The organism is Helicobacter pylori (genome assembly GCF_030062585.1).
Classification (GTDB): Bacteria; Campylobacterota; Campylobacteria; order Campylobacterales; family Helicobacteraceae; genus Helicobacter; species Helicobacter pylori_CN.
Genome location: NZ_CP071935.1, coordinates 1,190,532 through 1,248,202 on the forward strand (window position 1 = coordinate 1,190,532; position 57,671 = coordinate 1,248,202).

Below are 57,671 nucleotides of genomic sequence, written 5' to 3' on the forward strand. Positions count from 1 at the left end.
CCTAAAAACTCAGTGGCCTAATGGCTTTGACTCTAAAAAAGCGTTTTTAAAAACGCTTTTTTGGATATTATCCTATAATTTCCTACCATTTTTTAAAACCTTTGATGGGATTTATCGCTCTTCTCACACTTTCAAAAGTAAAGTTTAAATCTTTTATATACTGGAATTTTGTCAATATGGCTGTGCTTTTTAAAAAGTGCATAAAGGGCGTTTAAGGCTCTTCTAAAAGAGTGCGAGCGGCTTGAAGGACTTCAAGGGGCGTGATAGATCGCATGCACAAATGGTTTTTTTCATTCTTTAAGGGGCAAACTCGTTTCTTGCAAGGCGCACAGCTTAAATGGTGGTTCAACACAATCGTTTTTTGAGCTTTATAGGGGCGAGTCTCTTTTTCATCAGTGGGGCCAAAAAGAGCGATTAAGGGGGTTTGCGTGCTAGCAGCCACATGCATGGGGCCGCTATCGTTAGTGATGAATAAATCTAAAACAGCGATGCGTTGTATCAATTCTTCAATGCTTGTTTTCCCGCACAGATTGTAAGCGTTACGGGATAATAAGGGGTTTTTTAACAAGCCTTTGATGAGTTTTAAAATTTCTTCAGAAACGATAGTGTCTTCTTTAGCCCCAAAAAAATAAATTTCATGCCCTTCTTCTAACAAAACAGCCGCAACTTCAGCGTAATAAGAAGCTGGCCATCTTTTAGCGCTCCCATAGCTTGCGCTAGGGTTAAAGCCGATTTTTTTAGGGGTGTTTGGGGTGTGAGTGGGGAGATCAAAGGCTAGTTTTAAGGGTAAAACGCTTTTTTGATCCAATTCTTTTTCTAAAAATTGCGAAAACAAAAAGCAATACTTTTCCACTTGATGATACTCTTTAGGGGCAGCAGTTATCGCATGGCTGAGAAACAAAGAACGAAAAAATTGAGCAAAACCGATGCGAACGGGCGTTTTTGTCGCATAGAGCAAAAAAGCGGAATAAAAATGGTTGTTTAATGCGATCGCTATATCGCAACGCCCTATTTTTTGAGCGAGTTTGTAAGTGGCTAGCAGCCTGAAAAAGGATTTTTTGGTGTCGTCTATAAAAACGGCTTCTATTTTTTCATCTTTTTTGAAAAGTTCGCAAGTAATGGTTGGGCCCACTAAGATAAAATGCGCGTTAGGGTAGTGGTGTTTAAGGGTGTAAAAAAGCGAGCTTGCCATCACCCCATCGCCTAACCAATTAGGCAAACGCAATAAAATACGCATGCGTTTGGGCGCATTTACGCTCATCAATAGCCCTTTTTTAAAGAATTTAAGCTAAAATTTTAGCATACAAATACAAGGAAATGGAATGATTACCCCTAAAGTGTTGAGCGGGTTTAAAGACCGCTTGCCTAAAGATGCGATACAAAAAGCCCAGTTGCTTGCGAAAGTTTCAGTCGTGTTTCAAAGTTTTGGTTTTGTGCCGATTGAAACCCCTCATTTGGAATACGCTGAAGCGCTACTACCTGATGCGAGCAGCGATATTCAAAAAGAAATTTATCGTTTTAAAGACCATGGGGATAGGGATGTGGCTTTAAGGTTTGATTTGACCGTGCCATTAGCCCGCTTTGTTTCTTTGCACCACCAAATATTAGGCATGCCCTTCAAACGCTACGCCATAGGCAATGTCTTTAGGGGCGAAAGGGCGCAAAAAGGGCGTTACAGGGAATTCACGCAATGCGATTTTGATTTTATAGGGAGCGAGAGCTTGGTGTGTGATGCTGAGATCATTCAAGTGATTGTCGCTTCTTTAAAAGCCTTGGATTTAGAAGATTTTTGCGTTTCTATCAACCACAGAAAAATTTTGAACGGGATATGCGAATATTTTGGGATCTCTCAAGTGAATGCAGTGTTGCGCATTGTGGATAAATTAGAAAAAATTGGCTTGAATGGGGTTGAAGAAGAATTAAAAAAAGAGTGCGATTTGAATTCAAACACCATTAAAGAGCTTTTAGAAATGGTTCAAATCCAACAAAACGATTTAAGCCATGCGGAATTTTTTGAAAAAATTGCTTATTTGAAAGACTATAATGAAAATCTGAAAAAGGGCATACAGGATTTAGAAAGGCTATACCAGCTGCTAGGGGATTTGCAAATTTCTCAAAACCTGTATAAAATTGATTTTTCTATCGCTAGGGGATTAGGGTATTATACGGGGATTGTGTATGAAACCACGCTTAATGAAATGAAGTCTTTAGGGAGCGTGTGTTCAGGGGGGCGTTACGATCATTTGACTAAAAATTTTTCTAAAGAGAATTTACAAGGAGTGGGGGCTTCTATTGGGATTGATAGATTGATTGTGGCTTTGAGTGAAATGCAATTATTAGACGAGCGTTCCACCCAAGCTAAAGTCTTAATCGCTTGCATGCATGAAGAGTATTTTTCTTACGCCAACCGATTAGCGGAGTCTTTAAGGCAAAGTGGGATTTTTAGCGAAGTCTATCCAGAAGCTCAAAAAATCAAAAAACCCTTTTCTTACGCTAACCACAAGGGGCATGAGTTTGTGGTTATTATTGGCGAAGAAGAATTTAAAAGCGAAACTTTAAGCTTGAAAAACATGCATTCAGGCATGCAGTTGAATTGCTTGAGTTTTTTAAAAGCCCTTGAAATCATTGGAGAAAACGATGAAGACTTATAATGTCGCTATTGTTGGGGCCAGTGGGTCGGTAGGCCAAGAGCTGATTAAGGGTTTAGAAAATTCTTTTTTCCCGATTAAAAAATTTGTCCCGCTCGCTAGTGCTAGGAGCGCTGGTAAAAAGATCAAAGCTTTCAATAAAGATTATGAGATTTTAGAAACCACGCATGAAGTTTTTGAAAGAGAAAAAATAGACATCGCCTTTTTTAGCGCTGGGGGGAGCGTGAGCGAAGAATTTGCCACAAGCGCTTCAAAAACGGCCTTAGTGGTTGATAACACGAGCTTTTTTAGATTGCATAAAGATGTGCCTTTAGTCGTGCCTGAAATCAACGCTAAAGAAATTTTTAACGCTCCTTTAAATATCATCGCTAACCCTAATTGCTCTACCATTCAAATGACGCAGATTTTAAACCCCTTACACCTTCATTTTAAGATAAAAAGCGTGATTGTTAGCACCTATCAGGCCGTGAGTGGGGCAGGGAATAAGGGCATAGAGAGTTTAAAAAATGAATTAAAAACCGCTTTAGAGTGTTTGGAAAAAGACCCCGCTATTGATTTAAACCAAATCTTGCAAGCTGGGGCTTTCCCTTACCCGATCGCTTTCAATGCGATCGCTCATATTGATACTTTTAAGGAGAATGGCTACACGAAAGAAGAGCTAAAAATGGTGCATGAAACCCATAAAATCATGGGCGTGGATTTCCCTATCAGCGCGACTTGCGTGCGCGTGCCGGTATTGAGGAGCCATAGCGAGAGTTTGAGTATCGCTTTTGAAAAAGAATTCGATCTTAAAGAAGTCTATGAAGTTTTAAAAAACGCCCCTAGCGTGGTTGTTTGCGATGATCCTAGCCACAATCTCTACCCCACGCCCCTAAAAGCGAGCCACACGGATAGCGTCTTTATAGGGCGCTTGAGAAAGGATTTGTTTGATGAGAAAACTTTGCACGGCTTTTGCGTGGCGGATCAATTAAGAGTGGGGGCAGCCACCAATGCGCTCAAGATCGCTCTGCATTACATTAAGAACGCTTGAGTTTATTCAAAGATAACAAAGATGAATGCGCATGCACTTGAATTAAGGATAAGGATCAATCTAACCCAATCTCTAAGAAAGAGCTTTAAGTTACTAGGCTTGCGATGTTAAACAAGGGTGTAATTGAATTTCTCAAGGCTTGATTGAGAGAAATGCTAATATTTGGTAGGTCAAAAGGAATGAAAGGCTTACACTCAAGCAGAGAGTGAATGTTTAGCTAGCGAGTTATTGCCTATTATTCCATTTAAAAGGGTGTGAGTTTAAGGTATAAGGAAAACTTGTATCAAGTTTTATTGGAATGGATTAGAAAAATCTGATTGGATTGACCCTCACAATTTTTCAAACCAATTGTTTAATAGCGGTTAAATATGGCTATATACACTACAATAATAAGATTTTGAAAGGTTGGTAATGGANAGGGCTAAACACTTCCCTCTTTTTCAAACGCCTTGTAGTGTTTAATGTGAGTTATGTTTATAGTTTTTAGGGGGGTAGAAATAAGCACCCCCTTGCATGTTTTAGCGTATCGCAACCTTTGAATTTCAAAAACTCTTCAGTTTTTTTGCCTCAAATGATGGACGCTCTCGCCCCCAAGACCATAATTATTAGAATCGACCTCATCTATAATAACCACAACAGAAGCCTTATTTTTGTTTAACACCTTAACCATCAAATCTGAAACCCCTTCAATCAATTGCTGTTTTTGCTCGTTTGTTGGTCCTCCATTTTCTGGCACAAGTTTGATATTGATAAACGGCATGTTATTCCTTAAAATTGAGATAGCACATTATAACACTTCTATTTAAACGCTTCATTAAGCGCTTTTTCATATTATATTAATTAAACCCCCTTTTAAAAACAATAAAAGCCCTTTTAGTGGCTTTCAAGTCAAGTTAAGTTTGATATACTAACAAAATGAATACTTATAAAAACAGCTTGAATCACTTTTTAAATTTAGTGGATTGTTTAGAAAAAATCCCCAATGTGGGTAAAAAGTCTGCCTTCAAAATGGCGTATCATTTGGGTTTGGAAAACCCTTATCTGGCACTCAAGATCACGCACGCTTTAGAAAACGCCCTAGAAAACCTTAAAACATGTGCATCTTGTAACGCGCTCAGCGAGAGTGAAGTTTGTGAGATTTGCTCTGATGGGAGCCGGCAAAATTCTCAGCTTTGCATGGTTTTACACCCAAGAGACGTGTTTATTTTAGAAGACTTAAAGGATTTTTTAGGGCGCTATTATGTGTTAAATTCTATAGAAGAAGTGGATTTTAACGCCCTAGAAAAACGCCTGATTGAAGAAAACATTAAAGAAATCATTTTTGCTTTCCCTCCCACTTTAGCCAATGATTCTCTAATGCTTTATATTGAAGATAAATTACAACGATTCCATCTCACTTTCACTAAAATCGCTCAAGGCGTGCCTACTGGAGTGAATTTTGAAAACATTGACTCCGTTTCGCTCTCAAGGGCGTTTAATTCAAGGATCAAAGCATGAATTTAAACTTTATGCCCCTATTGCACGCCTATAACCATGCGAGCATTGATTTTCATTTCAATTCTAGCGCTAGGGATTTTTGCGTGCATGAAGTGCCTTTGTATGAATTTAGCAACACGGGCGAACATGCCGTTATTCAAGTGAGAAAAAGCGGTTTAAGCACTTTAGAAATGCTTCAAATTTTTTCTCAAATTTTAGGGGTAAAAATCGCTGAATTGGGTTATGCGGGCTTGAAAGATAAAAACGCGCTGACGACTCAATTCATCTCACTCCCCAAAAAATACGCCCCTTTATTAGAAAAAAATACGCATAATTTGCAAGAAAGAAACCTTAAAATCCTGTCTTTGAATTACCATCATAATAAAATCAAATTAGGGCATTTAAAGGGTAATCGCTTTTTTATGCGCTTTAAAAAAATGACCCCCCTAAACGCTCAAAAAACAAAGCAGGTTTTAGAACAAATCGCGCAATTTGGCATGCCTAATTATTTTGGCTCGCAACGCTTTGGGAAGTTCAATGACAACCATAAAGAGGGTTTAAAAATCTTGCAAAATGAAACGAAATTCGCCCATCAAAAATTAAACGCTTTTTTAATTTCAAGCTATCAAAGTTATTTGTTTAATTCACTTTTAAGCAAACGATTAGAAATCAGTAAAATCATTAGCGATTTTAGCCTAAAAGAAAATTTAGAATTTTTTAAACAAAAAAATTTAAGCGTTAATTCAAACGCCCTAAAAGCCCTTAAAAACCAAGCCCACCCTTTTAAAATTTTAGAAGGCGATGTGATGTGCCATTACCCTTATGGGAAGTTTTTTGACGCTTTAAAATTAGAAAAAGAAAGCGAAAGGTTTTTGAACAAAGAAGCTGCGCCTACGGGGTTACTAGACGGCAAAAAGGCTCTTTATGCAAAAAATTTGAGTTTAGAAATTGAAAAAGAATTCCAGCATAACCTTTTAAGTAGCCATGCTAAAACGCTAGGATCCAGGCGGTTTTTTTGGGTGTTTGCAGAAAATGTAACTTCCCAATATATCAAAGAAAAAGCGCAATTTGAATTGGGATTTTACTTGCCTAAAGGGAGTTATGCGAGCGCGTTGCTCAAAGAAATCAAGCATGAGAAAGGAGAAAATAATGACGAATTTTGAAAAGATTATCGCGCAAAACAGGCTCAAAACGAACGCGGTTTTAACCACTTATTGTGCGATTTTTGCTTTTATCGGGTTGTTGGTGGATGCTATTAGAATCAACGCTAATGATTTAGGCATAGCCCTTTTTAAACTCATGACTTTTCAAATTTTTCCTACGATCACTATTGTCATGTTTTTAGCGGCTTTTGTCATTATTCTTGTTTGTATCCAAAATTTTAGCTCTATCATGTTAAGCGGTGATGAATACAAGCTCATTGACCCAAGCAAGGTTTTAAGCTCTAAAGAAAATCAAATCCATCGCCTTTTGTTAGAGCTTTTAGAAGAGGCTAATCTTCATTTTGAGCCTAAACTTTATATCATTAACGCCCCTTACATGAACGCTTTTGCGAGCGGGTGGGATGAATCTAATTCTCTTATCGCTCTTACAAGCGCTTTAATAGAAAGATTGGATAGAGACGAATTGAAAGCCGTGATCGCTCATGAGCTCAGCCACATACGGCACAATGACATCCGCTTGACCATGTGCGTGGGGATTTTAAGCAATATCATGCTGTTAGTGGCTAATTTTAGCGTGTATTTTTTCATGGGGAATCGCAAGAATAGTGGGGCGAATTTAGCCCGAATGATTTTATTGGGTTTACAGATCATTTTGCCTTTTTTAACGCTTATTTTGCAAATGTATTTGAGCCGCACACGAGAATACATGGCCGATAGCGGGGCGGCGTTTTTAATGCATGACAATAAGCCCATGATCAGAGCCTTACAAAAAATTTCCAACGATTACACCAACAACGATTATAAAGAAATAGATAAAAATAGCACCCGATCAGCGGCCTATCTTTTTAACGCTGAAATGTTTAGCACCCACCCTAGCATTAAAAATCGTATCCAATCCTTAAGAAAGCGTGTGATTTAAATGGAAAATTTTTTCAACCAATTTTTTGAAAACATCGGCGAAGACAAGAATCGAGAAGGTTTGAAAGAGACGCCTAAAAGGGTTCAAGAATTATGGAAATTCTTGTATAAAGGCTATAAAGAAGACCCTAGAGTGGCTTTAAAAAGCGCGTATTTTCAGGGCGTTTGCGATGAAATGATAGTGGCTCAAAACATTGAATTTTACTCCACTTGCGAGCACCATTTGCTCCCTTTTTTTGGGAATATTAGCGTGGGATATATCCCTAAGGAAAAGATTGTAGGCATTAGCACGATCGCTAAACTCATTGAAATTTATAGCAAACGCCTACAAATCCAAGAAAGGCTGACCACTCAAATTGCAGAAACTTTTGATGAAATCATAGAGCCAAGGGGTGTGATCGTGGTTTGTGAAGCCAAACATTTGTGCATGAGCATGCAAGGGGTGCAAAAGCAAAATGCGATCATTAAAACAAGCGTGTTAAGAGGCCTCTTCAAAAAAGACCCTAAAACCAGAGCTGAATTTATGCAACTCTTAAAATCTTAGGTTATAATTCTATACATGAATAGCCCTAATTTATCCTTTTATTATAATGAGTGCGAGCGTTTTGAAAGCTTTTTAAAAAACCATCATTTACACCCTGAAAGCTTCCACCCTTATTTGGAAAAAGCCTTTTTTGAAATGGTGCTTAATGGAGGTAAAAGGTTCCGCCCCAAGCTTTTTTTAGCCGTGCTTTGCTCTTTAGTGGGTCAAAAAGATTATTCTAACCAACAAACAGAATATTTTAAAATCGCTTTAAGCATTGAATGCTTGCACACTTATTCGCTCATCCATGACGATTTGCCATGCATGGATAACGCCTCTTTAAGGAGAAACCACCCCACTTTACACGCCAAATACGATGAAACCACAGCCGTTTTAATCGGCGATGCGCTCAACACCTACTCTTTTGAATTGCTTTCAAACGCTTTATTAGAAAGCCGTATCATTGTGGAATTAATCAAAATCTTAAGCGCTAATGGGGGGATTAAAGGCATGATCTTAGGGCAGGCTTTGGATTGCTATTTTGAAAACACGCCCTTAAATTTAGAGCAGCTCACTTTCTTACACGAGCATAAAACCGCTAAATTGATTAGTGCGAGCTTGGTGATGGGGCTTGTTGCAAGCGGTATTAAAGATGAAGAGCTTTTTAAATGGCTTCAGGCTTTTGGGTTAAAAACGGGTCTTTGTTTTCAAGTGCTAGATGATATTATAGATGTTACGCAAGATGAAAAAGAAAGCGGTAAAACCACTCATTTAGACAGCGCTAAAAACAGCTTTGTGAATTTATTGGGGCTAGAGAAGGCAAGCGGTTACGCCCAAACTTTAAAAACAGAGGTTTTAAACGATTTAAATCTGTTGAAACCCGCTTATCCTTTATTGCAAGAAAATTTAAACGCATTATTGAACACTCTATTTAAAGGCAAGACATGAAAAAAATTCTACTCACCAATGATGATGGCTACCATGCAAAAGGCATTAAAGCTTTAGAACAAGCTTTAGAAAACATGGCAGAAATCTATGTGGTCGCCCCCAAGCATGAAAAAAGCGCATGCTCGCAATGCATCACTATCACCGCGCCTTTGAGAGCGGAGAAAATTAAGGGCAAAGAAGGCCGGCATTACAGGATTGATGATGGCACGCCGAGCGATTGCGTGTATCTGGCGATCAATGAGTTGTTTAAACATGTTTGTTTTGATTTGGTGATTTCAGGGATCAATCTTGGCTCTAACATGGGCGAAGACACGATTTATTCAGGAACGGTGGCCGGAGCGATTGAAGGCACGATTCAGGGCGTGCCTTCCATTGCGATTTCTCAAATCCTTTCTAACAAAAACAAAAACACTCCCTTAAGTTTTGATTTGGCTCAAAAGATCATCCAGGATTTAGTCCAAAACATTTTCAAAAACGGCTATCCTTTAAAAGGGCGCAAACTCCTGAATGTGAATGTCCCTAATTGCTCCTTACAAGAATATCAGGGCGAACGCATCACCCCTAAGGGCTATAGGCTGTATAAAAAAGAAGTGCATAAACGAACAGACCCCAAAAATGAAAGCTATTTTTGGCTAGGGTTACACCCCTTAGAATGGCAAAAGCGTGAAAATGAAGACAGACTCTCTGATTTTGACGCTATTGCTTCAAACCATGCCTCTATCACGCCTTTAAATTTAGACTTAACCAGTTATGATGATCTAAAAAGCTTGGAATCTTGGCATGAGGGAATGTTAAAGTGAGTAAAAATCACCGCTTGGCTTTTTTAGGGCTAATTGTTGGGGTGTTTTTTTTCTTTAATGCATGCCAGCACCGCCTGCACATGGGGTATTATTCAGAAGTTACAGGGGATTATTTGTTCAATTATAATTCCACTATTGTGGTGGCTTATGACAGAAGCGATGCGATGACTTCTTATTATATCAATGTGATCGTTTATGAATTGCAAAAATTAGGCTTTTACAATGTCTTCACGCAAGCGGAATTCCCATTAGATAAAGCAAAAAATGTGATCTATGCGCGCATTGTCCGTAACATCTCGGCTGTGCCGTTTTATCAATACAATTACCAACTGATCGATCAAGTCAATAAGCCTTGTTATTTTCTTGGGGGGCAGTTTTATTGCTCTCAAACCCCTACGGATTACTACGCTATCAATGGCTTTAGCGAGCAAATTTTAATGAGCGCTAATTCGCATTTTATTTTAGATTGGTATGATGTGGTGTTGCAAAAACGGGTTTTATATGTGGATGGGAGCGTGAGCGGGAGGACTTGCGGCTATCAGATGCTCTATAGGGATTTGATTAAAAGCACGATCAAGCGCATTGATTTTAACCGCCCTGAACGCTACTACTATAATTTAAGACTGCCCCTTTATCAGCCATGTTATAGGCAATGAGCAATGGTTATCAGGCGATTGTATAAATTTTGCGCTAGCCATGTGGTGCGTAATTGCTCTTCTTTAAAATGCGCTCAAAATATCCATGGGCATAATTATGAAGTGGAAGTCTTTATTGAAACCAACCGCTTAGATAACGCGAACATGGCGTTAGATTTTGGGTTGATGCAGCAAGAAATGCAAACCTTTATAGACTCCTTTGATCATGCCCATCATTTTTGGGATAAAGAAAGCACTGAGTTTCAGCGTTTTATAGAAAATCATTGCGTTCGTTACGTGAAATGCTCGTTTAATTTGAGCGCAGAGAGTTACGCCCTCATGTTTTTATACTACCTTTCAAGGATTTTACAAAAAAGCGTTTTTTCTAATAATGAAGGGGAGTTAAAAGTCTCTAGCGTGCGCGTGCATGAGACTAAAAACGGCTACGCTGAAAGCTTTTTAAAAGATTTAGAAAACCCTCATTTTAAATCTTTAGTGCATAATCATTGCGTTTCATTTTCGCAAGGCATTCAAAATTTGTGGCATGATAAGGACTTTTTCAATAAAATCATTAGCGATGAAAAACAATGCTTTTTCCACGCTAAACCCTTACACCAAATCCCATGAAACTCCCGGTCGTTGAGAGCTTTTTTTCCTTACAAGGTGAAGGCCAAAGGATAGGCAAACCCAGTCTTTTTTTGCGCTTAGGGGGGTGTAACCTTTCATGCAAGGGCTTTAATTGTAAAACCTCATTGAATGATGAAATCCTAACAGGTTGCGATAGTTTGTATGCGGTGCATCCTAAATTCCAAACATCTTGGGATTATTATGATGATCCTAAACCCTTGATTGAACGATTAGTTAATTTAGCCCCTAATTATAAGGATTTTGATTTCATTCTTACAGGCGGGGAGCCAAGCTTGTATTTCAATAACCCTATTTTATTGAGCGTTTTAGAGCATTTCTACCATAAAAAAATCCCTTTATGTGTAGAGAGTAATGGTTCTATTTTTTTTGAATTTAGCCCTATTTTAAAAGAATTGCATTTCACCCTAAGCGTCAAACTCTCTTTTTCTTTGGAAGAAGAAAGCAAGCGGATCAACCTTAAAGCCTTGCAAAACATCTTAAATAATGCTAAAAGCGTGCATTTTAAATTTGTATTGGAGAGCCAAAACGCCGCTCAATCTATTATAGAAATTCAAAGCCTTTTGAAACAACTCTCCTTAAAAAATAATGAAATCTTTTTAATGCCCTTAGGCACAAATAACAACGAGCTAGATAAAAATCTAAAAACCCTAGCCCCCCTAGCCATAAAGCATGGTTTCAGGCTGAGCGATAGGCTTCATATCCGCTTGTGGGATAATCAAAAAGGGTTTTAAATCCATCATATCATACAAAGCGTTATTATTTTAAGCTAAAAATTGTTATCATTACGCTCATTAAGGGATCATTTCATCTTTGGAAGTTAGGAAATCATGACCATCAAAGTTTTTTCGCCCAAATACCCCACTGAATTAGAAGAATTTTATGCTGAGCGCATCGCTGATAACCCTTTAGGGTTTATCCAACGCTTGGATCTTTTGCCTAGCATTAGCGGGTTCGTTCAAAAATTGCACGAGCATGGCGGGGAATTTTTTGAAATGAGAGAGAATAAAAAGCTCATTGGGATTTGTGGGCTTAATCATATCAATCAAACAGAAGCCGAGCTGTGTAAATTCCATATAAATAGCGCTTATCAATCCCAAGGGTTGGGTCAAAAACTCTATGAGAGCGTGGAGCGATACGCTTTTATTAAAGGCTATACTAAAATCTCTTTGCATGTGAGCAAGAGTCAAATCAAAGCATGCAACCTCTATCAAAAACTGGGTTTTACGCGCATCAAAGAAGAGGATTGCGTGGTGGAGTTGGGCGAAGAGACTTTGATTTTCCCCACTCTTTTTATGGAAAAGATTCTGTCTTGATTGGTGCATCCATTTGACACACGCCCAAGCGACATTCAAACTATCAAACTTTCATTAACACAGCCTAATTAATGTTAAATAAACCCTAAAACAAACGCTTGTTTTTAAAATTTTGTTTTTCAAGCGCTTCGCAAAGTTTTAGAAGCCCTATTTTAGGGGTTAACGCTAAAATAGGCTATCAAAACTACTTTAATGATTTTATAGGGTTGGCTTATTATGGCATCATCAAATACAATTACGCTAAAGCGAGCAGTGAGAAAGTCCAGCAATTGAGCTATGGCGGTGGGATAGATTTGTTGGTGGATTTCATCACCACTTACTCCAATAAAAATAGGGGTTAGGGGGTTTTAATGAGGTTGCAGAGAGGAATTATACCCCAACCCCCTTAAGAGTTTTACAACAAAATGAGATCCAAAACGAAAAAATTTTATCATCACCAAAACCCACCAACGCTATCGGCTAAGTTTTGATTGAATCACTCAAAGGTTTGCACATCCTTCATGCTGTGGGCGGCACTTCGTGTTGGGTATTAGATTTATTGTAAATTGGCGCCATTAAAAGCGATACAATAAAAGCGATTAAAGCAACCACAAAAATATAAAAGCTTAAACCATAACTTTGCAAGCTTTCAGGGGCTGCTATAGCTTTTGCGTTTAACCAGCTTGAAAGTTGAGGGGTAAAGCCGGCGGTTATAGCATAGGCTATGTTATAAGCAAAGGAAATCCCACTAAAACGGATTCTAGCGCTAAACACATCGCTCATAAAAATGGGGCAAAAATTCATAATGCCCGCGCAAAAGCAAGCTAAAAAGTATAAAACTATGGTATTGACTAAACTTGGCACGTTAGAATAAAATTCTTTAAAAAACAAAAAGCCAAAAAAGGCAAAGGCCACACTAAAAGCCATGCAAACTTTGTGCGGTTTGATTTTATCGGCCAAAAACCCGGTGAAAATAATAGAACTTACAATACTAACAAGCCCTAAAATTTGAAAATAGGTTTTTTCAAACGGAGTGAAATTAAAATTGGGATGCGTAAGAGTAAAATTCGGGACAAAAAGGATAAAAATCAAAATACAAGCGGTTAAAACCCAAGTGATAAGCATGGAGATTGATATACCAAAGAGGGAATTTTTAAACACCTCTTTAAGCGGGAATTTGACTAAGGCATCGTCTTGCTTCATTTGCTGAAAAACGGGAGTTTCTTCTAAAAAGCGCCTCAAATACACAGAAATGATACCAAAAATCCCTCCAAGCCCAAAAGCAACCCGCCAAGCCCAAGCTTCAACAACAGGCTTGTCAAAAACCATATAAATCCCGATATAAACCAAACTCCCAAGCAAAATCCCAGAAACTACGGAAGCGGTTAAAAAACCGATATAAGTGTTTTTTTGCCCTTGCGGGGCATGTTCATGGACAAAAACCCAAGCGCCAGGCAATTCACCACCCACAGCAACGCCTTGACAAATCCTAACAAACACCAAAAAAACAGGAGCTATGTAACCAAGATAATGAGCGTTTTTGGGGGTAAGTCCCATGCTATCCACGCCAAAACCCACCAAATGATCAAAAGTTGGCATTAAAGCTAGCGCAAAGGTTGGGATCACCATTAATAAAATAGAGAGCATGAACATGTTTTTACGACCGAATCTATCCCCAAAGTGGGCCATCACTATGCCACCAAGCGGGCGCGCCAGATAACCTGCGGCAAAGATCCCATAAGTGTTGATTTCAGACCAGATAGGGCTAAGCGTGTTCGGGAAAAAGTGTTTGGCAATGATACTTGTAAAAAATACAAAGATGATAAAATCGTAAAATTCTAAAGTCCCACCAAGCGAAGACAATCCTAAGGTTTTCACCTCTTTTTTGCCTAAATGTTTTATTGATCATCCTTTCACTAAGGCTATCGCCCTATTTTAAATTTTTCATTTTGAAACTAAGATTGATAAAATTAATATAGCTACCTTACACCTTAAAGGAATTTTTTTAGATAATAAGCAGTAAATGAAATTTATTAGCACTCAAAGAGTGAATCATTCTACCTTTTTTATCATTAAACACCACTTAAACGAGTTTAAATTTTGTTTACTTGTTTTATTAAAACGCTTTACCCGATTATATCAGCCAAAAAAAACACTCCTATTAAGACTTGGGTAATAACGCTTCCTTTAATTTTTCAATGATAGCTTCTTCTCTTTTTTCACGAAATTCCTCGATATTTTCCCATTCTAATCTTAAATTAGGGTCAATATAATTTCTTTTTTTATACTCTTCTATGGCTTGTTGATTATCTTTATATTCTTCTTTGAGCCACACCTCAGGGTCTTTATCCTTTTTAGCAATATTCTCTGCACCTTCTAAAAGCTGGCGATTAAATAAATAATCCCTCCACCCATAGAAATCTTGATTTAATTTTTTATTTTTCTTATTAAACTTGGACTTTGGATAAATATGGTCTATATGAAAAGTGGTGGTTTTGTAGTTCAGGTGTGGGTATAAAATTTGCAAGATAGGAAAGACTTGATCGCTATATTTATAGTTCACCATCTCTTCTATCATATCGTTAGTGATTTTTAAAGGATTTTTTTCATGTTTGGCTAAATTATGGTTGAATGATTCAAAGGTTTGTGCTTCTTTCATGCTATGAGCAATAGCGCTTAATTTTGTATCTGTCGAGCTACTAAAATAACTCGTGATTTGAGCGTTGCGGACAAATTTTAGGGCTTGTTCTTTATCGTTCTCATTCATTTTTGAATTTAAAAAATAAAAATAGGCTAAACTGGATAAAATATAAGCTGAACCCAAATAGCCGGCATAACCAAAATTTTCTAATAGTTTTGCAGCGTTATAAATGCTTTCTGTGATTTTTTCCCAATTGTCTTCAATCTCTTTGATATTCTTTTTATTAAAATTTTTTAATTCAAAAGTAGTGTCTTTACCAACTAGAAGCAAGCAAGTTTTTAGCACCTGGTCTTGCCCCATGTTTGAAAAGCCTTGGTCTTTTAAAGCGTCCACTAGCTCATTCATTCTTTCTCTAATATCGCTTGAAAAGCTTACTGTCAAAATAGACATCAATAAATCAGAATAGCTTAACTTGACTCCGCCACTATTGACACGGATAAAGATATTTAAAACTTTATTAAGATTTTTTTCTGTTTCTTCAAAAAATGAAATGAGTTGTTTGTCGTGAAAAGCTTTGCTTAGATTTTCTAATAAATCCAATTCATTACCCTTTAAACCATGTTCTTGCGCATAATTCCAAACATTTTTCAACTCTAAAATATCCCCCACCTTAAACCAAAAATGCTCTTTATCGTTTGTAGGCACTTTGGCATGGAATTCAAATTCGTAATTGTCTTCTGGATTGTCCATGTTTGGCCGGCGCTTCAAATTCAAATACAAACGCTTCTCCTCATAAGCGTTGGGGTCATCGTATCTAACCCTTTTTTTCTTAAGCGTTCTAGTGCCTTTAAGCCCGATGTAAAGCGAGGTTAAACGCTGTTGGCCATCTAGGACAATAGACAAATCATCACGCTTGATTTGTTCAATACGGATTTTTTCATTGTGGGGCTTTCGCTCATCGTAATTTGTGATGAATTGATAGAGTTGGAAATTGAGTTTATCGCTATCTTGTTCATCGCTCTTGGCTATATCCTCCTTTTGTAATTTCCAAAATAAAAAAGAGCCAATAGGATAACCCCTAAGAATGGAGTCAAAAAGTTGCTCTATCTTTTTTTCATTGGCTTTTTTGAGCCACACATACTCACGCTGAATGTCAGGCAAAAAATAACGAATGTTCAATCCATCTACCACATTTTTAATGCTATTATCTAAAAACACACCCATGAGAATTTCCTTATTTTGTATTATTTAGGCTGTATTATAATCAAATATTAGATTGAGCTAACTTTAATTTAAGATTTTTTCCACGCACTTTTGGATCACTTCTAAAACCAAGCAAAAAAGCCAATAAATCAAAGCGGCTTCCAAATAAATAGGCAAAAAATCATAGCTGGCGTTCGCTTTTTGTTGCGCGATCCTAAAAACCTCTGCGATAGTTACCACAGAAGCTAAAGAAGTTTCTTTGAAAAGGCTGATGAAGGTGTTACTCAGGCTTGGCGTGGCGACCTTGAGCGCTTGAAAAAAGATGACATGCCAAAAGGTTTGCAAGTAATTCAAGCCCAAACTCAAGCTTGAATCCCATTGATCTTTAGGGACAGAAAGAAAGCTCGCCCTCAAAGTCTCTGAAGCGTATGCCCCCACATTAAAAGAAAACGCAATAATGCCTGCCGGGATTGGATCCATATAAACCCCAATGGCGGGCAAACCATAAAACACCACCACAATTTGGACCAATAAAGGCGTGCCTCTAATGAGCGAGACATAGAAATTCACGCCCGCTAATAAAGCCTTATGAATGAAATGTTTAGGGGGTGCGATTTTAATGAGGGCCACCATAACCGCAATGAATAAGCCCAAAATAAAAGAGATGATCGCTAAAGGCAAAGAAATAGAAAAAGCGGCTTTTAGCATGGGGTAGAAAGCTTCTAATAATAATTCCAAACGCTCCTTGCTTAAATCTAAAGATTCAAAAAACAAAGACAGGTTATGGCTGGCTGACATCTTTTCCAAAAAATTGTTCGCCTAAGCGTTTTAAAACCCCTTTGTTGATCAATCTTTGCATCGCCTGGTTGATAAGCTCTAAAGCTTTTTCTTGGTGCTTGTTAATAACAAAGGAAGCGCCCCCATCTTTTTCTTTGGACTCCCATGCGATTTTAAAGGGGCTGTTTTTATGGGTGTTTAGGTAGTTTAAGATCGCTAAAGAACTATTTAAGGTCAAATCGGCTCGTTTTTGCGCCACTAACAACAAGGCTTGCGCCATAGAATCCACCGAAACGATTTGAGCGTCGTATTTAAAAGCGATTTCCCCATAAGTGGAGCTTAAAGTGTTAGCCGCTCTCAAACCCTTAATGTCTTTAATGTCCTTAATGCGGTTTTCATCTTTCCTAACGAGCATGATCGTGCCTGAATAGCTATAAGGCAAGCTTTTATCAAAAGCCGCTTGGCGTTTTTTAGTCGTCAAACTCACCTGGTTAGCGACCATATCAAAACGCCCCGATTTTAGGCCTGTAAGCATAATATCCCATGAAGTTTCGTGGAATTTGATTTTCACGCCAAGCTCTTTAGCCAACTCCCTAGCCACTTCCACATCATAGCCGGTGAGCTTGCCTTCTTTATTATGGTAAGTGAAAGGGGGGTAAATGCCCTCTGTGCCAACGCTGATCGTTTCTTTATTAATAAGTTTTTCATACAGGCTAGAAGCGTTCAAAAAACCCAAAAAAAAGCTTATTACTAATAAAAATAAAACTTTTTTCATTTTATATTTTAATCCTGAATTTTTTCAAGCATTCTAACACAAAATAAAAATTTTGCATGGTTTGATTTTAGATATAAACACGCTCCAAGCGTTTGGACAAAGTGCTAATGACTTCATAAGGAATGGTGTTTAAAAGCGTGGCGATTTCGCTTGCGTCATTAGCCTTAGCGCTTTTATCCCCAAACAAGATGACCTCATCGCCCTCTTTGGCTTCAATATCATTGAGTTTGATAAAGCACTGATCCATGCACACCTTACCAATAAGAGGGGCTAATTGGTTATTAATCGCTACTTGAATGCGATTGCCCAAATCGCGCACCAACCCGTCCGCATACCCTAGAGCTAAAACGCCCACTAAAGTCTCTTCATTGGTGTAAAAATGCTCGCCATAGCCAATCAATTCGCCTTTTTTGACTCGTTTGATTTGAACGATTCGCGCTTTTAAACTGATAACATTTTTCAATATCGTTTGAGACGACTCTTTCATTTCATTAGAAGGGTAAAAACCATAGAGCATGATGCCTGGGCGATAGAGGTTTAACAAGCGATTTTCATTCCCGTTACACAAAGAAAGGATGCCGGCAGAATTGTAGGCATGGCGGTATTGGAACTCTATTTTTTGATCCAAAAGCTGCTCTAAAAAAGCGTTAAAGGCTTTCATTTGGTTTTTAGCATGGGTTTTAATCTTAGCGTCAGCGTTGCTTAAATGCGTGAATATCCCCTCTATTTCCAAACCTTTTAAAGCGCGGATTTTTTTAATGATTTCTATGCTTTTAAAATTAGGCTCTAAACCCAAGCGGTGCATGCCGGTATCAATTTTAAGATGAATTTTTAAGCGTTTTTGAGATCTTAAAGCCATTTGAGAAAAAACTTCCGCTTGTTCAAGGCTAAAAACCATAGCGCTCAAATCGTTATCAATCAGCATGGAAGCGTTAGCGTTAGGGCTATAGCCTAAAATCAAAATGGGGGTTTTAGAAAAATGAGAACGCAATTCTAAAGCTTCATCTAAGGTCGCTACCCCTAAATAATTAGCCCCTTCTTGTAAGAAAATTTCGCTCGCTTTAATCGCTCCTGCCCCATAAGCGTTCGCCTTGACAACCGCCATGACACAAGCGTCTTTAGGGACAATGCTTTTGACTGCACTAAAATTATGCCTTAAAGAAGCGGTATCCACTTCTACAAAACTCGCCCTTTTTAACATGTCATTTTACTTGTTAGAATGCTTGCTAAAATACCAACGAGTTTCAGAATAAACCACTTTATGCAATAAAATCAAAGCGATCAAATTAGGGATAGCCATAAGCCCGTTAGAAAGATCCGCTAAATTCCACACAAAATCAATTTTAGCCATAGCCCCCACCATCACACTCGCTAAAAAGATCAAGCGGTAATATTTCACTTTTTTTTCACCAAAGGCGTATTCCGTGCATTTTTCCCCATAATAAGCCCAACCAATGATCGTAGAGTAGGCAAAAAAGATCATGGTTGTAAAAATCACCACCGCCCCTAATGAGCCTAGAAAATACTCCGTGCTTTTTAGAGTGAGCAAATTAGCGCTTAATTTTTCCCCATTAGGGAGCAAGGTGTTGTATTCTGGAGCCATTAAAATCACGCTCGCTGTCGCCGAACACACTATTAAGGTTACAATAAAGGTTTGGAGCATGGACACTAGGGCTTGGCGCACCGGGTGGTGTGTTTGAGCGCTCGCAGCAATAATAGCCGAACTCCCCAACCCCGCTTCATTAGAATACAACCCCCTAGCCACGCCCGTTTTTATCATTGTCGCTACCAACGCGCCGCTCGCTCCGCCCACAACGGGTTTAGGGTTAAAAGCTTCTTCAAAAATGAGTTTGATCGCTTGAAGGGCTAAATCAAAATGGCTAACAATAATATAAATGATAGCGATCAAATATAAAAGCACCATAACAGGAGCTAAGTAAGAAGTGAATTTACCAATGGATTTAATCCCCCCTATGACAATAACAGCGGTTAAAATCGTAAGCAATAAGCCTGAAACCCAATTAGGCAGGTTCGCTTGTTCGCTTAAAATGGAAGAAACCGCATTAGATTGCGTCATGTTACCGGTGCCAATGCTCGCAATAATCGTAAAAATCGCAAACGCCATGGCGAGTTTGGGCATGTTAAGGCCGTTTTTGATGTAATACATAGGCCCTCCGTTGTATCCAAACGCCCCTTTTTCCCTGTATTTCACCGCTAAAATCCCCTCAGAATATTTAGTCGCCATGCCAACAAGCCCAGTAACCCACATCCAAAACACCGCTCCTGGCCCTGCAATGCTAATAGCGGTCGCTACGCCTACGATACTCCCAATGCCTACAGTCGCTCCTAAAGAAAGCATGAGGGCGGAAAATTGCGAAATATCGCCCTTAGATTGGGACTCTTTGTCAAAAAGGATCTTGATCGCATAAAAGATTTTACTGAATTGCAAACCCTTAAGATAAAAAGTTAAAAACAAACCGGTGCCTACTAATAAAATTTGCATGGGAATCCCCCACACAAAATTAGATAATAAACGCACCACCGAATCAATCGTTTCCATAAAAACTCCTCAATAAACTAGGGTTTAAAAAAGAAATTCCTTAATCCCTAAAAAATGCAGAAAAAAGCATAATATCGGCATTTTTTTCATTCGCTCCGTCTTGGCTTAAATTGGCGATGATTTTACCAATGGCCGGACCAAAAGTGATGCCAAGCCACCCCAGTCCTGTTGCATGGATTAAGTTTTTATAGCGTTTGTCATAGCCCAAATAAGGAATATCATTAGGGGTTAAAGGTCTGAAACCGCACCATTCTGTGGCGTCTTTCATTTCAAAAGGCTGCGTGAAAGCGGCTAAATTCTTTTTCATGTTAGCGATTTGCTCTTTATCAATGAGAGCGTTATTGGTGTTTAATTCTAATTTAGAGGTGATCCTAACGGTGTCTCTTCGTGGGGTCATTGCCATGAAAATATCCGCAAATAAGGAAGAAGTCTTGGGTTTTAATTCTTCAGGCATTTTAAAGGTGATGCTATAGCCTTTAGCCCCCATCATTAAAAAATCGTTTTTGGTTTTTTTAATGAGAGTGGGGTTAGCCCCGGTGGCCAGAATGATTGTTTCTGCTTGGATTTTTTCCTTATGCGTGATAACGCCATCAATAAGGTTATTTTTAAACTCAAAATCGATCGCTTCTTCGTTATAAAGAAACTCCACGCCCGCGTTTTGTAAATATTCTTGCAAAGAGCGCATCACTTCGCCCGGATCCACATGCGCGTTTTCGGTCAAAAGCACGCTCCCACAGATATTGTCATTAACAATAGGCATGTATTCTTTGGTCTCTTTCACATTCAAAATCTTATAAGCGCCGCTGTTATCGCAAGTTTTAATCTTTTTTTCAAAACTTTCTTTTAAGGTGTAGATCATTAAAAGCCCATCTTCTTTGTACCAAAAATCCATGCCGTCTTCTAGCATTTGATGATACATATCAACACTCAGCCACCCGTAGCGTTCAAACAACGCCATGGTGCGGTGCGTGGACTTAGCGTTCGCGCTTGTCATAAACTTTAAAATCCATTGATAGAGCTTTAAATTAAGCCCAAAGTGGAATTTTAAAGGGGCTTGGTTTTTGAGCATGAGTTTTAGAGTGTCTAACACCACACCAGGGCATGAGAGTGGGGCTTTTTTAAACGCGGAAATAAGCCCGGCATTCCCAAAAGAAGTGCCGTTTGCACCATCGCTTTTTTCAATCACGCAGACCTTATGCCCTAACTTATGCATAGAATACGCACAAGAAAGCCCTACAATCCCACCACCTATGACCACGACTTCTTTTTTCATGCTGATAGTCCCTTTAATAGATTACTTAAATAAATTACTTAATGGCTATCGCTTCAATTTCTACTAAAGCGTCTTTAGGCAGTTTGGCCACTTGAAAAGTCGCTCTAGCCGGATAAGGCTCTGTAAAATAGCTCCCATAGATTCCATTCACCACAGCAAAATCGTCTAAACTTTTCAATAAAATAGTCGTTTTAACCACGCTATCCATCCCTAACCCTGCTTCTTTTAAAATCGCTTTGATATTTTCCATGGACTGCGTGGTTTGAGAATGAATATCCGCACCTTTAAATTCGCCGGTGCTCGCATCAATGCCCAATTGCCCAGAGACAAAGACAAGATCGTTAGTAGCGATAGCTTGAGAGTAAGGGCCTATAGCCTTTGGGGCTAGCGTTGAATGAATGACTTCTTTCATGATTGAAACTCCTATGATTATGTGTTGTGTCAGCTATTATTATGCAATCAAATTAAAAAGAAATAAAAAATGAGCGCAAAACGCCATGAATTTTCATCTTATTATTAAGGTATTGTATATTTTTTACCCATATTTAGAAATTCTTAAACGGGTTTTATTTGAATTTTAGGCTTTGTTATCATCAATTTTAAAAGCTACCACTCGCTTGCAAGCCCTTTTATTATGATTTATTGTAAAAAATGCTTTTGAGCATTTTTATAGACACTCATTGCCACTAAAAGAGGGCAAAGCCACAATCTGTTTTTAAAATAGAATTAGAAATTTGGACAAAACCTTGACTTTTATTATTGAGTTTAGATACAATAACAATCGTCTTTTTGAATAAAGAGTGCGGGAATAGCTCAGTGGTAGAGCACGACCTTGCCAAGGTCGGGGCCGCGGGTTCGATCCCCGTTTCCCGCTCCATATTGATTTAACTTCTAGAGCATGGTTTCTATTTAGTTTGCCCAGGTGGTGGAATTGGTAGACACAAGGGACTTAAAATCCCTCGGTAGCAATACCGTGCCGGTTCAAGTCCGGCCTTGGGCACCATTTTCAAATTGAGTGCGATTTGATTTTATTTTTTGAATACGCTAGTGTTAAAATTTAAGGCGACATAGCCAAGTGGTAAGGCATGAGTCTGCAAAACTTTGATCCCCCGGTTCGAATCCGGGTGTCGCCTCCATTTGTAGTCATTTAGGGACTTTTGCAAGGGACTTTTATGAAAATAGCGGGAGATGGCTGAGTGGTTGAAAGCGGCGGTCTTGAAAACCGTTGAGGGTCATACCTCCGGGGGTTCGAATCCCTCTCTCCCGGCCACTTGATTAAAATCTTTTAAGCGATTTGTTTTGGCAAATTCATCTCTTCTTTTAATTAATAAAGAATTTTGTGAATATTGATTGTCTCTTTTAATTGAAATTTAAAGATTAGTTTAAAGGATTTTATTCGGTGGGATTGTCAGCATCAAGTCTTATTGTTCCTTTTAGCGTTATTTTAATGGTGGTTTTCACTAAAAGAGTCGCGCTCTCGTTGTTTGTGGGCATTTTAGTGAGCGCTGTTTTAATGCATTCGTTACACCTTTCTTACATCGTAGAATATGCCTATATCAAGATCACTTCCGTTTTTTACACTTACGAGCCAGAAAAAGGGCTTCATTTCAATCTTTCCAATCTCTATGTTTTTGGGTTTTTAATCTTTTTAGGCGTCTTAAGCCAGGTGATTTTAAAATCCGGTAGCGTGCAGAACTTTGTCAAAAAAGCTAAAAAATACTCTAAAGACGCTAAAACCCCCGAATTTATCGCTTTTTTTTCAGGCATTATTATTTTTGTAGATGATTATTTTAACGCCCTAACCGTGGGGCAAATCTCAAAATCTTTAAACGACGCTCATAACTCCACACGAGAGCGCTTGGCTTATATTATAGACTCCACTTCAGCGCCGGTGTGTTTGTTAGTCCCTATTTCTAGCTGGGGGGCGTATATCATGGGGATCATGAATAACGACAGCTCGCCCTTATTAAAAGATAGTTTTTCGGTGCTTGTACAAAGCTTGAGCAGTAATTATTATGCGATTTTTGCGCTCATTGCGGTCTTTCTCACTATTTTATGGCAAATCAACCTCCCTAGCATGAGAAAGTATCAAAACATAGGCGTGAAGGATTTTTATAGCGAACAAGAAGAAGGCTCTTCAAAACTAGCCCCCTTAAGCCTGTTACCCCTTTCTATTTTATTATTGATCGTGTCCATTTCATCATTGATTTTTTATACAGGAGTGGTCTTAAAAAACACTGATGCGAGTTTTTCGCTCTTTTATGGGGGATTGTTTTCGCTCATTGTTACTTATCTTTTAGCTTATAAGTTTTTAGAAAAAGGGAGCTTTTTTAAACTCATGTTGGATGGCTTTAAGAGTGTGGGGCCAGCGATACTAGTCTTAACGCTCGCTTGGGCTATTGGGCCTGTGATTAGAGACGACGCTCAAACGGGGCTTTACTTGGCCCACATCAGCAAGGGATTTTTAAATAGTGGGGGAGGCATGTATATGCCTTTAATCTTTTTTTTAATTTCTGGGTTTATCGCTTTTTCTACCGGCACAAGCTGGGGAGCGTTTGCGATCATGCTGCCCATTGGAGCGGGCATGGCTAATGAAAGCGATATTATTTTGATTGTTTCAGCGATCCTTTCAGGCGCGGTTTATGGGGATCACACAAGCCCCATTTCTGACACGACTATACTATCGGCTGCAGGGGCAGGGTGTTCGGTGCAAAGCCATTTCATCACGCAACTCCCTTATGCCACTATTGCGATGCTTTGCAGCGCGGTGAGTTTGGGGGTGGCAAGTTTTATGCATTCGCGCTCGCTCGCTTTTTTAATCGGTGTGGCTTTACTTGTTGGGGTGTTTTATCTTTTAAAAAGGTTTTATGGTGAAAACTAAAAACTTAAATTAGGCATTGACCTAAAAATTTAAAAATCCCATTTTTTAAAATTAAAATAAGGTTTTAGCGATCCATGTTGGATTAAAAAAGAGTCTTATTTCATTATCAATCAATTAAAAAAAGTTGTTCAAAAATAACCACCAATTATAAAAATATTCACAAATCTCTAAATCGTAACGCTTTTTTAAAAAATACATTTTTTTTAATTTTTTAATCAATCGTTAAGGTGTTTTGAGTTAAATTTCCTTATCTGTTAAACATACGGATAATGTTATATCTTAAGGAAAGAAAATGGGGTTAGGACACTAATAAGTTTAGGGATTTTGTTAAGCGTTTTGAATGGCGATGATCTGAGATTGTATTCAAAGCCTTTAGTCTATTCGGCTGGAAGTGGGATTATTGGGATTGATATTGACAAACGGACATTTTATAAACGAGCGTTCGCTTTCACGATGAAATCGTTGTTCGGTGAAAACTTGCTTTTGTTTGTCAAATTAAAGCATTCTGCGTTGACGAGCAAACACATGAAAGGGCCTTTAGAAAACCGCCATCACCATTCTTTCACTAAAAATTATGAAAAAGCGATCAATGGTTGTCAAAAGTATTTCCATATCAAATTGCCTGAAGGCGCTCCTAGCAACTTCAAATCAGGTTCATACATGGCGACTATGGTGGTGCGTTTTTAAAGCGTTATTTGGGGTATTCTTTAATACCCTTATCATCTTTTAAAATACCATCTTTCAAAAGCACAAATTTATTTTTTAGCCCTTTTTTAAATCTTCTTAAAACTCTTTTTGTTGTATTGATTGAGCAAAGTATTTTCAAAACATGGATAAAATCCATAGAAAATTTATAAACTTAAAAAAGCTCTGTTTTCATCAAATACGGGTTACTAAAACTTTTTATGGCGGGTTAAAACATATTTTTGGCTTTAATTGTTTCTTTTAGGATTAGTTTCATCAAGGTTTAAAGGATTAGCGTCTTTCCTCTTGTCATTTGGCGTTAAAAGCGATCCAATTAGCCCATTCCTTGAATTTTTTGTAATCATCTATTTCTATCTGCCCTAAAAACATGAAGCCAAACAAACCCCCTACAAAAACGCTTCTAATTTATAAGCTTTTTTATGCTCTTGTTTCAAATCCATGTAAGCGTTTAAAAGCATGTATTCTTCAAAGGATAAAACCGCTAGATGCTCCTTAGCGAGATCGTTCATTTCTAATTCTAACAACACGAATAAAAAGGCTTTTTGCGCCTTATCGTCTTCTTGGCTTAAAATCTCAAAAAATTGGAACCATTGATCAGGGACAAGAAATTTTTGCGCTTTTTGCGCGAGCTTTAAATAATCGTCTTTATCATAACCCACCTTTTTGCAAAGCTCTGAAATTTTTAAAGTGTCTGTGTTTAAAGATTTTTCAAAAAAGGCTTTTAAAAAAGCTTTCACGCACTCTTTATCCAAGTTCTCTTGCATCGCATTCAAAGCCTTCAAAACCTCTTTTTTGCTGCCTTTTTGGGCGATTTCTATAAAAGCGTAGCGGCGTAATTCCAAAGGGATTTGCGCGTTTGTTAAAACTTCAAAGGCGTTTTTCAAATCGTTATGAATGAAAGCCTTCAAGCGTTTAGAAAAATAAGCATGCTCATAAGCCAGAGAGTGCTTAGCGTGATCTTTAGGCTCAAGGGTGTTGTTTTCTATATTGTGGTAATGCTTAAAAAGGTTATCCACTTTTTCGCACCCGCTATTTGGCGTGTTTAAATCAGCCTTTAGATCATAGCGGGCTAAGATTTGAGAGAGGTTTTTAGCGAGATCGCTTTTAAACTTCGTTTTTAAAAAAGTCTTTTGAGTGTCTTGAGACAGGATTTGTTTGAGCAATTTGTCAAAATCCCTTTTTTCATGGTATAAGCGGATTTTGTGGCTGAGATTGTGTTTGAATAAAAAAACCCATGAAAAAAAAGCGAACATGCCCAAAACGCCCATAAGCCATACCGCAATGGGAAGATTAAAGCTGTAACTCCCTAAATTGAAAGCATAAGCTTGCGGATCAATACTATAAACAAACACACCAAAACCCACAATGAACAAAAATGTAAAGATAATGTAAAAACGCATGTGCACCTCCTATTTATGGTATGGATGCTTAAAAATAATGCTTAAAGCCCTATAGATTTGCTCGCATAAGACAATTTTAGCCACTTCATGGCTAAAAGTCATCTCGCTCAAACTCCAAGCTTGACAATCCTTTAAAAACTTTTCTTCAAACCCATACGCTCCAGCGATAAAAAAATTAATATTAAGATGATTTTCTAACATTTTACTAAACGCAAAGCTATCGCCCCTTTGAGCTTTAGGGTGTAAGGCAATATTTTTTGCCTTAGGGTTTAAATACGGCTCAAAGGCTAGAGAGTAGCTTTTTTGAGCGAGTTCTTTAGAAACTTTTTGAGCGTTAGCGGTATTTTTAGGGAATAAATCCACTAATTCCAGCTCGCAATCAAATCGCTTGCATTGCTTTTGATAGCTTTTCACCAAATCTAGGGGCGAATTTTTAGCGATAGAATACACCACGCAACGCATCAATCTTAAAACTTTAAAAAATCTTTGAAGTCTTATGCATCATCATAGCGATGAGATCGCTCAAAGTCTTTTTCAAATCCTTCCTATGCACAATCATATCAATCAAGCCATGTTCTAATAAAAATTCCGCTGTTTGAAAGCCCTCAGGCAAATCCGCCCCTATGGTTTGTTTAATCACCCTAGGCCCTGCAAAGCCTATCATCGCTCCAGGCTCTGCGATGATGAGATCCCCTAAAAAAGCAAAAGACGCGCTAACGCCCCCATAAGTGGGATCGCTTAAGAGCGAAATGAAAGGGAGTTTGGCCTCACTCAATCGGTTCAAAGCCGCGCTCGTTTTAGCCATTTGCATGAGCGAATAAGTGGATTCTTGCATCCTAGCCCCCCCACTCGCTGAAACAATCAGTAACGCTTCTTTTTTGGCGACCGCACGATTGATCGCTCTTACGATCTTTTCGCCTTCCACAGAGCCTAAACTCCCTCCCATAAAGCTAAAATCAAACACCACGATCTGCAAAGGCATGCGGTTGATTTTAGCCTCACCGCTGATCACTGAGCTTGGGCGGTTAGTCCTTTTTTCGTATTTTTTAATGCGTTGTTTATAACTCTCTTTATCCACGAAATTTAAAGGATCATTAGGCCGTAAGTGCTTGTCAAACTCTTCAAAACTCCCCACATCGCATAAAAATTCAATCCTTTCAGTTGCGTTCATGCGGAAATGGTAATGGCATTTCAAACACACGCTGTATTTACCAAACACTTCTTTATGATACATTAACGCATAACATTTAGGGCATTTCACCCAATGGCTTGGCTGTTCTTCCTTACTTGGCGCTGTCCGCAATTTATTGATCTTAAAATTTTTAAAGAAATCTGCAAATCCCATGTTTTTCCTTAATTTTGCAGTTTTGTTAGGATTGTATCCAAGTTTTGCTTATAATAAACAAAATTAGCTTAAGAGTAGTGATGCAAGGGTTTCTTTTACAAACACAAAGCATAAGAGATGAAGATTTGATCGTGCGCGTTTTAACCAAAAACCAGCTCAAAACCCTCTATCGTTTCTATGGCAAACGCCATAGCGTGCTGAATGTGGGGCGTAAAATTGATTTTGAAGAAGAAAACGATGATAGATTTTTACCCAAGTTAAGGAATATTTTGCATTTAGGCTATATTTGGGAAAGAGAAATGGAGCGCTTGTTTTTTTGGCAACGCTTTTGCACTCTTTTGTTCAAGCATTTAGAGGGCGTGCATTCTTTAGATAGCATCTATTTTGACACTTTAGATGATGGGGCTAGCAAACTCTCCAAACAGCACCCCTTAAGAGTAATCTTAGAAATGTATGCAGTCCTTTTGAATTTTGAAGGGCGCTTGCAAAGTTATAATTCTTGTTTTTTATGCGATGCAAAATTAGAGCGTTCTGTCGCTTTAGCGCAAGGGTTTATTTTAGCGCACCCCTCTTGCTTGAAAGCTAAAAGCTTGGATTTAGAAAAAATCCAAGCTTTTTTTCGCACTCAAAGCACGATTGATTTAGAATTAGAAGAAGTGGAAGAATTATGGCGCACGCTGAATTTAGGGTTTTAAAAGGTTAAAAATGAAATTTAAATTTTTGAATATGGATAATGAGAGCGGTTTTATTTTGATTGAAAAAGAATTGAAACGATTGAAAATCACCGCTCAAGTCAAAGAAGACTGCTTTGAATTAAAAGGCGAGAATATAGAGCGCGCGAGAATCTATCTTAAAACGCTTTTTAACTCCAATATTGTGGAATTAGACGATAACAAAAAAAGCGCAAACGCTGTAATAGAGCGCTTGAAATCTTTAGGTTTAAAAATTGCGGTGGCTGAAAGCTGCTCTGGGGGGTTATTATCGCATGCATTCACTTCCATTAGCGGGGCTTCAGCGGTTTTTATGGGGGGTATTGTGTGTTACAATGAAGAGGTTAAGCGCGAATTATTGAAGGTCAATGCCACGACTTTAAAAGTCTTTGGGGTTTATAGCGAAGAATGCGTGAAAGAAATGCTATCAGGCGTGTTTTTAAATTTTAAAGCAGATTTAGCGTTGGCGATCAGTGGGGTGGCTGGCCCTAATGGAGGGAGTAAGGCTAATCCTGTAGGCACGATTTACATTGGCGTGCAAAGATTGGGATCTCAAGCTTTAATCGATCGCTGTTTTTTTGAAGGCAATAGAGAAAGCATTCAAAACAAAAGCGTAGAGCATGCACTAAACATGCTCGCTAGAATGCTATAAAACTACCTTAACGCGCAAACGCTACCAAATTCTTTTTGAGCGACCTTAGCGATGTAGGCGATTTCGTTATCGTTAAGGTTTTCAACGCTCGCTTTTAAATACCTTTTGATTTGCTCAATCTGGCAACCCACTAGCTTGATTTTCACCACAGCCACCTCCGATTTTAAATTCGTGTAAGTGTAGGCTACCTGAATCTTAGTCGCTAGATAATTATAGATAGCGTAGCTGATATTCGTAGCCGTTTGCTCGGACTCATGGAATTGCTCCATGAAGCGTTTTTTATACTTCAACATGATTTCATGAAAAACCACGATCAAGCTCAATTTAGCGTTTAAGGTCGCTTGCTCAATCCCTAAATATTTATTATTAACAGGGATATACGCCACGCCCATTTCTTCGTAGGGGACTTTAGGGTCTTCAAAAACCCAAGCTGGAGCATCAGACAGTTCTGATTTCATGCCCTTTAAATCAGAAACTAAAATCCCATCATCTCTTAAAAGACTCTTAGCGCTTAATGAAACGCTTGAAAACACCCCTAAAAGAGCGATTAAAACCATTCTTTTAAACAAAATACCACTCCTTAAACTTTAATTTAGGTTTGATTATAGTTAAAAAGTTTTTGATTTTGTTTAATCACAACCAAGTAATTGCATCAACTTTTGATTTTCTTGATTTTTGGCTCGCTTCCGCCACCCTCTTACCCAAAGCGATCAAGCATGCGATTTTAGGCTTATTGATACGCTCTTCTAAAACTTCGCCCACCTTTAAAGGATCAAAGCCTCCAATAATGCAACTATCCAATCCCATTAAGCTCACGCCCATGCAAATTTGCCCCACAGCGATATAGCATTGCTCTAAAATATAGCTTTCTAATTTTTGCATGCTGTGGTTGAATCTCACGCCAAGCATTTGAGCAAAAGAGGGGATCACTCTAACCTTATAAGACTCCGGATAAAGGTTTTGCATGTAGTGGCCGTATGGTAACAACTCGCTAGGTCTTAAAGAGCATACCACCATTAACGCTGAAGCGCTTTTAATCATCTCTTCATTAAAATAGCTGTGCGCTGCAATTTGTTTTTTTAAATCCTTATTAGTAACTATCACAAAATGCCATGGTTGCGTGTTGTAAGAGCTTGGCGATAGCCTGGCGATTTCAGCAATTTAATTCTGTGCTAGAAAACTCATAATGGCTATCAAACATCTTGCAAGAATGGCGCTCGTTTAGCAATTGTCTTCTTTTTTCTTGATCCAAAAATTTCATTGATTTTCCTTTATTTTTTTAGAATTTTTCGTAGCATACAATAAAATCCCTAATGAAACAATTACCATAAATAAGCTTAAAATCTGCCCCATGCTCAAATTTAAAAAATAAACCCCCATTTGGCTATCCGGCTCTCTGTAAAATTCCGCAATAAAGCGCATCAGGGAATACCCCAAGCCATAAACCACAATAAGCAACCCATGCGTTTTGGTGTGTTTTTTAGCCCACATTACCATTAAAAACACGACAACCCCCTCTAAAAACGCTTCAATCAATTGGCTAGGATAGCGCAACTCGTTATCCACCATAATGCCTATGATTTGCCCTAAATGGCTGTCTTTGGGAACAATTCTCCCAAAAAGCTCCTGGTTTAAAAAATTCCCAATTCTCCCAAAAACATACCCTAAAGGCAGGCTGATCGCAATCAAATCCAAATAAATCAAAAGCTTTTTCAAATCCTTACGGCTATAAAGATACGAAGCGATCAAAAACCCCACCAACCCCCCATGATAGCTCATCCCACGAATGCCCACAAAATTCCCATGGCTATCAAAAGGGTTAAAGATTTGCCAAAAATGCGTCAAATAATAGCCAGAATTAGGCTCATAAATAAGAATGTATCCTATCCTTGCCCCTAGCACAATGCCAAGCTCCGCCCATAAAAAATAACTCTCAAATTCCTTCCTTTCAATGGGGAATCGTTTGGGGTCTTTTTGGATCATTCGTAACGCCATGTAAAATGCGATAACAATCGCGCACGCATACGCCAAACCATACCAATGCACTTCAATACCGCCAAGACTAAAAGCGATAGGGTTAAATTGATCATAAATCGTATTCCAAGCGTTCATAATCAATCCTTAAATTTCAAATTCTTTAGGGGGGATCGCTTCAAATTCATACCCTAACAGCGCGATTTTATGCGCATGGAGCATCAAGCGTTTGGCTGAACTTGGCTCGTTATTATAGAGCGTATCGCCTATAATGGGGTGGTTGATATGCTTTAAATGGACTCTGATTTGGTGGGTTCTTCCGGTTTTGATTCCCACTTTTAAAAGGGTTTTTTTGTTGATGACTTTTAAAGGCGTGATGATCGTAACCGCTTCTTGCCCTTTTTTAGAGATTTTACTGAACGCTTTGGTGGTTTTAATCGTGAGAATGGGGGCGTTGATTTCTCGCTCTTCTTCTACAATCCCTTGAACGAGAGCTAAATACTCTTTTTTAACCGCCCTGTCTTTAAAAGCCTTTTTAGCTTTCAAGTGGAACTCTGAATTTTCTTTCACCAATAAAATCACTCCGCTTGTTTCTTTATCCAAGCGGTGCAACAGCGTCCAACCTTTGAAAAAAGAAACCAGATCATAGCTCTCTATAAAGGGGGGTTTAAAAAGGGCTAGAATGTTTTCATCTTCAAAAATCACGCTGGGTTTTTCAATTTTTTGGACATTAAAGCGTGTGTTTTTAGGCAATTCCTTTCTGGCGACCATCAATTTCTTCCCCCCTATACTCACTAACCCCAAATCAATCAAAGCTTTGGCTTTTTTATGCGAAATGTTTTCTTGAACGCTCAATACTTTATAAGCTTTTTCCATGTTTATCCTTTTTAATGTTTGATAAATGCAAGCAATTCGTTTAAATCATGCCCGTTTTCTAAAAAACGCGCCACGCCTAAATTTTTGTAATCTAAAAGAGCACCTAACAGATCCTCTTTTTGAACGATTTTATAAGGCTTGATTAATTCAAACAACGCCACCTGGTTGAAAAGATACTCCCCTGTGATTAGGCGTGCATTAAAAAACGCCGGCTCTAAAGGGTTATGCCCCCCCATTTTGACAAACGAACCCCCCAAAATGACAATGTCTGCGATCGCATAGAAGTTATTCAATTCCCCCAAGCTATCCACTAGCAAAATATCGCATTCCACAAAACCTTTTGAAGAAAAACACTCCCAACTAAAAGGCGTCGTTTTTAAAATATCTTGCAACAAATTCCGCACGCTTTTAAAACGCTCCGGGTGGCGCGGCACAACAATTAGCTTTGCGTTCTTATGCGTCTTTTTGAACTCCAAAAACGCTTTTAACCCCAATTCCTCCTCGCCCTCATGCGTGCTGGCTAAAACAATGTTTAAAGCGCTTGGGTTTTTAGGGTAAAACGAAGTGATCACAGGCTTTGAAAAACGCTTGATATTCAAAAAATCCACCACTTTTTTAGCCCCTAGATTCAACAAGCGCTTTTGATCGTCCTTGCTTTGCGCTAAGATCAAATCAATGCGTTTGAATAAAAGCGCATAAAAGAAAGAAAAACGCTGATACTTAGAGTAAGAGCGAACGCTGATCCTAGCGTTAATGAGCATGGTTTTTGCCCCTAATTTTTGAGCCGTATCAAACACATTAAACCACAATTCCGCTTCTGTAACCACCAAAGTTTTCAAGCGTTTTAAGTTTTTTTTCCATGCGAATAATAAAGTTTCAAAAGGCAGGTAACGCACTTCTATGTGTTGAGAGCGCTGATAAGTTTGAGCGGCTAATTCAAAGCCGGTATTAGTGGTAACGCTGATTAAAATCGGCTCTTTTAAAGCTTGAATGATTGGCTCTAAGGATTTGACCTCCCCATAAGAACATGCATGGAACCAAAAAACCGGCTCGCTTTTTAAAAGATTGTCTTTGAGAAAAAAACGAGCCTTTAAAGAATGGCGGTATTTTTCTTTAAAACTCAAAAAGAAGATGAAAGGTGCACCAAAAAGATGCCCCAAAGTTAACAATAAAAGGTAGAAAAACTTAAACAATCAAACGGATTCTTGGCTTTCTTTTTGTTGGTTTTCTTCTTGGCTTTCTTTTGGAGGTTGAGCGTTACTTTCATACGCGCCCTCAGCGTATAAAATACGGCCGCAATACGGGCAAGTGATCATATCCCCACTCGTTAGCACTTCGGTATAAATCTTATCATTCAATCTAATAAAACAACCCCCACAAGCCTGTTTTTTGATCGTTACAATGCTCGTGTTTTTCGCCCATCTTCTGATCCTTTCATAAAAGCTATAGATTTTAGGCTCGGTTTTTTCCACGAGTTCTTCTTTCTTTTTGAAGATGATCTGTTGGGTTTCTTTGATGTTTTTGATTTCGTTTTCCACTAAGTTTTCCAATTCCAACGCTAATTTTTCAAGCTCTAGCATTTCTTTTTTCAAAGCTTCTTGTTTTTCGCTTTTGCGCTTGATTTCATTTTGCAAATTTTCAATTTCTCTGTTGGCTTGGTTGGATCGTTCTTTAGCAATATCTTCTTCAATGTTTAAAGATCGCAATTCCCTTTCGGATTTGATCTCGCTCATTTTCTTTTGGATACTGGCGATTTTAGCGTTCGTGTCTTGTAAGGTTTGCTCGTTTTTAGAAACCTGCAATTTTAGGGCTAATTTTTCTTCTTCCAGATTCAAAATCGCTTTATTTTTAGCTTCTTTATCATTCAAGGCTTTATCCAAGTCTTTTCGTTTTTCTCTGATCAACGGCTCTAAAGAGTCAATTTCTTTATCCAAATGCGAAATTTCAATCAATTGTTTGAGGTGGGTGTTCATCGCTTTCCTTTAAATGATTTGCAAGGGGTTTTTAAAATTCTCTATTTTAACCAAATAATTGAAAGAATGCAAAATTTCAGCCACAATCAGTGCAAAACCCCTTTCGCTATAATAATGCGTGGCGTCAATCAAGCTTATCCCTAAAGATTGAGCGATCATGGCGTCATGGTATTTCACATCGCCTGTAATCAAACAGCTTTGCGCTTTTAAAGAAGAAAACATGGACGCCCCCGATCCGCACACAAACGCTAAATCTTTAATCATTTGAGAACTTTTGACGCATGCTAATTGTCCCACCCCTAAAGAAGATTTAATCCTTTCTACAAGCGCATCAAATTCTATATTAGCGTTTTCTTTCACTAACATAAGGCCTTTTTCCATCAAGCCATCAAACCCTAAAAGCGCGTGCGCGAAATGCTTGTTTAAATGCGTTTTGTCAAAATTCGTGTGCATGCTGATGACTGAAATGTTTTTTTGGATTAAGATTTTTAAAATATTCCCCGGATAAGCCTCATAATTTAGCGTTTTTAAGGGCTTGAAAATTAAAGGGTGGTGCGTGATGATTAGGGCGTTTTGTGGCGCGTTTAGAGCGATTTGAAGCGTGATTTCTAAGCATGCGATAATCTCGCTAAACTCGCTATTTCCACTCCCCACATTCAACCCGCTATTATCCCACAATTCTTGGAGTTCAAAAGGCGAAAGGCGGTTCAAAACTCCCAACACTTCCTTAACTAACGCCATTTTAAGCCTTTATTAGAGCGTTTTTTAAACGCTCTTCTCTTTCTTCTTCTTGCTCTTTATAAAGAACGGCACACCCTTTGGCTAAATCCCTGATTTGTAAAATATAATTTTGCCTTTCAGCCACCGAAATCGCTTTTCTGGCGTCTAAAATATTGAAAAAATGCGAGCATAGCATCACCAAATCATAAGCTGGTAAGGGGAGCTTGTTTTTTAAGCAATGCAAGGCTTCGGCTTGAGCGTTTTTAAACATTTCTAATAGCCTTGTTACGCTCGCTACTTCAAAATGATACTTGCTAAATTCGTATTCGCTTTCTAAATGCACTTGCGCATAACGCACGCTGTCATGATTGTTTTTAGCCCATTCAATCTCTAGGATATTTCCCACTTTTTGCACATACATCGCTAATCTTTCTAAGCCGTAAGTGATTTCCACAGGGATAGGGCTGCAAGGAATGCCCCCCACTTGCTGGAAATAAGTGAATTGCGTAACTTCCATGCCATCAAGCCACACTTCCCAACCAAGCCCCCATGCCCCTAAAGTCGGACTCTCCCAATTGTCTTCTACAAATCGTATGTCATGCTCATTAAGGTTTATCCCTAACACTTCTAAGCTTTTTAAATAGAGTTCCTGGATATTAGAAGGGCTGGGCTTGATGACTACTTGGAATTGGTAATAACTCCCCAAGCGGTTAGGGTTTTCCCCATAGCGCCCATCAGTAGGCCTTCTAGAGGGCGCGACATACGCCACATTCCACGGCTTTTTATCCAAACTCCTTAAAAGCGTGGCCGGGTGGAATGTCCCAGCTCCTGCAGGAATATCATAAGGCTGGATCACCAAACAGCCTTGATCTTTCCAATACTCTTGTAATTTTAATAATAAACTTGAAAAATCTTGCATGCTCTCTTTCCTTTTAAGCGCGTCTGATCAAATCGTTCATGCTCTCTAGCACACTCTTACCCTTTAAAAGCAAGGCTAATTCGCTCGCAATGGGCGTGTAAATGCCGTATTTTCTAGCGATTTCCACAATAGCGTTGGTCGTTTTCACCCCTTCAGCCACTTCGCCCAATTCTTCTAAAACCACCTCTAAAGGCTTGTTTTGGGCTAGCCCCAAACCCACACGATAATTCCTAGATAAAATAGAATTAGCGGTTAAAAACAAATCCCCAGCCCCAGAAAGCCCTAAAAAAGTCTCTGTCTTGCCCCCAAAGAACGCCCCAAAGCGTTGCATTTCCACTAAACCCCTAGATAATAAACTCGCTTTAGCGCTATTACCTAATTTCAAGCCATCACAAACCCCCCCAGCAATGGCTATCACATTTTTATACGCACCAGCGATTTCACCCCCTATGATGTCTTGTTGGGCGTAGGCTCTGATAAAAGAGGGGGTTTTATTGGCAAATTCTAGCGCTAAAGCCTGATTATTGGAATGAATGACTAGCGCGCAAGGCAAGCCTTGAATGATTTCAGCCGCAAAACTCGGGCCCGCTAAAAAACACAAAGAATTAGGATCGATAAAATCCTTTGCGATCTCGCTCACAAACGCCTTATTTAAAACCTCTATCCCTTTAGAAGCGATTAAAACCTTAGCGTTTTTGGGTAAAGAAGCGTTTTGAAACCATTCCCTTAGATGCTGCACGCTAATAGCGATAACATAGAGCGCTGCTTTTAAGCCTCTTTGTAAATCCACTTGCTCTATGGGGGCAGAACCTTTAGAGATTAAAGCGTCATTGAGCTTTTTTAGCGGCTCGTTTAGATCGCGCCTTGAAATGATTTTGACTTCATTCTTTTCTCCAAAAGCAAAGGCTAAAGCCCTCCCCCACGCCCCGCCACCAAATACTGCAATTTCCATTAAATTCCTAATCTCATTGATTGTAAAACTCACCATTTTACAATAATAAGTTTAAAATAGCCCTTACATTCAAAACGCTGTCTTTGATTAAAAATAGGGTAGTAAAAATCAGAAATCTCTTTCACGCTCTGATCTAAATCACCGCCGTTTTGTTCTCCTCCACTCCCGCAAATTATTTTGAAGCTCCTCATTGTTTAAGGACTCTTGATAATATTCTTCGTTTGTTTCCTTATATTCTTTAAGTATTGACAAATTTGCTAAAGAATAGTCTAGTTGGATCAATTCATTATCTTCATCCATCCAATCTCTACATTCTTGGATTTCTTCTTGGCTCAAATCATACCAATCTAAACGAAACATGCACCAATCCCTAAAATACAGCACCATTTCTTTGATTTCTTCAAACTCTCGGCGGTTTATTTCTTCCGGTGTGTTTTTTAAATCCCTCCACTCCCGCAAATCGTTTTGAAGCTTCTCATCGTTTAAGGACTCTTGATAGTCTTCGTTTTCTTTTTCTTTAAATTCCCTAAGCGTTTGCAAATTTTCTAAAGAGTAGTGCAGTTGAAGAAAATCATTAAAATAATCTGTTCTCTCTTCTTCTCTTTGGATCTCTCCTTCACTCAATTCAAGCAAATCCAAATAAAACAAACTGCAATCCCTAAAATACAGCGCCATTTTTTTGATTTCTTCAAATTCCCTGTAGTTTGCTTCATCGTCCTCTTCGTCGTCGTTTTGTTCTTTGTATTTTTCCCAAGTGAAAGCGCTCACACGATCAAAGACTTTATCAATACTTTCTTTAAACAAGTCAATCACTTCGTTCAATCGCGCTAAATTCTCTTTTTTGGCTTTCTCTTGCTCAGAAAATTCTTTTTTGAGCGAATGAATTTTATTAAAGGTAGCATCGTTGTTGAAATCGTCAAAGCCCTTTTGCATCAAATCCAGTTTGACAGAATGCAAAGCCTTTTGGTAGCGTTTGAATCGGTTAGCGTCTTGCTCAATAGCCTTTTCATACGCCAAACACACCTCGTATAAAGATTCTAAAATTTCGTTTTGTTTCTCGCTCCTTTGATTTAACTTCATTAAAAATTTCTCAAGCGAGTTAAAAACTTTGCTTTTTTCGCTGAGTTCTTTATATTCTTGATACCTTGTAGCGCTATAAGCGCCAATCCCTAAAAATTCAATGCCATTATCTTTTAAAGTTTCTCTAATTTTAATAGCGACTTCTTCTAATTGGCTTTTGGTGCGCATATCAGCCCTACTCAATACGATAAAAACCTGCTTGCCCTCTTCTTCGTATAATTCTTGCAAAAACTCTAAATCATCTTTATGAAGATCCCCACACTCGCAACTAACGAGCCATAAAATGTGTTTGGCGTGCTTTAGGGATTCTTTAGAGGCTTCTTTGTCCCCACCCGTATAGCCTTGATTGGCGGGGTTATAGCCAGGCGTGTCTATGAAGCATAAAAATTCAAAAGGCACACTAGGAGCGCTCAAAAGCATGAAAGGCATGATTTCTTTGAGATTAAAACCAAGGGAGTCTAAAAACTGATGGTTAAAAGCGAGATTAGGTAATTCCACCATGCCCCTATTTTGAGAAAACCCCATTAAAACTTCTTTTTTACCCTTTAAGCAATAAGTGGGGATAGCTGTGGTGGGATCTATGTCTTCAGGGAGTTTTAATTTCAAGCCCAACAAGTTGTTTAAAAAAGTGGATTTTCCCGCGCTAAACCCTCCCCCCACCGCAACGATGGTTTTTTGGAACAAACTAGAGTAGCTCGCTACTAATTGCAATTCTTTTTTAATTTCTTGGAGCGTTAGTAACGCTATTTCCTTTTCTTTGAGCGAATCCACGCCGCTAGCGAACTCTAAAAACTCGTTGTCTAAAACGCTCTGGTATTCTTCTAGCCCTTCATTTTCCATTTTAGCGTTTAAAATACAAGCGATCAAATCGTAGCGCTCCTCTAATCCCACCGGCTCTATATTGTAGTGGTTTTCAGCTGCGCTATTGTTATTAAAAATGCCATTAAAAAAATTAACGCTCATTAGATCTCCTTTAAAGCTTGGATTTTTGCGTCTAATTGAGCGATGGATTGCACTTTGTTTTGCGCTTGATTGTGCAAGTTTTGCATGTCTTTTTGGAGTTTTGAAAGCACCCCATTAGCAAAATCTTGTTCGCCTAAATTCTCTCTTAAACCTTGGATATAGCCTTTCACATCTTTTTTAGTCTCAGCTTCAAAATTCCTCACATGATTTTCCACGCTTTGTATGAAAGCATTAGCTTCATCGCCTTTTAAAAAGCCCGTTTTCCCCCTTATCTCGCCAGGAAGCTTATCGGCATAATCAAACTCTTTAAATTCAATGGAATCTAAAACAGCATCCACGCTTTTTTTGAAAGCCACCTCATCAATCAAATCATCAGAGATGATTTCGCGCAATTGAGAAAAGACTTTAGCGTAGAGTTCTTTTTTGAAAACGATTTTAAAAGATTCAACGCTGTCATTCAAAGCGCTTTCGCAGCGTTCATGCATCTCTGTTAAATGATCAAGCACCGCTCCGGCTTTAATGGTTGCTCTTGTGCGTTCTACTTCATTATAGCCCGCATCATCATCAGCCCACCACAAAAAATTTCTTTTAAAGCTTCCAGAAAGACCGCCTTGCTTCACTCTTTCAATATAATGCTCTTCTTTCTATTCTTCTCTAGAGCGCGTTTTAGCCGTTCGGATAGCTTTCGTTAAGGTTTCATTCAAGACATCTCTAGTGTTTTTGATGAAATGCAAGATAAATTCTTCATACACCCCATCAAACCCTGTTTCAATCTCATTAGAGAGGTTTTGATAAACCACTATTTGCTCTTTGATAGCGCTAATGTCAGCGTTTTTAACCCTCTTTTTTTCTTCTTCCAAATCTTGCAACAACTGCACTATGAATTTATGGAGGTTGTTCGCTTGGCTCTCTGCATAACTTTGCAATTTTTGAGAAATGATTTTTTCTTTCTCTTTGGCGGCTTTTTTTAAACGCTCTTCAATCGCGCCCATATTGCTTAAAAAGAGTAAGCTTTCTTTAGACTTATCATCGCTACTAAAAGCGTCAGGGTAAGAATCTTTTAAATTCCGTAAGGCATTGTGATACTCTTCTGTTTTTTGGCTTCTTTCCCAAGAAGCTTGGTTGTTAAAGTCTTTATACATGCTAAAGCAAACCCCTGAAGCCAAAATAACGCCATTTTTGATCGCTTTTTCAAAAACCTCTCGTTGGTTAGGGTAGGTTTGAATCAACGCTCCCATGATATTATTCAATTGAGATGAAAGGGTTTTTTGCGCGTTTTCTAAGGCTGTGGGGAGGTGGTGGCGAGAGTTTTGCACTTCACTAGGACTGCAAACAGCGCTATCTGTCTGGCTTGCCACAAAATAAATTTCTTGAAGGCCTTCTTTATTAGAAACCCTGTCAAACAAACTCATATCGCTATCCGTTAAAAACTGACCAGAAGGGCTTACAATAAACACCACATCGCAATCTTTCAATAAGGCTTTGGTGCGCTCTTCCCTGGAAGCGATGGGATCATTCACGCCTGGGGTGTCAATCACTTCCAAATCTTTAAGATTGGGGTTATTCAAAGAAATTTGCACCGCTTTAGTGTAGGGCATATACTTCCCGTCCGCGCCCACGAATTGGAGCAACTTTTAATTCAGCTCTTGTAAGTTGTTGGCTTGAATGCGTGGATCCAATTTTTCCGTGTTGATTAGCCCGCTTTTTTCATTCTTTCATATTGATCGTGTGATGAAACGAGTTTTTCGTCCCCTTTTAATTTATCTTTAGCGATCCTTTCAGCCCTTTTCACTATTTCTTCATCGCTTAAAACCCTCTCTTTGGGCGCTGCTTCAGGGTTTTTGTTTCTGCTAAACATTTTGCCAAACTTATTTAATCCCTCTTTAGCCCTATTTGAAAGACTCTGTTTTTCTTTTTGTCTTTTGACTTCTTCACCAACCATTCTTTGAAATTCCCTTTCATACCTTGCATGTTCGTTTTTAAGCTCTAAAATATCCTTTTGGCTATAAAACTCCACTTGAGCGCTCAGGGTTTTTGCATATTTTAAAACAGTGAGGCTAGCGGTCATTGGCATTGCCACTTTGGGTAAAACCTCTACACTCTCAAAAATCAAAGCGTTTAAGAGCGAGCTTTTGCCTGCTTTCACGCGCCCGATGATACCGACTTTAAGATCCCTACCTTAAGTATTGTTGTTCTAGATCGCTTAAGCGTTGATCTTGTTTTCTAAGATTTGTTTTTGATCTTCTAAATCGTTAAGGTGTTTTTCTTTTTCCTTTTGAGCGAGCGCGATTTCTTGTTTTTTATGCGTGATTTCTAGTTCGCACCGATCTTTTAAACCTTTTAGGGAATTTTCCAAGCATTCATTAAACAAGCCCGGTAAAACTTTTTTAAGCTTGTATTGAACCTCTGGTATCACTTTGACTTCAATTAAGCTATTTTGTAACTGGGAGTTTAAAAACTTCAATCGTTTCAAATACAAAGCGCTAAAAAGCTTTTCAGCGTCTATTGTATCCGCTACTTCTAAAAGGGCGTTATTGTCTTTATTGGAATAAATAAGATGCGTTGTCAAATCAAGGTGATCCTGGATTTGCTCTTGAATGTAGCGAGAGATTTCTCCCACTTGCGAAGGCGTTTTCAAATTCGTTTTACTCAAAATAAAGCTAAGGCCTTTGTCAAACTCTAAAAGGTTTTTTAACTCCCTAACCATGCGTTTAGTAAGGTTGCCCTCTTCTACGCTTGTGAGGATGACAAAATGCACGCCCCTTTCCAAATATTCCAAAATGGCATGGGTGTGGCTTGAAATAGGGCTATCAAACCCAGGCATATCCACAAACACCAAAGGCGCGCTATCTTTTAGCGCTTCATTATTCAAATAAACCTTAAGGTAGGAATACTTCGTGGCATTGTCTTTAATCGCCTCAAAACTTTGCTCATTCAGTTCAAAACTCTCTGTTTTTTCATCATTGTTTGAAAAAGCCTCTATGCGTTCGTTAGCGCTATAGTGTAATTCAGTGGCTAAAGAAGTCTCTGGCGTGATACCGGTAGGCAAAACGCTACTGCCTAAAAAGCGGTTTAATAGCGTGCTTTTCACTGCACTGAAATTCCCCACAATGGGTATCACAAGCTGTTGTTTTTGAATGCTTGCTAAAAGAGTAGAGCATTCTGTTTTATCAATCTCTACTTCTTTTAAAACTTCTAAAACCTGTTCTAAAAACTCCACAAAATTCGTCTGTGCGCGTAAAATCATTACCAATCCTTTAAAATTAAAAATTAAAATCTAAATAAGACGCAAAAATCCCTAAAATATGGATAGGGTTTATATGGGGGTGAAAAGATAAAACGGCTGACTAGAGAGAGAGAGAGAGAAAGCGAATTTTTAAGAATAACAACCATTACAAACTCCTAGCACCATTTAATGGCTCTCATTATACTCAATTTCATAAAACAATCTTGATAGCCGGCATTAAATCGTTGTTTTCTTCTATTTTTAACATCCTCACATCTTTAACACAAACCGCAAAACTTGGTATTTGCTTGGCTAAAATTTGCACCGTAGCGACGCAAGTAACAGCGTTGATGGTCTCATCGCCAAAATACACGCTACCTTGTTGCCATTTAAAGCCGTGTTGTTCCATGAATTTACGAATATCAGAATAAACTTTTGACAGATTCACTCCGTTTTCATTCAAGCAATTCGTGTCAAGATCAAAAGTTACAGCATACATCATTAGCTCCTTTATTGGTGTTATAGCATATTTTTACTTAGAATTTCGTTTGATAACTCATGCGTTTTACAACCCATGCGTTTGAGAATAAAACAATTTCATTTCTTTAGAAGCGAACTGGTTTTTTAAAGCTTGAGCCAAAGATAAAGCCACTTCATCGCTTAAAAAAAGCTTGAATTTAGCGTAGTCTTTACGCCCGCTCACCTGCTCTTTTTGGCTTAAAAGCAATGAAGAAGCGGCGTATTTATAGCATTCCACATAAAAAAAATCATCAAAACCTTTTTCAAATAAATAATCTATTAAAGCGTCTTTCAAGCAAATATCAATATAAATTTCTAAAGCGAGCATGCAAAATCCTTTAACTCAAACGATTTTAATCTTTTTAGCAATGAGCATGAACATGGGCGGTAGTAAGAGTAAGGTTAGAGCGCTTGAGGTAACCAAACCTCCAAGCACCACGATCGCTAAAGGTTTTTGGACTTCTGATCCCACGCTATGAGAAAATAATAAAGGGAGCAAACCCAAACCGGCAATGCAAGCGGTCATTAAAACCGGTCTCAAACGCCTTTTAGCGCCCAATAAAACGCATTCTTCTACGCTTTTTCCTTGCAAGAGAAGCTCTTTAAAATAGCCTATCATCACCACGCCATTTAAAACCGCAATCCCAAAAAGAGCGATAAAGCCCACGCTCGCTGGCACGGAAATATACTCCCCTACCGCAAACAACGCAATAAGCCCTCCAGTAACCGCAAAAGGGATATTCAAAAGAATGAGCAAGGCTAAAGGAATGCTTTTAAAAGTGAAAAAAAGAATGAAAAAAATCGCTAAGATGCTTAAAGGGATAACAGTGGAAAGCCTTTTGTTGGCCCGTTGCTGGTTTTCAAACTGCCCCCCATAAGTGATATAGTAGCTAGGAGGGAGCTTGATGTTTTGAGCGATCACTTTTTTAGCCTCTTCTACAAAAGAGTTCAAATCGCGCCCCACCACATTACTGCGAACCACGCTCATGCGCATTGAATTTTCACGCACGATAGAAACAGGGCCATCCACTTCTTCAATTTTGGCGATAGAAGTGATAGGCACTAAAACGCCATATTTTGAAGTCAAGGCCAAACTTTTGATTTTAGTGATAGAGCTTGCAAAATCGCTCTCTTGACGGATCATCACTGGGGTTCGTGAAATCCCTGTAGGGATCACATCCACGATCAAACCCTCTAAAGCGGATTTTAAAAACTTGGAAAATTCATCGCTACTGATCCCCACATCCGCCATCGCTTCTTTATTAGGGGTTACATACAAATAATTCACGCCCTCATTAAGCGTGGTTAAAACTTCACTAGATCCTTTAATCCCTTTTAAAACTTGCACGATTTGAAAACTCAACTCGTTTAAGGCGCTAATATCATCTCCAAAAATCTTAACCGCTAAATCCCCCCTAACCCCTGTAAGCATTTCAGAAATCCTCATTTCAATGGGTTGGGTGAAAGAAAAGTTAATCCCCTTAAAGTCTTTTAAAGAATCTATGATTTTTTCTAATAATTCATCTTTGGTTTTAACGCTCCATTCTTTTTTAGGGATAAAAGAAATAAAAGTATCGGTTTGATTCAAGCCCCCTAAATCCAGCCCCAATTCATCGCTCCCTGTGCGCGCGACAATGCTTTTAACTTCCTTGACATGCTTTTTAATCGCGCTCTCAATGTTTAACATGAGATCCCTAGATTGATCTAAAGAAATAGAAGGGGTGGTTTCCACGCTCAAAACCACATCGCCCTCATCTAAAGCGGGCATGAAATTCTTCCCCACAAAAGGGAATAAAGAAAGGCTTGCGATTAAAAAAACAAACGCTCCTAAAATCACTTTTTTAGGGTTATGCACAAAAAATTCCAATAAAGGGGCGTAGATTCTGTTTAAAAACCTCGTTAAAAAGGTTTCGCTATGGGGCGTGGCTTTTAAGACAAGAGAGCTCACTACAGGAATGATAGTGATGGATAGAACTAAAGTGCCTAAAAGCGCATACACAATGCTTTGCGCTAAAGGCCTAAACATCTTGCCCTCTAACCCCTGTAAGGTTAGAATCGGCACAAAAAACACAATAATAATCACCACCCCGCTCACCACTGAAACGGCGATTTCTTTACAAGAACGATAGATTGCATGGAGTTTAGTGGTTTTAGTGTTAGCGCTCAATTTTTCAAAAGCGTTTTCCACCACCACCACGGCTGAGTCAATGAGCATGCCTATAGCGATAACCAACCCCCCTAAACTCATCAAGTTTAAAGTCAGATCGCTAAACTTGATAAAAATAAACGCCACGGACAAGCTTAAGGGTAAAATCGCCCCCACAGCCACGCTCGCCCTCAAATTCCCTAAAAATAAAAAGAGCGTGATGATGATTAAAACAACGGCTTCAATGAGCGTTTTAGAAACGGTGGCAACGGCTTTTTGCGTAAATTCTGAGCGATCATAAAAAACATTAATGGACACGCCACTCGGTAAAAAGGGTTTTAATTCTTCTAGTTTTTGATACACTTGAGTGATGATTTCTTTCGTGTTGGCTTCTTTTAAAGAAAGCACCAAGCCTTCTGTGGTCTCGCCCACGCCATCTTTAGTGACAAACCCTAAGCGGGTGCGAGACTGGCTGATGACTTTTGCAAAATCCTTAATGTGCAAATGCCCTAAATTCGTGGAAACGGTGATTTTGCCAATGTCTTCTAAACTCAAAGAAGCGGTTTGGATTTTGACTAAAAAGGTTTCGCCATCTCTATCCACGCGCCCCGCTCCGCTGTTTCTTAAATTCACTCTCACAGCCGATTCTAAATCAGAAATACTCACCCCAAGTCTCGCCATGTCATTAAAATCCGGCACAATCACAAACGCTCTGCTAAAGCCTCCAATAGAATTGACATCCGCCACGCCACTAATCATTCTCAATTGCGGGCGGATCACAAAGTCTAAAAGCTGTCGTTTTTCTATCTCAGTGATATTGCCATCAATGGTGAACATAAAAATGTCTGATAGAGGCGTAACAATGGGCGCCATGCCCCCTTCAACCCCCACGGGTAGATCTTTCATCACGCTGCTCAAGCGCTCATTGACAATATTCCTCGCTAAATAAATATCCACGCTGTCATCAAAATCTATCGTAATGTCTGAAATAGAATATTTTGAAACACTTCTTAAAGATTTTTGCCCTTTCAAGCCTAAAAGCTCCAATTCTAAAGGGCGCACGATGTTGTTTTCCATTTCTTCAGGGCTAGAGCCGGGGAGTTTTAAAATGATTTTAACTTGAGTGGGCGAAATATCCGGGAAAGCGTCCACTGGAGTGTGGATAAAACTATAAGTCCCAAAAAACAAAATAAGAATCGCGCCAACAATCACGATCACTCTTTGGCGTAAGGAAAATTCAATGATGGAAGCGAGCATCATTCTTCCCCTAAATTGTTGATCATGCCTTTTAACCCTATCAATGACCCCACTGCCACGCTGTCATTGGGGTGTAAATTTTGAGCGTTCACGATAAAAATCTTGCTGCGCTCTTCTAAAACTTGAACCACCACAGGCCTAAAACCTTTAGGCGTTCTCACAAACACCAGGTAATCTTTCCCGTTTCTAATTAAAGCGTTTGAAGGGATTAAAACCGAGTCTTTGGGTTGAGAGCCTTGAATATACATTTCTACCATTTCCCCCACATGGTAATTGCCCTCATCTAATAAAGCGGTGGCTAAAATCGTGTTAGAGCCTTTGTCTAACACCACCGAAACGCTTTGGATTTTCCCGATTTTTTCCCCCTCTTCATTATAGACCGGCGAATCCCTTTTAATGGTTTTAGAAACGCCTACAGGCAATTTGATTTGAGCGATTAAATCATCGCTTTTTGAAATACGCACGTAGCTAGTGAAAGCCAAAATCTTTTCGCCCACATTTTTAGGCGCTAACGCTAAAAGACCGCTGTCTCTAGCCACAATCCTAAAACCATACTGCCCTTTAGGGTTTTTGGGATCCACGCCAAAGCTTTTAAACGCGCTCTCTAATTGTTCCACCTTTAAGCCCATTTCTTCACTGGTTAGAAAGCTCGTTTGATACTCCCTTTTAGGGATCACCCCCGCCCTATAAAGCTCTAAATCTTTTTTAGTAATATCTTTAGCGATCTTTAATTTATTTTGGTTGTTTTGCAATTCAAAATACAGATTGCTTAAATCAATGGAGCTCACTTCACAGATCGCATCTCCAGCCTTCACCTGCTCGCCCTCTCTTTTATAAACAGCGACCACAGACGCATCAAAACTCAAGCTCTGCACCACAGAGCTTTTACTATCAAAATCAATATAAGCGTTAAAAGGAAGCCCTTTACTGAAAATCTCTTTATCTAATTTAATCACCTTTAACCCCATGGGTTGCAAGTTTTTTTCTTCTAAAACAATTTCTGGATACTCTTTGGCTTCCAAAAAAACACCCAAAACGCCCATTAACATAAGCCACCATAACGCCCGCTTCAATGCAATTCTCCTAATCTGGTCAAGCTCTCCCCTAAAGTCTCTTCTAAAAGCGCGCTAATATCAATGTATTCAATCTTGGCTTCCGCTAGAGTGATGAGAGCGTCCATGTAAGAATTTTGATAAATCAAGTATTCAAAAAGCCCGATTTTTTGGGCTTCATAAGCGATGCGCCCCATTTCCATCAAACGCTTCTTATTGGCAATGGCTTCTTTTTGGGTTTCAATGTATGCTTCTTTGGTTTTGAGCTGGTTTAAGTAGGAATTGGCGTTAATTCTAATGTTTCGTTTCATCACTTCATTTTGCGCGAGCGTCCCGCTTTGCAAATCCAAGAATTTACGCTTTTGATAGATATTTTTAGGCGTTACCGGTAAAGGGATATGCACTTCTATAGAAAGATTGGTTGAAGAGTTATAGCTTTCAGAGCCAATCCCAAATTCAAATGCATTAAACACGTCTCTATTAGCCAGTTTCGCATTCACTTGATAATCTTTAGCCGTCAAATCCAAAATATCCACATACAACGAGCGATCCAATTTGAACTTTAAAGCTTCAGGCTCTAATCGCACGTATTCAAAATCCAAACCGATCACCTTGACATCATGCAAATGGTCTAAATAAGTGTCAAAATGCACCCCCTCTTTGACCGGCTCCACAATCGCAAGCATCGTGTCTAGCATCTTTTCTAAATCTATGAGTTTGGTTTCCACATTGGTTTTAGCGAGTTTGGATTCCAAATAAGAATTATTGAAGTTGATATAATCTTTTTCGCTCATGCTGCCGGCTTTGACTTTTTCTTTAGCGATTTTGAGCTGCGAATAAAAGTTCGCTTCTCGTTGCGCATACACCTGATACTTTTCTTTAGTCATCACATAAGTCAAATAAAGGCGTTTAGCGCCAATAAAAGCGAGATTTTTATTCAATTGATAGCTTTTATCGTATTGAATGGTTTTGATAGAAAGGCTTTTGGATAAAAGCGAACTCACCCATGGGAGCTTGGGTCTTACCATTAAAAGGGTTCTGGGCTGCGCTTCTACAATGCCTTGGAAGTTTTTCACCATAGAAGTTTCATTATAAATATAGGGGAAATCCCAAGCGTTCACGGAGCGTTGCTCATTCAAACGGCTTTTAAAATCGGCTTTTTTGCCGATCAACTCCATTGAATTAATTTCTACTTCTTTAAAAAACTCTTGTAGGGTAAAGATTTTCGCGCTAAGCATGCCCGCACTAAACATGCTTATAAAAAAAGTTACCCCCAAAAAACGCTGGATTTTGCATTTGACAGCATTAAATCGCAATTTCTTTAATATCCCCAATTTCTAAGAAACTTTGATACACGCCCCACAAGAAATTTTTACGATTTTTTTGGATTTCTATATCTTTATCCATGACTAGCACGCTTTTAAAATACTCTTCTAAAGGCGCATGCAAACCAAAATAAGCCTCTATTTTGCTATCCAAACTCTCAAAAGCGCTCATTTTGATCGCGTTAAACGCTTCAAAAAGGGCATGCTCTTGCGATTCTTTGAAAAGACTCGTAGAAAACCCGCTTGATTCGTTAGGGTTTCTGTCTTTATTGATATTGGCTAGGCGTTTGAAAGCGCTAAAAAGCAACTCTTTTTTTTGAGCGTTCTTGGGTTCATCTAAAAAGCGTTTTAAGGCTTTGACTTTCTGGATGATTGTAACAATGTCTCGCTCGTTGGTGTTTAACACGCTCCTTATAATAGAGGGGTTACAATCTATTAAATTATGAAAGCGCTCCAGTAAAAACTTCTCTAAAATTTCTAAATCAAAGCTTTGATAAACGCCCACTTTTTCAAAGAGGTTTTTCAAATCCGCTTTCAAGTCAAATTCTAACCCGTAATGCGCAATGATTTTCAATAGCCCAAAACTCAAACGCCTTAAAGCAAAAGGATCTTTAGATCCGCTAGGGATTTTACCCGCGCTAAAAAGAGAAAACAAGCTGTCTAATTTCAAGCTCAAAGCCACGATCGCGCTAAAAACACTAGAGGGCAAGGGGGCGTTTTCGCTTGCGGGCAAATACTGCTCTTTCACACTCAAGGCGACCAACTCGTTTTCGTTTTGTTCTAAAGCGTAGTAATAGCCCATGATCCCTTGAAGCTCGCTAAATTCATACACCACTTCACTGAGTAAATCCGCCTTAGCGATTTGAACGGCTCGGCCAATCAATTCAAGGGCTTTTTCTAAAGGCATGTTTAAAGATGAAATATATTTTTGCGTCAAGTATTGAGCGATGATCGCTTCGCGCTCCATTTTATCTTTTAAAGTCCCTAAACCTTGCACAAAAACCACGCTCTCTAAAGGGGCGTTATCTAAGGGCTTTTTAAGATCGTTTTCATAAAAGAAAACCGCATCGCTCAAGCGGGCTTTTAAAACCTTTTGATTGCCTGCAATGATTTTTTGCTTGTCTTTATTGATAGCGTTACTCACCACAATAAAGCCGTTGTGCAATGTTGGGCTTTCTTCTTGGCTTTTTTGACAAAAGGTTGCAAAATAGCGTTGGTTTTCTTTCATGGAAGTGGTGATGATTTCACTGGGTAATTTTAAAAACGCCTTGTCAAACTCCCCCAAAAGCGCGCTGGGGTATTCCGTGATCGCTACAACCTCATCTAATAGATCCCTATCTATTTCTACGCTAATGTGATGCTTTGTTTCTAGCTCTTTAATTTCTTGTAAGATTTTAGCTTCGCGCTTTTTAGGGTCTAAAATGACATGGTTTTTTTCTAAAACTTCAAAATACGCTTTAGGGCTATCCACTTGGATGAAATCAAAACCCTCTTGTCGGTGCGCTTTGGTGGCTTGCTTGGTTTTAAAGCCATACTCTTTGACTTCAATACCGTTAAAATTTTCCCCATTAAACAACACGCAAATATTATGAATGGGTCTGATAAAGCTTTTTTCCACATTGCCCCAACGCATAGACTTCCCGAAATTCAAACCCTCTAAAAACTCTAACACAATGGGCATGATTAAATCTTTTGTAGGCTCTTTTTCATGGATTTTAGCGTGATAAAGCACCTCTTTATTGTTTTTAAACGCTGTTTGGAAATGCTTGGGATCCTTTAGTCCTAATTTTTGATAAAACCCTAAACCTAGCGCGTTCAACCCTTGCGTTTTATCTTCATTGTTGCATGCGATTTTAACGGGAGGCCCAAAAAATTCCTCTTTGGTTTCTTGGGTTAAAAGAGGAAAGTCTTTGATAAACAAACACAAGCGCCTAGGGGTGTAAAAAATCTCTATATTTCCCACTTCTAAAGCGCGTTTTTGAAAAAGAGCGTGGAGTTTTTTAGGCATTTCTTTATATTCATTCAATAACGCTTGTGCGGGCAATTCTTCAACTAAAATCTCTACTAACAATTCATCTGAATGCAAAATCTCAATTCTCCCTAAAAAACAAAATCACTTTTAAGACTAAATCATGTTAGAATTATACTTGAATTTATTTTTAGTTTAGTTTATTTTTTAAATACAAAAGGTAGGCGTTTTGAAACATTTGACCCCACTCACTCACACCCTTTTTAAAGCCTTATGGCTAGGCACGGTCTTAAGCGCATCTTTAAGCTTAATTGCAGCAGAAAGCCCCACTAAAACAGAGCCTAAGCCCGCTAAGGGGGTTAAAAACAAACCCAAATCTCCCGTTACTAAAGTCATGATGACCAATTGCGACAACCTTAAAGACTTTAACGCTAAGCAAAAAGAAGTCTTAAAAGCCGCCTATCAATTCGGCTCTAAAGAAAATTTAGGCTATGAAATGGCAGGCATCGCATGGAAAGAATCATGCGCAGGGGTTTATAAAATCAATTTTTCCGATCCGAGCGCGGGCGTGTACCATTCTTATATCCCAAGCGTTCTAAAAAGCTATGGACATAATAACAGCCCCTTTTTGCGTAATGTGATGGGGGAATTGCTCATTAAAGACGATGCGTTTGCTTCTGAAGTGGCTTTAAAAGAGTTGCTCTATTGGAAAACACGCTACCATGACAATCTAAAAGACATGATCAAATCTTACAACAAGGGCAGTCGTTGGGAAAAAAACGAGAAGTCTAACGCTGATGCTGAAAAATATTATGAAGAGATACAAGACAGGATCAGGCGTTTGAAAGAATCTAAAATCTTTGATTCGCAGTCCAGTAATGACCAAGAATTGCAAAAAAGCGCTAATAGCAACCTAGATTTAGACCCTATCGGCAACGCCATGCCCCAAACTTTAGCCGCCCAAAAATCTCAAACAGAAAAATCTCAAATAGAGGAAACCCAAGCAGAAAAACCCCAAGAAATGAAAGAGACAACTAGCGAGCAAACAGCCAACAAGCCAGAAAAAGCAAAAGATAAACCCATGTATTTCACTCAAATCAATAGCGCTGATTTCACACCCGCTAAAAAACGCTCTCAAAAACCGGCTAAAGCGAGTCCAAAACGCTCCTCTAAAAATAATATAAATAATGTAAAAAGCCACACTAAAACCGCTTCCAAAAATTCCAAAAAACAAGAAGTGTGCAAAAATTGCTCTCCAGGGCAAAGGAATGCGATTTTAGCCAACCACATCACTCTCATGCAAGAGCTTTAAAAAGTCCTAAAAATGGCGCAAAAAACTCTTTTGATTATCACTGATGGCATTGGGTATCGTAAAGATAGCGATCATAACGCTTTCTTCCATGCCAAAAAACCCACTTATGATTTGATGTTTAAAACCTTGCCTTATAGCCTGATTGATACGCATGGCTTGAGCGTGGGCTTACCTGAAGGGCAAATGGGAAATTCTGAAGTGGGGCATATGTGCATTGGGGCTGGTAGGGTACTTTATCAGGATTTAGTCAAAATTTCTTTAAGCCTTCAAAACGATGACTTAAAAAACAACCCCGCTTTTTTAAACACGATCCAAAAAAGCCCTGTGGTGCATCTTATGGGTTTAATGAGCGATGGAGGCGTGCATTCACACATTGAGCATTTTATCGCTCTGGCTTTAGAGTGTGAAAAATCCCATAAAAAAGTTTGCCTGCATTTAATCACCGATGGGCGCGATGTCGCCCCTAAAAGTGCTTTAACCTACTTAGAACAAATGCAAAATATCTGCAATGAAAACATTCAAATCGCTACCATAGGCGGTCGTTTTTATGCGATGGATAGGGATAATCGCTTTGAAAGGATTGAGCTTGCGTATCATAGTTTAATGGGGCTTAATCACACGCCTTTAAGCCCTAGCGAATATATCCAAAGCCAATACGATAAAAATATCACCGATGAATTTATCATGCCTGCTTGTTTTAAAGATTATTGCGGCATGCAAGATGGTGAAAGCTTCATTTTTATCAATTTCAGGAATGATAGGGCCAGAGAAATCGTGAGCGCTTTAGGCCAAAAGGAATTTAGCGGCTTTAAGCGTCAAGCTTTTAAAAAACTCCATATCGCTACCATGACGCCTTATGATAACACTTTCCCCTACCCTGTTTTATTCCCTAAAGAAAGCGTTCAAAACACGCTCGCTGAAGTGGTGTCTCAACACAACCTGACCCAAAGCCATATCGCTGAGACTGAAAAATACGCGCATGTAACCTTTTTCATCAATGGCGGAGTGGAGACGCCTTTTAAAAATGAAAACCGAGTGCTTATCCAAAGCCCTAAAGTTACCACTTATGATTTAAAGCCTGAAATGAGCGCTAAAGAAGTAACCCTTGCGGTGTTAGAGCAAATGAAACTAGGCACGGATTTGATCATTGTGAATTTTGCTAATGGCGATATGGTAGGGCATACGGGGAATTTTGAAGCGAGTATCAAAGCGGTAGAAGCAGTGGATGCATGCTTAGGGGAAATCCTTTCACTGGCTAAAAAATTGGATTACGCCATGCTTTTAACCAGCGATCATGGGAATTGCGAGCGCATGAAAGATGAAAACCAAAACCCCTTAACCAACCACACCGCCGGGAGTGTGTATTGCTTTGTTTTAGGGAATGGAGTCAAATCCATAAAAAACGGAGCGTTGAACAATATCGCTAGCAGCGTGTTAAAACTCATGGGCATCAAAGCCCCAGCAACGATGGACAAACCCCTATTTTAAATTAAAGGAAAAGAATGCAAATTGATGACGCATTATTGCAACGCTTAGAAAAATTGAGCATGCTAGAGATTAAAGACGAGCGTAAAGAGAGCGTTAAAGGCCATTTAGCCGAGGTTTTAGGCTTTGTGGAAAACATCTTCGCTTTAGAAACTAATAATCTAAAAACAGATACGCATCTTAGCACCCCTTTAAGAGAAGACGAGCCTAAAAGCCAACCTAACATTGCCAAAGAGATTTTAAGCCACAACAAACACAGCCAAGATCATTATTTCGTTGTGCCTAAAATCATTGAATAAGTTTCATTGAATAGGTTTCATATCAAGTTAAAAGCTTGATTTTTGAAATCAAACAGACAGAAAAAGCTATCGCTTGATTCAATTCAAACTTTTTACTATTTTATTTTTAAAAACGCTTTCAGCCTTTTCTTAACTCATCAAGAATTTCCACTAACCCCGCAACCGCCTTTGTGATTTCTTCATGCGTGATAATATAAGGAGGCATGAGATAGATCGTGTTGTTTAAGGGGCGTAATAACAGACCTTTTTTTAGAGCTTTTTTAAAAACCGCTAAACTCAAACGCTCTTTGGTTTGAATAAAGACTTCAAAGGCAAAGACCATGCCCAAATGCCTTAGATTAGACACCACTTGTTGCTCTATCAAGGGTTTTAACGCCTTTTGGAGCGTGCTAAAAATAAACTCGCTCAAAGCCTTGTTTTTTTCAATAACATTTTCTTTTTCAAAAATATCCAGCGTGGCGTTCGCGCATGCGCATGCTAGGGCGTTTCCTGTGTAGCTGTGCGAATGCAAAAACGCTTTATTTTCTTCATAGGGAGCGTAAAATTGGTTATAAATTTCATTGCGGGTTAATAGCACGCTTAAAGGCAAATACCCCCCGCTAATCCCCTTAGACAAGCATAAAAAATCAGGCTCAATCCCGCATTGTTCATAAGCAAACATGCTCCCTGTGCGCCCAAACCCGGTAGCGATTTCATCAAAAATAATGTGGATATTTTTTTGCTTGCACAATAAAACGGCTTGTTTTAAATATCTTGCACTATAAATATGTATATTCCCTGCACATTGCAAAAGAGGTTCTGCAATGAAGGCGCAAATTTCTCCACCATGTTTATCTAACAAACGCCTTAAAGCGTTCAAACTATTTTCTATTTCATTATCGTTTTTAGGCACGGGTGTAGTGAGATTTTTGAGTAATAAAGGGGTGTAAGTGTCTTTATAAAGTTTCACATCGCCCACGCTTAACGCTCCCAAAGTCTCGCCATGATAGGAATTAGAAAGCGATAAAAAAAGCTTTTTGCGGCGCGTTTGGTTTTTTAAAAAATGGGCGTGATAGCTCATTTTCAAAGCGATTTCAATACAAGATGAGCCGTTATCCGCATAAAAGCATTTATCCATACCGGTGAGCTGGCAAAGCCTTTGAGAGAGCGTGATAATGGGCTTATGGCTAAAAGAAGCCAAAAGGACATGCTCTAGATTATCAATTTGATTTTTAAGCTGCTGGCTGATGTAGGCGTTATTATGCCCAAAAAGATTCACCCACCATGAGCTGATTAAATCCATGTAAGCGTTATCATTAAAATCATAGAGGTAAATCCCTTGAGCCTTTTTAATGGGGATAATGGGGAAATTTTGATGCTCTTGCATTTGCGAGCAAGGGTGCCAAAGATACTCCAAATCCAAAGTGGCTAAATTTTCTTGAAAATTCATGTTAAAAACTCTCTATAATAAGGATAATTTTAATAACCTTTGGTTAAAATAAGGTTATTTGATTTTACTATAAGGTTGTTTAAACCTGAATTTCACATTTTTGATTTTTTAAAAGGGATTAGAATTCTTATGATTGAATGGATGCAAAATCATAGAAAGTATTTAGTGGTTACAATATGGATAAGCACGATCGCTTTTATTGCTGCCGGAATGATAGGCTGGGGGCAATACAGCTTCTCTTTAGATAGCGATAGCGCTGCCAAAGTGGGACAGATTAAGATTTCTCAAGAAGAATTAGCCCAAGAATACCGCCGCCTTAAAGACGCTTATGCTGAGTCTATCCCTGATTTTAAAGAACTCACCGAAGATCAAATCAAAGCCATGCATTTGGAAAAAAGCGCACTAGATTCGCTTATCAATCAAGCTTTATTGAGGAATTTCGCTTTAGATTTAGGGCTTGGCGCTACGAAACAAGAAGTGGCGAAAGAGATCAGAAAAACAAGCGTTTTTCAAAAAGATGGCGTTTTTGATGAAGAACTGTATAAAAATATCTTAAAACAAAGCCATTACCGCCCCAAACACTTTGAAGAAAGCGTTGAAAAGCTTTTGATTATCCAAAAAATCAGCGCTCTATTCCCCAAAACCACCACCCCTTTGGAGCAATCCAGTCTATCGCTTTGGGCAAAATTGCAAGACAAATTAGACATTCTTATCCTAAACCCTAATGATGTTAAAATCTCTCTCAATGAAGAAGAGATGAAAAAATATTACGAGTCTCATAAAAAGGATTTTAAAAAGCCCACAAGCTTTAAAACGCGCTCTTTATATTTTGACGCTAGTTTAGAAAAGCCTGATTTGAAAGAGTTGGAGGAATACTACCATAAAAACAAGGTGTCTTATTTGGATAAAGAGGGGAAATTGCGGGATTTTAAAAGCGTTCAAGAGCAAGTCAAGCATGATTTAAGCATGCAAAAAGCGAATGAAAAAGCCTTAAGGAGTTATATCGCTCTAAAAAAGGGGAATGAGCAAAACTACACCACACAAGATTTTGAAGAAAACAACTCCCCCTATACTGCTGAAATCACGCAAAAACTCGCCGCTCTCAAACCCCTTGAAATCCTAAAGCCAGAGCCTTTTAAAGATGGTTTTATTGTGGTGCAACTCATCTCTCAAATTAAAGACGAATTGCAAAATTTTAATGAAGCTAAAAGCGCTCTTAAAACCCGCCTAACTCAAGAAAAAACCCTTATGGCATTGCAGGCATTAGCTAAAGAAAAGCTTAAGGATTTTAAAGGGAAAAGCGTGGGCTATGTAAGCCCTAATTTTGGAGGCACTATTAGCGAACTTAACCAAGAAGAAAGCGCTAAGTTTATCAACACCCTTTTTAACCGCCAGGAAAAAAAGGGGTTTATTACTATTGGTAATAAAGTGGTGCTCTATCAAATCACAGAACAAAATTTCAACCACTCATTTAGCGCAGAAGAAAGCCAGTATATGCAGCGTTTAGTCAATAACACTAAAACGGATTTTTTTGATAAAGCGTTGATAGAAGAATTGAAAAAACGCTATAAGATAGTCAAATACATTCAATAATGCAAGGGGAAATAATGGAACATAAAGAAATCGTTATAGGGGTTGATATAGGCTCTAGAAAGATTTGCGCCATAGTGGCTGAATTTAAAGAAGGGATTTTGCGCATCATTGGCACAGCCCATCAAGACTCTAAAGAAATCAATTCAAAAGCCATTAAAAGAGGGCGTATCAATAGCCTTGCTCACGCTTCCAACGCCATTAAAGAAGTGATTAATAGCGCTAAAAAAATGGCGGGTTTGAACGCTGATGAAGACAGGAATAACCCCATTTCCTCCTTTAGAGAATCGTATTACCCTAAAACTAAAGCGATTGTTTCTTTTTCTGGGGCTTATACTGAAAGCATTAGAGATGTTACCGGTGTGGCTAGCACTAAAGACAATGTGGTTACTATAGATGAAATCAATCGCGCTATCAATAACGCATGCGCTAAAGCAGGCTTGGATAACGATAAACATATTTTACATGCCCTCCCTTATCGCTTCACTTTAGACAAACAAGAAGTGAATGACCCCTTAGGGATGAGCGGGACTCGCCTAGAAGTCTTTATCCACATTGTCTATACAGAAAAAAACAACATTGAAAATTTAGAAAAAATCATGATCCAATCTGGGGTGGAGATTGAAAACATCGTGATCAATTCTTATGCAGCCTCGATTGCCACCTTGTCTAATGATGAAAGGGAATTGGGCGTGGCTTGCGTGGATATGGGCGGAGAGACATGCAACCTTACGATTTATAGCGGCAATTCCATACGCTATAACAAATACTTACCCGTAGGCTCTCACCATTTAACCACGGATTTATCGCACATGCTCAACACCCCATTCCCTTACGCTGAAGAAGTTAAGATCAAATATGGGGATCTTTCTTTTGAAGGCGGAGAAGAAACGCCCTCTCAAAGCGTCCAAATCCCTACCACCGGCTCTGATGGCCATGAAAGCCATATTGTGCCGCTTAGTGAAATCCAAACTATCATGAGAGAAAGGGCTTTAGAAACTTTTAAAATCATCCACAGGAGCATTCAGGATAGCGGTTTAGAAGAGCATTTGGGCGGGGGCGTTGTGTTAACCGGTGGGATGGCTTTAATGAAAGGGATCAAAGAACTAGCCAGAACCCATTTCACTAATTACCCGGTGCGTTTGGCGGCCCCTGTGGAAAAATACAATATCATGGGCATGTTTGAAGACTTGAAAGATCCTCGCTTTTCAGTCGTGGTTGGCTTGATTTTATACAAAGCAGGGGGGCATACCAATTATGAAAGAGACTCTAAAGGGGTTATCCGCTACCATGAAAGCGATGATTACACAAGAACAGCCCATCAATCAAGCCCTACCCCCCATATCCATTCATCGCCTACAGAAAGGAATTTGAGCGATTTAAAAGCCTCTAGCGCTCCTTTAAACACCGCTAAAAACGATGATTTCTTACCCATAAAAACCACCGAACAAAAAGGTTTTTTTAAAAGTTTCCTTGATAAGATTTCCAAACTCTTTTAAGATACAGCCATTTCTTTATGCGATAAAAACGCCTTGATAGTTATCAAAAGCCAGAAAACATGGTATAATCCTTTAGCTATTTATCAAAGTTTAAGATTTGCAA

51 protein-coding genes, 4 tRNA genes and 3 pseudogenes are annotated in these 57,671 nt (G+C 38.8%); 26 read left to right on the plus strand and 32 right to left on the minus strand.

The features are described from left to right. Positions 1–211: 211 nt before the first annotated feature. On the minus strand, positions 212–1,261 hold the full coding sequence (gene waaF, locus J5F42_RS05710; protein WP_283491214.1) for a lipopolysaccharide heptosyltransferase II: 1,050 nt from the start codon (positions 1,259–1,261) through the stop codon (positions 212–214). A gap of 61 nt (positions 1,262–1,322) precedes the next feature. On the opposite strand from waaF, the gene hisS reads away from it, so the two are divergent. Both hisS and asd read left to right on the plus strand, forming a co-directional pair. Next, positions 1,323–2,651: a histidine--tRNA ligase gene (hisS, locus tag J5F42_RS05715; RefSeq protein ID WP_097699838.1), complete on the plus strand. Its 1,329-nt coding sequence runs from the start codon at positions 1,323–1,325 to the stop codon at positions 2,649–2,651. Continuing rightward, entirely contained in the window at positions 2,638–3,678 is a 1,041-nt protein-coding gene (gene asd / locus J5F42_RS05720; protein WP_283491215.1) for an aspartate-semialdehyde dehydrogenase, read from the plus strand. The genes hisS and asd overlap by 14 nt, the downstream gene beginning before the upstream one ends. 553 nt (positions 3,679–4,231) lie before the next feature. Here asd and J5F42_RS05725 read toward each other — a convergent pair. After that, positions 4,232–4,438, minus strand: coding sequence for a 2-hydroxymuconate tautomerase family protein (locus tag J5F42_RS05725; RefSeq protein WP_001115888.1), 207 nt, complete (start codon positions 4,436–4,438; stop codon positions 4,232–4,234). A gap of 155 nt (positions 4,439–4,593) precedes the next feature. On the opposite strand from J5F42_RS05725, the gene recR reads away from it, so the two are divergent. The 11 genes from recR (at position 4,594) to J5F42_RS05780 (ending at position 12,443) form a co-directional block, all read left to right on the plus strand. Then, positions 4,594–5,175: a recombination mediator RecR gene (gene recR / locus J5F42_RS05730; RefSeq protein ID WP_077652791.1), complete on the plus strand. Its 582-nt coding sequence runs from the start codon at positions 4,594–4,596 to the stop codon at positions 5,173–5,175. Beyond that, positions 5,172–6,317, plus strand: a complete 1,146-nt coding sequence (truD, locus tag J5F42_RS05735; protein WP_097699331.1) for a tRNA pseudouridine(13) synthase TruD — start codon at positions 5,172–5,174, stop codon at positions 6,315–6,317. The genes recR and truD overlap by 4 nt, the downstream gene beginning before the upstream one ends. After that, positions 6,304–7,236, plus strand: a complete 933-nt coding sequence (gene htpX / locus J5F42_RS05740) for a zinc metalloprotease HtpX (RefSeq protein ID WP_232263175.1) — start codon at positions 6,304–6,306, stop codon at positions 7,234–7,236. The genes truD and htpX overlap by 14 nt, the downstream gene beginning before the upstream one ends. Beyond that, a complete protein-coding gene (gene folE / locus J5F42_RS05745) occupies positions 7,237–7,779 on the plus strand; it encodes a GTP cyclohydrolase I FolE (RefSeq protein WP_000426972.1) in 543 nt (180 codons plus the stop codon). It begins immediately after the preceding gene. A 15-nt stretch (positions 7,780–7,794) separates the two neighbouring features. Then, positions 7,795–8,706 carry a polyprenyl synthetase family protein gene (locus J5F42_RS05750; protein ID WP_283491216.1) on the plus strand — a complete coding sequence of 304 codons (912 nt, stop codon included), beginning with the start codon at positions 7,795–7,797 and terminating at the stop codon, positions 8,704–8,706. Continuing rightward, the gene (surE, locus tag J5F42_RS05755) at positions 8,703–9,506 is read left to right on the plus strand and encodes a 5'/3'-nucleotidase SurE (RefSeq protein ID WP_097689593.1); all 804 of its coding nucleotides are present in this window, start codon (positions 8,703–8,705) and stop codon (positions 9,504–9,506) included. The genes J5F42_RS05750 and surE overlap by 4 nt, the downstream gene beginning before the upstream one ends. After that, entirely contained in the window at positions 9,503–10,162 is a 660-nt protein-coding gene (locus tag J5F42_RS05760) for a hypothetical protein (protein WP_000041790.1), read from the plus strand. The genes surE and J5F42_RS05760 overlap by 4 nt, the downstream gene beginning before the upstream one ends. A gap of 3 nt (positions 10,163–10,165) precedes the next feature. Then, positions 10,166–10,768: a 6-pyruvoyl trahydropterin synthase family protein gene (locus tag J5F42_RS05765; protein ID WP_097699328.1), complete on the plus strand. Its 603-nt coding sequence runs from the start codon at positions 10,166–10,168 to the stop codon at positions 10,766–10,768. Continuing rightward, positions 10,765–11,520: a 7-carboxy-7-deazaguanine synthase QueE gene (locus J5F42_RS05770; protein ID WP_097699327.1), complete on the plus strand. Its 756-nt coding sequence runs from the start codon at positions 10,765–10,767 to the stop codon at positions 11,518–11,520. Before J5F42_RS05765 ends, J5F42_RS05770 begins: the two co-directional genes overlap by 4 nt. A gap of 96 nt (positions 11,521–11,616) precedes the next feature. Further along, the gene (locus J5F42_RS05775; RefSeq protein WP_021176235.1) at positions 11,617–12,102 is read left to right on the plus strand and encodes a GNAT family N-acetyltransferase; all 486 of its coding nucleotides are present in this window, start codon (positions 11,617–11,619) and stop codon (positions 12,100–12,102) included. Between the two features lie 98 nt (positions 12,103–12,200). After that, positions 12,201–12,443, plus strand: a complete 243-nt coding sequence (locus tag J5F42_RS05780; protein WP_000478803.1) for an outer membrane beta-barrel protein — start codon at positions 12,201–12,203, stop codon at positions 12,441–12,443. Between the two features lie 157 nt (positions 12,444–12,600). Here the strand turns inward: J5F42_RS05780 and J5F42_RS05785 are convergent, their stop codons facing one another. From J5F42_RS05785 to J5F42_RS05820, 8 genes are all read right to left on the minus strand, one after another. Then, positions 12,601–13,983 carry an MFS transporter gene (locus J5F42_RS05785; protein ID WP_283491615.1) on the minus strand — a complete coding sequence of 461 codons (1,383 nt, stop codon included), beginning with the start codon at positions 13,981–13,983 and terminating at the stop codon, positions 12,601–12,603. Positions 13,984–14,242: 259 nt separating this feature from the next. After that, positions 14,243–15,946: a DUF262 domain-containing protein gene (locus J5F42_RS05790; protein ID WP_283491217.1), complete on the minus strand. Its 1,704-nt coding sequence runs from the start codon at positions 15,944–15,946 to the stop codon at positions 14,243–14,245. A gap of 63 nt (positions 15,947–16,009) precedes the next feature. Beyond that, a complete protein-coding gene (locus tag J5F42_RS05795; RefSeq protein WP_283491616.1) occupies positions 16,010–16,723 on the minus strand; it encodes an amino acid ABC transporter permease in 714 nt (237 codons plus the stop codon). Then, positions 16,707–17,477 carry an amino acid ABC transporter substrate-binding protein gene (locus J5F42_RS05800; RefSeq protein ID WP_077643129.1) on the minus strand — a complete coding sequence of 257 codons (771 nt, stop codon included), beginning with the start codon at positions 17,475–17,477 and terminating at the stop codon, positions 16,707–16,709. Before J5F42_RS05800 ends, J5F42_RS05795 begins: the two co-directional genes overlap by 17 nt. Before the next feature lie 67 nt (positions 17,478–17,544). Then, positions 17,545–18,678, minus strand: a complete 1,134-nt coding sequence (alr, locus tag J5F42_RS05805; protein ID WP_283491218.1) for an alanine racemase — start codon at positions 18,676–18,678, stop codon at positions 17,545–17,547. Positions 18,679–18,684: 6 nt separating this feature from the next. After that, complete coding sequence (locus tag J5F42_RS05810; RefSeq protein ID WP_283491219.1) at positions 18,685–20,037, minus strand: alanine/glycine:cation symporter family protein; 1,353 nt, start codon at positions 20,035–20,037, stop codon at positions 18,685–18,687. Between the two features lie 40 nt (positions 20,038–20,077). Beyond that, entirely contained in the window at positions 20,078–21,310 is a 1,233-nt protein-coding gene (locus J5F42_RS05815; RefSeq protein WP_097699321.1) for an NAD(P)/FAD-dependent oxidoreductase, read from the minus strand. A gap of 34 nt (positions 21,311–21,344) precedes the next feature. Then, positions 21,345–21,722 (minus strand): RidA family protein, encoded by a 378-nt coding sequence (locus J5F42_RS05820; RefSeq protein WP_000665792.1) that lies wholly within the window; start codon positions 21,720–21,722, stop codon positions 21,345–21,347. A gap of 390 nt (positions 21,723–22,112) precedes the next feature. On the opposite strand from J5F42_RS05820, the gene J5F42_RS05825 reads away from it, so the two are divergent. The 6 genes from J5F42_RS05825 to J5F42_RS05850 all read left to right on the plus strand — a co-directional run bounded on the left by J5F42_RS05825 (position 22,113) and on the right by J5F42_RS05850 (position 24,878). Beyond that, positions 22,113–22,187, plus strand: a tRNA-Gly gene (locus J5F42_RS05825). Between the two features lie 39 nt (positions 22,188–22,226). Next, a tRNA-Leu gene (locus J5F42_RS05830) sits at positions 22,227–22,313 on the plus strand. Positions 22,314–22,371: 58 nt separating this feature from the next. After that, a tRNA-Cys gene (locus tag J5F42_RS05835) sits at positions 22,372–22,446 on the plus strand. Between the two features lie 46 nt (positions 22,447–22,492). Beyond that, a tRNA-Ser gene (locus J5F42_RS05840) sits at positions 22,493–22,580 on the plus strand. Between the two features lie 129 nt (positions 22,581–22,709). After that, entirely contained in the window at positions 22,710–24,191 is a 1,482-nt protein-coding gene (locus J5F42_RS05845; RefSeq protein ID WP_283491220.1) for a Na+/H+ antiporter NhaC family protein, read from the plus strand. A gap of 324 nt (positions 24,192–24,515) precedes the next feature. Further along, positions 24,516–24,878 (plus strand): hypothetical protein, encoded by a 363-nt coding sequence (locus J5F42_RS05850; protein ID WP_014536165.1) that lies wholly within the window; start codon positions 24,516–24,518, stop codon positions 24,876–24,878. A 404-nt stretch (positions 24,879–25,282) separates the two neighbouring features. Here J5F42_RS05850 and J5F42_RS05855 read toward each other — a convergent pair whose 3' ends face one another. From J5F42_RS05855 to accD, 3 genes are read right to left on the minus strand one after another with little or no spacing between them, the layout of a single operon-like run. Beyond that, positions 25,283–26,296, minus strand: a complete 1,014-nt coding sequence (locus tag J5F42_RS05855) for a LapA family protein (RefSeq protein WP_078244765.1) — start codon at positions 26,294–26,296, stop codon at positions 25,283–25,285. 9 nt (positions 26,297–26,305) lie between these two features. Continuing rightward, a complete protein-coding gene (gene rlmH / locus J5F42_RS05860) occupies positions 26,306–26,758 on the minus strand; it encodes a 23S rRNA (pseudouridine(1915)-N(3))-methyltransferase RlmH (RefSeq protein WP_001203845.1) in 453 nt (150 codons plus the stop codon). Between the two features lie 13 nt (positions 26,759–26,771). Next, entirely contained in the window at positions 26,772–27,641 is an 870-nt protein-coding gene (accD, locus tag J5F42_RS05865) for an acetyl-CoA carboxylase, carboxyltransferase subunit beta (RefSeq protein WP_000505040.1), read from the minus strand. 80 nt (positions 27,642–27,721) lie between these two features. Here accD and recO point away from each other — a divergent pair, with 80 nt between their 5' ends. Next, positions 27,722–28,336 (plus strand): recombination protein RecO, encoded by a 615-nt coding sequence (gene recO / locus J5F42_RS05870; protein ID WP_198973125.1) that lies wholly within the window; start codon positions 27,722–27,724, stop codon positions 28,334–28,336. Positions 28,337–28,346: 10 nt separating this feature from the next. After that, the gene (locus J5F42_RS05875) at positions 28,347–29,003 is read left to right on the plus strand and encodes a CinA family protein (RefSeq protein WP_097699909.1); all 657 of its coding nucleotides are present in this window, start codon (positions 28,347–28,349) and stop codon (positions 29,001–29,003) included. 2 nt (positions 29,004–29,005) lie between these two features. Here the strand turns inward: J5F42_RS05875 and J5F42_RS05880 are convergent, their stop codons facing one another. From J5F42_RS05880 to glyS, 18 genes and pseudogenes are all read right to left on the minus strand, one after another. Further along, positions 29,006–29,572: a hypothetical protein gene (locus J5F42_RS05880; RefSeq protein ID WP_000476715.1), complete on the minus strand. Its 567-nt coding sequence runs from the start codon at positions 29,570–29,572 to the stop codon at positions 29,006–29,008. Positions 29,573–29,636: 64 nt separating this feature from the next. Next, positions 29,637–30,264, minus strand: a pseudogene (gene rdxA, locus J5F42_RS05885) (oxygen-insensitive NAD(P)H-dependent oxidoreductase RdxA). After that, positions 30,261–31,115 carry a prolipoprotein diacylglyceryl transferase gene (lgt, locus tag J5F42_RS05890; protein ID WP_097699907.1) on the minus strand — a complete coding sequence of 285 codons (855 nt, stop codon included), beginning with the start codon at positions 31,113–31,115 and terminating at the stop codon, positions 30,261–30,263. The pseudogene rdxA and the gene lgt overlap by 4 nt, the downstream one beginning before the upstream one ends. A gap of 9 nt (positions 31,116–31,124) precedes the next feature. After that, positions 31,125–31,853: an RluA family pseudouridine synthase gene (locus tag J5F42_RS05895; RefSeq protein WP_283491221.1), complete on the minus strand. Its 729-nt coding sequence runs from the start codon at positions 31,851–31,853 to the stop codon at positions 31,125–31,127. Positions 31,854–31,864: 11 nt separating this feature from the next. Continuing rightward, a complete protein-coding gene (gene waaA / locus J5F42_RS05900) occupies positions 31,865–33,046 on the minus strand; it encodes a lipid IV(A) 3-deoxy-D-manno-octulosonic acid transferase (RefSeq protein WP_097699905.1) in 1,182 nt (393 codons plus the stop codon). Continuing rightward, complete coding sequence (locus J5F42_RS05905) at positions 33,047–33,826, minus strand: zinc ribbon domain-containing protein (protein WP_097699904.1); 780 nt, start codon at positions 33,824–33,826, stop codon at positions 33,047–33,049. It lies immediately after the preceding gene. 9 nt (positions 33,827–33,835) lie between these two features. Beyond that, on the minus strand, positions 33,836–34,567 hold the full coding sequence (locus J5F42_RS05910) for a GTP cyclohydrolase I (RefSeq protein WP_097699903.1): 732 nt from the start codon (positions 34,565–34,567) through the stop codon (positions 33,836–33,838). A gap of 1 nt (position 34,568) precedes the next feature. Next, positions 34,569–35,465, minus strand: coding sequence for a glycine--tRNA ligase subunit alpha (gene glyQ / locus J5F42_RS05915; RefSeq protein ID WP_097699902.1), 897 nt, complete (start codon positions 35,463–35,465; stop codon positions 34,569–34,571). A gap of 13 nt (positions 35,466–35,478) precedes the next feature. After that, positions 35,479–36,417, minus strand: coding sequence for an NAD(P)H-dependent glycerol-3-phosphate dehydrogenase (locus J5F42_RS05920; RefSeq protein ID WP_000401698.1), 939 nt, complete (start codon positions 36,415–36,417; stop codon positions 35,479–35,481). Between the two features lie 138 nt (positions 36,418–36,555). Continuing rightward, positions 36,556–38,460, minus strand: a complete 1,905-nt coding sequence (locus J5F42_RS05925; protein ID WP_097699901.1) for a dynamin family protein — start codon at positions 38,458–38,460, stop codon at positions 36,556–36,558. Continuing rightward, positions 38,460–40,636, minus strand: a pseudogene (locus J5F42_RS05930) (dynamin family protein); the annotation flags it as partial. The pseudogene J5F42_RS05930 and the gene J5F42_RS05925, both read right to left, overlap by 1 nt. Then, positions 40,635–41,707, minus strand: a pseudogene (locus J5F42_RS05935) (dynamin family protein). The pseudogenes J5F42_RS05935 and J5F42_RS05930, both read right to left, overlap by 2 nt. Positions 41,708–41,897: 190 nt before the next feature. After that, entirely contained in the window at positions 41,898–42,185 is a 288-nt protein-coding gene (locus J5F42_RS05940; RefSeq protein WP_078241751.1) for a virulence factor, read from the minus strand. A 66-nt stretch (positions 42,186–42,251) separates the two neighbouring features. Then, positions 42,252–42,533, minus strand: coding sequence for a DUF3240 family protein (locus J5F42_RS05945; protein WP_000880319.1), 282 nt, complete (start codon positions 42,531–42,533; stop codon positions 42,252–42,254). 15 nt (positions 42,534–42,548) lie between these two features. Beyond that, the gene (locus J5F42_RS05950) at positions 42,549–45,608 is read right to left on the minus strand and encodes an efflux RND transporter permease subunit (RefSeq protein WP_283491617.1); all 3,060 of its coding nucleotides are present in this window, start codon (positions 45,606–45,608) and stop codon (positions 42,549–42,551) included. Next, positions 45,608–46,681: an efflux RND transporter periplasmic adaptor subunit gene (locus J5F42_RS05955; RefSeq protein ID WP_283491222.1), complete on the minus strand. Its 1,074-nt coding sequence runs from the start codon at positions 46,679–46,681 to the stop codon at positions 45,608–45,610. Before J5F42_RS05955 ends, J5F42_RS05950 begins: the two co-directional genes overlap by 1 nt. Continuing rightward, positions 46,678–47,976: a TolC family protein gene (locus J5F42_RS05960; protein ID WP_283491223.1), complete on the minus strand. Its 1,299-nt coding sequence runs from the start codon at positions 47,974–47,976 to the stop codon at positions 46,678–46,680. Before J5F42_RS05960 ends, J5F42_RS05955 begins: the two co-directional genes overlap by 4 nt. Beyond that, positions 47,966–50,071, minus strand: a complete 2,106-nt coding sequence (glyS, locus tag J5F42_RS05965) for a glycine--tRNA ligase subunit beta (protein ID WP_283491224.1) — start codon at positions 50,069–50,071, stop codon at positions 47,966–47,968. Before glyS ends, J5F42_RS05960 begins: the two co-directional genes overlap by 11 nt. 112 nt (positions 50,072–50,183) lie before the next feature. On the opposite strand from glyS, the gene J5F42_RS05970 reads away from it, so the two are divergent. From J5F42_RS05970 to gatC, 3 genes are read left to right on the plus strand one after another with little or no spacing between them, the layout of a single operon-like run. After that, the gene (locus tag J5F42_RS05970; RefSeq protein WP_283491225.1) at positions 50,184–51,266 is read left to right on the plus strand and encodes a hypothetical protein; all 1,083 of its coding nucleotides are present in this window, start codon (positions 50,184–50,186) and stop codon (positions 51,264–51,266) included. A gap of 12 nt (positions 51,267–51,278) precedes the next feature. Beyond that, complete coding sequence (gene gpmI / locus J5F42_RS05975; RefSeq protein WP_283491226.1) at positions 51,279–52,754, plus strand: 2,3-bisphosphoglycerate-independent phosphoglycerate mutase; 1,476 nt, start codon at positions 51,279–51,281, stop codon at positions 52,752–52,754. Between the two features lie 14 nt (positions 52,755–52,768). Beyond that, a complete protein-coding gene (gene gatC / locus J5F42_RS05980; protein WP_078262429.1) occupies positions 52,769–53,050 on the plus strand; it encodes an Asp-tRNA(Asn)/Glu-tRNA(Gln) amidotransferase subunit GatC in 282 nt (93 codons plus the stop codon). Positions 53,051–53,168: 118 nt separating this feature from the next. Here gatC and J5F42_RS05985 read toward each other — a convergent pair whose 3' ends face one another. Continuing rightward, complete coding sequence (locus J5F42_RS05985) at positions 53,169–54,479, minus strand: adenosylmethionine--8-amino-7-oxononanoate transaminase (RefSeq protein ID WP_283491227.1); 1,311 nt, start codon at positions 54,477–54,479, stop codon at positions 53,169–53,171. Between the two features lie 129 nt (positions 54,480–54,608). Between J5F42_RS05985 and J5F42_RS05990 the strand changes: the two genes are divergently transcribed. Continuing rightward, on the plus strand, positions 54,609–56,072 hold the full coding sequence (locus tag J5F42_RS05990) for a peptidylprolyl isomerase (protein WP_097699911.1): 1,464 nt from the start codon (positions 54,609–54,611) through the stop codon (positions 56,070–56,072). A 14-nt stretch (positions 56,073–56,086) separates the two neighbouring features. After that, on the plus strand, positions 56,087–57,568 hold the full coding sequence (ftsA, locus tag J5F42_RS05995) for a cell division protein FtsA (protein ID WP_283491228.1): 1,482 nt from the start codon (positions 56,087–56,089) through the stop codon (positions 57,566–57,568). The last annotated feature ends 103 nt before the right edge of the window (positions 57,569–57,671 follow it).

Excerpts from the sequence above, each read along its gene's own strand:
- waaF (WP_283491214.1), bottom strand. The coding sequence starts at position 1,261 with ATGAGCGTAAATGCGCCCAAACGCATGCGTATTTTATTGCGTTTGCCT.
- hisS (WP_097699838.1), top strand. The coding sequence starts at position 1,323 with ATGATTACCCCTAAAGTGTTGAGCGGGTTTAAAGACCGCTTGCCTAAA.
- asd (WP_283491215.1), top strand. The coding sequence starts at position 2,638 with ATGAAGACTTATAATGTCGCTATTGTTGGGGCCAGTGGGTCGGTAGGC.
- J5F42_RS05725 (WP_001115888.1), bottom strand. The coding sequence starts at position 4,438 with ATGCCGTTTATCAATATCAAACTTGTGCCAGAAAATGGAGGACCAACA.
- recR (WP_077652791.1), top strand. The coding sequence starts at position 4,594 with ATGAATACTTATAAAAACAGCTTGAATCACTTTTTAAATTTAGTGGAT.
- truD (WP_097699331.1), top strand. The coding sequence starts at position 5,172 with ATGAATTTAAACTTTATGCCCCTATTGCACGCCTATAACCATGCGAGC.
- htpX (WP_232263175.1), top strand. The coding sequence starts at position 6,304 with ATGACGAATTTTGAAAAGATTATCGCGCAAAACAGGCTCAAAACGAAC.
- folE (WP_000426972.1), top strand. The coding sequence starts at position 7,237 with ATGGAAAATTTTTTCAACCAATTTTTTGAAAACATCGGCGAAGACAAG.
- J5F42_RS05750 (WP_283491216.1), top strand. The coding sequence starts at position 7,795 with ATGAATAGCCCTAATTTATCCTTTTATTATAATGAGTGCGAGCGTTTT.
- surE (WP_097689593.1), top strand. The coding sequence starts at position 8,703 with ATGAAAAAAATTCTACTCACCAATGATGATGGCTACCATGCAAAAGGC.
- J5F42_RS05765 (WP_097699328.1), top strand. The coding sequence starts at position 10,166 with ATGGTTATCAGGCGATTGTATAAATTTTGCGCTAGCCATGTGGTGCGT.
- J5F42_RS05770 (WP_097699327.1), top strand. The coding sequence starts at position 10,765 with ATGAAACTCCCGGTCGTTGAGAGCTTTTTTTCCTTACAAGGTGAAGGC.
- J5F42_RS05775 (WP_021176235.1), top strand. The coding sequence starts at position 11,617 with ATGACCATCAAAGTTTTTTCGCCCAAATACCCCACTGAATTAGAAGAA.
- J5F42_RS05790 (WP_283491217.1), bottom strand. The coding sequence starts at position 15,946 with ATGGGTGTGTTTTTAGATAATAGCATTAAAAATGTGGTAGATGGATTG.
- J5F42_RS05795 (WP_283491616.1), bottom strand. The coding sequence starts at position 16,723 with ATGTCAGCCAGCCATAACCTGTCTTTGTTTTTTGAATCTTTAGATTTA.
- J5F42_RS05800 (WP_077643129.1), bottom strand. The coding sequence starts at position 17,477 with ATGAAAAAAGTTTTATTTTTATTAGTAATAAGCTTTTTTTTGGGTTTT.
- alr (WP_283491218.1), bottom strand. The coding sequence starts at position 18,678 with ATGTTAAAAAGGGCGAGTTTTGTAGAAGTGGATACCGCTTCTTTAAGG.
- J5F42_RS05810 (WP_283491219.1), bottom strand. The coding sequence starts at position 20,037 with ATGGAAACGATTGATTCGGTGGTGCGTTTATTATCTAATTTTGTGTGG.
- J5F42_RS05815 (WP_097699321.1), bottom strand. The coding sequence starts at position 21,310 with ATGAAAAAAGAAGTCGTGGTCATAGGTGGTGGGATTGTAGGGCTTTCT.
- J5F42_RS05820 (WP_000665792.1), bottom strand. The coding sequence starts at position 21,722 with ATGAAAGAAGTCATTCATTCAACGCTAGCCCCAAAGGCTATAGGCCCT.
- J5F42_RS05855 (WP_078244765.1), bottom strand. The coding sequence starts at position 26,296 with ATGCGTTTTTACATTATCTTTACATTTTTGTTCATTGTGGGTTTTGGT.
- rlmH (WP_001203845.1), bottom strand. The coding sequence starts at position 26,758 with ATGCGTTGCGTGGTGTATTCTATCGCTAAAAATTCGCCCCTAGATTTG.
- accD (WP_000505040.1), bottom strand. The coding sequence starts at position 27,641 with ATGGGATTTGCAGATTTCTTTAAAAATTTTAAGATCAATAAATTGCGG.
- recO (WP_198973125.1), top strand. The coding sequence starts at position 27,722 with ATGCAAGGGTTTCTTTTACAAACACAAAGCATAAGAGATGAAGATTTG.
- J5F42_RS05875 (WP_097699909.1), top strand. The coding sequence starts at position 28,347 with ATGAAATTTAAATTTTTGAATATGGATAATGAGAGCGGTTTTATTTTG.
- lgt (WP_097699907.1), bottom strand. The coding sequence starts at position 31,115 with ATGAACGCTTGGAATACGATTTATGATCAATTTAACCCTATCGCTTTT.
- J5F42_RS05895 (WP_283491221.1), bottom strand. The coding sequence starts at position 31,853 with ATGGAAAAAGCTTATAAAGTATTGAGCGTTCAAGAAAACATTTCGCAT.
- J5F42_RS05905 (WP_097699904.1), bottom strand. The coding sequence starts at position 33,826 with ATGAACACCCACCTCAAACAATTGATTGAAATTTCGCATTTGGATAAA.
- J5F42_RS05910 (WP_097699903.1), bottom strand. The coding sequence starts at position 34,567 with ATGGCGTTAGTTAAGGAAGTGTTGGGAGTTTTGAACCGCCTTTCGCCT.
- glyQ (WP_097699902.1), bottom strand. The coding sequence starts at position 35,465 with ATGCAAGATTTTTCAAGTTTATTATTAAAATTACAAGAGTATTGGAAA.
- J5F42_RS05920 (WP_000401698.1), bottom strand. The coding sequence starts at position 36,417 with ATGGAAATTGCAGTATTTGGTGGCGGGGCGTGGGGGAGGGCTTTAGCC.
- J5F42_RS05925 (WP_097699901.1), bottom strand. The coding sequence starts at position 38,460 with ATGAGCGTTAATTTTTTTAATGGCATTTTTAATAACAATAGCGCAGCT.
- J5F42_RS05940 (WP_078241751.1), bottom strand. The coding sequence starts at position 42,185 with ATGTATGCTGTAACTTTTGATCTTGACACGAATTGCTTGAATGAAAAC.
- J5F42_RS05945 (WP_000880319.1), bottom strand. The coding sequence starts at position 42,533 with ATGCTCGCTTTAGAAATTTATATTGATATTTGCTTGAAAGACGCTTTA.
- J5F42_RS05950 (WP_283491617.1), bottom strand. The coding sequence starts at position 45,608 with ATGCTCGCTTCCATCATTGAATTTTCCTTACGCCAAAGAGTGATCGTG.
- gpmI (WP_283491226.1), top strand. The coding sequence starts at position 51,279 with ATGGCGCAAAAAACTCTTTTGATTATCACTGATGGCATTGGGTATCGT.
- gatC (WP_078262429.1), top strand. The coding sequence starts at position 52,769 with ATGCAAATTGATGACGCATTATTGCAACGCTTAGAAAAATTGAGCATG.
- J5F42_RS05985 (WP_283491227.1), bottom strand. The coding sequence starts at position 54,479 with ATGAATTTTCAAGAAAATTTAGCCACTTTGGATTTGGAGTATCTTTGG.
- J5F42_RS05990 (WP_097699911.1), top strand. The coding sequence starts at position 54,609 with ATGATTGAATGGATGCAAAATCATAGAAAGTATTTAGTGGTTACAATA.
- ftsA (WP_283491228.1), top strand. The coding sequence starts at position 56,087 with ATGGAACATAAAGAAATCGTTATAGGGGTTGATATAGGCTCTAGAAAG.